Origin of the sequence: Vogesella oryzagri, from assembly GCF_040148885.1 — a bacterium.
GTDB lineage: Bacteria > Pseudomonadota > Gammaproteobacteria > Burkholderiales > Chromobacteriaceae > Vogesella > Vogesella oryzagri.
On sequence record NZ_JBEFLD010000002.1, the window covers coordinates 272,879 to 328,826 of the forward strand.

A 55,948-nucleotide genomic window follows, 5' to 3' on the forward strand; every position below is an offset into this window, starting at 1 on the left:
GGCAACGGTGTTGCTGTCGGTGACCAGTACGCTAGCGTCGTCTACCGGGGTGACGGTGATATTGAGGGTGCTGCTGCTACCGGTGTTGGTGGTGTAGCTGATGGTCGGCACTTCACCGTTCCAGTTGGCGGCGGGAGTAAAGGTGTAGTGGCCATCGCTGCTGATGGTCAGGATACCGGTCTCCAGCTCTACCAGCGTGTCCTCACCCGCCACAACGTCGTAGCTGCGGTCATCCACGGTGACTTTCACCACGCTCAGGGTGTCGTCGGCATCGCTATCGTTGACCAGTACATTGCCGGTAGCCGGGGTATCTTCCGCAACGGTATTGGTATCTACCTGCAGGATAGACGGCTGATTTTCCACAACGGCATCCAGCGTGCTGGTCGAAGCCTGGGTAGTGGTGCTTTCGTCGGTACTGATGCTGCTGTCCAGACTGGCGCTGGAAACCGACTCCGTCACGCGCCCCAGGATGGTGTAGGAGCTACCACCGTCCTCTGCGCCAGCGGCAGTCAAACCGGCGGCGGTGGCTTCCAGATTTTGCAACGGATCCTGGCCTTGCTGCAGCGCGCCCAGAATCTGTTGTGCTTCGGCCGGCAGCGTCGGCGTTGCCAAGGCGGCATCGGTGCTGTCATGGCCGGCATGGCCGAACACGTCATCGGTAATCGTCAAATCGCGTGCTTCAGCAATTTTTACGATGTTGCCATCATTCGTTTGCAGCTCGATATTACCATCTGCCGGCACAATGAGTCGTTCGCCGACAGCGACGATATCGCCTACTTTCAGGATGCGCTGCGTGCCATCGGCCGCAACTGCAATGATTTTGCCGCTAATTGCAACGATTTTGCCGTGATTGCCGATCGCACTCATTCAAACACTCCATACACTCTGACCATGATGAGCAGATTCTATGGCCCGGCAAATTCTTAATACATTGTACTGAAGGGCATAGACGCAAAAAAAACCGGCAGATGCCGGTTTTCGCGTATTTGATGCTGTTTCAATGACTTGCCAAGTCGCAGCTAATACTCAGCTGGCCAAGCGCAGCAGCAACTGCACTCGGTCTGGCACGCCAAACTTGCCGAAAATGGCAGTCAGGTGCGCTTTCACGGTGCGCTCGGCAATATCCATGTCCCGCGCGATCTGCTTATTACTCTTGCCGTCGCGCAGATGGCTGACCACTTCGCGCTCGCGCTCTGTGAGCTGAGCCAGCAGCGGGCTGTCGGTTTTGGCGACCTGGCCAAAGCGGGCACACAACTGCTGCATCAGATTCACGCCGATCCAGATGCCACCGGATGCTACTGCGGACGCGACCTGTTGCAAGGTCTCGGCGACAGCAAACGCATGCAGATAGCCGGCGGCGCCCATGCCCAGCCACTTTACCGCGGCAACATCGGTCGGGCTACTGCTCAACACCACCACCCGCGCCCGGCCGAAGTCGCCGCGGCATAGCCGCTGCACCAGGTCTTCATCCTGATTGTCGGCATCCACCCATACCAGCTCACTTTCCTGCAACCGCAACGCCCCAGACACATCCCACAGACTGGGATACTGGGTGCAATTACCGAACACCATTTGCAGATGCTGCTGCAGGGAGTTACTGGCGCTAATCAGCCGGATATCCATATCAACGCTCACTCAGGGCTTGGGCCTTGGCACGCAGTACCGGTTTGAGCAGGTAATTCAGCACGCTCTTGTGGCCGGTAATGATGTCCACTTCGGCCACCATGCCTGGTTTGATCGGGAGTTTCTTTTCGCTCAGGTGCGCCGAGTCGGTCTTGACCTTCACCACATAAAAGGTATTACCCTTCTCGTCGGTGATGGAGTCGGCACCGATCTGGTCCAACACGCCTTTCAGGCCGCCATAAATGGTGGAGTCGTAAGCAGTGAAGCGTACGAACACATCCTGCCCCGGGCGCAGGAAGGCAATATCGCGCGGCGAAATCTTGGTCTCGATCAGCAGGGTGTCATCCAGCGGCACGATTTCCATGATGTCGCGGCCCGGCTGCACCACGCCACCCACAGTATTCACCAGCAGTCGCTTCACTTCACCGCGTACCGGTGAGCGCACTTCCGACAGGCGCACCTTGTCCTGCAGTGCCGTACTGCCGGCCCCCAGGGTGCCCAGCTTGCCCATGGTTTCCGACAGTTCGGTACTGGCCTGGTTACGGAAGGTGAGCTCCACTTCCTGGATCTTGCGCGACGCCTCGGCGATGGCCGACTGAATCTTGGGAATCTGCGCATTGGCCATATCGCGCTCGCCACGATAACGCGACACATCGCGCTCCAGCCGCAGGATGTCCACCTCGGACACCGCCCCGGACTTCAGCAGCGGACGGGTGACGTTGAGTTCCTGCTGCGTCAGCTCCAGTCCCTGCGCGGCCTGGTCACGACGGGCGCGGGCCTCGTTCAGTTCCTGCGTGCGCTGCGTCAATTGCTGCCGGGCAATGGAAACGTTGGCATCCAGTTCCATCTGCTTTGAGCGGTACAGGTCCATTTCCTGGTTGGCGATATCCGGCGCCTGTTGCGTTACCTGCGCCGGCAGCTCGAACGGCTTGCCATCGGACAAGGCACGCAAGCGAGCGGCCTTGGCCTGCAACGACAACGATTGCGACTGGTTTTCGTTGAGCGACGACACGAAGCGGGTGTTATCCACCTGCAGCAGCAGCTGGCCGCGTTCGACGATATCGCCTTCCTTCACCAGAATCTTGGACACCACGCCGCCATCCAGACTCTGCAGATGCTGAATCTGGCTGGTGGGCACCACCTTGCCTTCGCCGCGCGCCACTTCGTCGATGGTCGCCAGGGCCGACCACAGCAGGGCTACGGTGATAAACAGGCCGATGGTCCACAGAAACAAGCGTGGCCGCTGCGGGTTCTGCTCCAGAATCGCCCATTCCGCATCCGCGGCGAAATCCTGGCGATCGCGCAGATCTTCCGCCGAGGACCAGTCCAGCAAGCGCTGGAAGAAAGTCTGCTTCTCTTTGTCTTGTTGCATGCTCATACGCGTGCCTTCCCGATACGGCCCTGTTGCAATGCCTGGATGATGTCGGCCTTGGGACCGTCCGCCAGAATCTGCCCTTGATCGATGACGATGATGCGGTCAACCAGATCAAGCAGATTGGTATGGTGCGTCACCAGTACCAGTGTCTTGCCGGCAGTGATCTTCTCAAAAGTCCGCTTCATCGCCGCTTCGGTACTGTGGTCCATATTGCTGGTCGGCTCGTCCAGCAGCAGCACCGGCGGTGCGTTCAACAGCGCACGCGCGATGGTCACCGCCTTGCGCTGGCCACCGGACAACGACTCGCCACGTTCGCCGATGATCATGTCGAAGCCTTCCGGATGGCTGTTGATGAACTCGCTCAGGCCGGCCAGTTCGGCTGCGGCATAGATACTGGCATCGTGCACGTGCGGCTGCCCCATGCAGATGTTCTGGCGCAGCGTGCCGTAGAACAGCACCGGATCCTGCGCCACATAACCGATATGCCGGCGCAGCTCGGCCGGGTCGATCTGTTTCAGGTCGACGCCATCGATGCGCACCGCCCCTTCCTGCGCCTGGTAAAGGCCCATGATCAGCTTCTGGATGGTGCTCTTGCCGGAGCCAACCCGTCCCAGAATGCCCACCCGTTCACCGGCCTTGAGGCGGAACGACACATTGCGCAACGCGCCCATCGGGCTGTTCGGGTAGTTGAACGACACCCCGGAAAACTCGATCTCGCCGCGGAAGCTGGTGCGATGGAAAAACGATGCCTCGCTTTCGCGTTCTACCGGCATCTTCATCATGCCTTCCAGCGAGGTCAGCGACGACTTGGCGTTGTTGAACTGGGTCATCAGCCCGGCAACGGCGCCCATCGGAGACAGCGCCCGCGACGCCAGCATATTGCAGGCGATCAGGCCGCCGACCGAGGTCTGGCCTTCCTTGATCAGGTACACGCCCAATACCACAACCGAAATGGACATCATCTGCTGGATGAAGCCGGCAAAGTTCATGGTCACCGCCGACAGCAGCTTGAGGCGGCTACCCACCTGCGCCAGGAACAGGGTGGCTTTTTCCCAGCGCCCCTGCAGCTCGCCTTCAGCACTCAGCGTCTTGATGGTTTCCAGCCCGACCAGACTTTCCACCAGGTGGGCATTTTTCTGCGCCGAGGCGCGGAAGGTGGTTTCGGTCAGCTCCTGCATGCGCTCCTGCACGGTGTAGGCCAGCAGCAGCATCAGGACCACCGCAATCAGCGGCGGCAGCACCATCCACGGCGAAATCCACATGATCACCAGCAGGAACAGCAGGGCAAACGGCACATCCACCAGCGTGGTCACCGTGGCAGAGGCGATAAAGTCGCGCACGGTTTCAAATGCCCGCAGGTTGGCCGCAAATGCCCCCACCGAACTGGGGCGCGCCTCCAGGCGAATGCCCAGCACCCGCTCCATGATCAGCGATGACAACATCACATCCACGCGCTTGCTGGCCAGGTCGATCAGGTAACCACGGGTCAGCTTCATCAGGAAGTCGAACAGCAGCAACAGCAGCACGCCCGACGCCAGCACCCACAGCGTTTCGAACGCCATGTTCGGCACCACCCGGTCGTACACGTTCATGGTGAACAGCGGTATCGACAGCGCGAACACGTTGATGAAGAACGCGGCGATCAGTGCATCGCGATACAGCGGACGCCCCTGGAAAATGGCATGCCAGAACCAGTGCTGACTGCGCGCCTGATTCAGCTCCGGCACACGCTTGTCGAAGCGGAAGCGCGGCTTCACCGCGATGGCGAGGCCGGCGTAGCGCGATTCCAGCGCTTCTGCCGTCAGCACCTGCTCGGCCTCCGGCAGCTCTGCCGGGCTGATATGGAACTTGCCTTCGTCATCAATGGCGCGCAGCAGGCAGGCATCATCGCCATTGAGCAGCAGCACCGCCGGCAGCAGCGCATGCGGCAAGCCAATCAGCGGACGGCGCAACACGCGCGAGGCCAAACCGGCACGACGCGCGGCACGGGCAAACATGGAGGGGGTTAAACGCTGGTTTTCCAGCGGGATACCGGCCACCAGCGAATCCCGGGTCGTGGTAATGCCGTGTTCGCGCGTGAGCTGGAACAGGCAATCAAGCAGGGGATCGAGGTGGGTGGCGTGTTGCGATATTTCCGACGGACTTCCTTGCTGCACCTGATTATTCATCATTACTGTCTTTTTCCAGGAGTTTGCGTGCGTGCTTTCATTATGGGATGAAATGTCGCTTTGACCATGGCGATGCCCGGTCCATTATCGGGATGACATGACAAATCTGCAATATATGTTTGATTGATATTAAACAAAATATTGTAGAAACGTGCAGTATTATTCAGCCATGAAAAAAGCCAGCCTGACGGCTGGCTTATCTTGTCATCAGTGCTGCGGCGCACTCACGCCGCCAATGCCTGGCGTCGCGCGCGCACGAACAGCACCACGCAACAGAAATAGCTGGTAGTCAGTGCCACCTCGCCCATGGCCAGGGCTTGCGCCAGGCCGCTATCGGCCCAGCTGCGCATCACCCCTTCGGCAAAATACGCCAGGATGAACATGCTGGACCACTGATAGGTATAAACACGTTCCCGCAGAATACCCATCAGCGGCAACAGCAGCAGCACCGCTTTCAGCATCAGCCAGGAACCGCCCGGGCGCAACGGCGCCAGCCACAGCTCCCACGCCAGGCACAGCAAGATCAACGCCACCAGGCTGGCCACCGCGCCCCAGTGAAACATGCGGGCCTTATTCATCGGTGCTTACCACTTTCTGTTTGTTTACCAGCCGTGCCATCAGGATACCGGCCTCGTACAGCAGGCACAGCGGCACCGCCATCATCACCTGCGACAGCACGTCCGGCGGCGTCACCACCGCCGCCACCACGAAGGCCACCACGATCATGTACGGCCGTCCTTCACGCAGTTTCGCCAGGCTGACAATACCCATACGGTTGAGCAAGACCACCACCACCGGCACTTCGAAGGTGACGCCGAACGCGACGAACATGCCCAGCACAAACGATAGGTACTTATCGATGTCGGTCATCATCGACACCCCGACCGGAGTCACCGCGCTCATGAAGCCGAACACCACCGGGAACACGGCAAAATAGGCAAACAGCATGCCGGTGACAAACAGCACCACACTGCTGACGATCAGCGGTAGCACCAGTTTTTTCTCGTGGTTGTACAACCCGGGCGCCACGAAGGCCCACAGCTGGTACAGGGTATTGGGCAGCGAAATCAGGAACGCCACCAGCATGGTGACCTTCACCGGCACAAAGAACGGCGCGGTAACGTCGGTGGCGATCATGCTGGCGCCCTTGGGCAGTACGTCCAGCAAGGGCTTGGCCATCAGGTGATAGATATCGCCGGACCAGTGGAACAGCGCCAGGAAGGTCAGCAGCAGGCCGGCCGCGATCCGCACAAAACGGGTACGCAGCTCGATCAAATGCGCAAGCAGGGGTTGTTGATCCATTTATGAACGGTGGTCGGCTGCAGGTGGGATGGCGGGGGCCGCCGGTAGGTCGAACAGGTCCAGCTGGCTATCGTCTTTGCGTGCCAGCTCGTCCTCGGCAGACGACAGGTTGGCCGCATTGTCAGGCGGGGCAATGCTGTGCGCGCCATCGGCTTGCACCTGTGCCGCCACCGCGGCCGCTTCATGCTCGATCTCGCGCGCCACGTCCCGTACCTGAGCCACCTCAGATTCCACCTGGTGGCGGAATGCCTCCGCCGCCTGCTGCATGTCCTGCTGCAGTTCCTGCAGGCCGGCCAACTGGCTTTGCTGCTGGATGTCGGATTTCACGCTGGCCACAAAACGCTGCGCGCGGCCAACCAGGGCGCCGATGGTACGGGCCACGGTGGGCAGGCGCTCCGGCCCCAGCACGATAAGCGCCACTGCCCCGATTATCAGCAGTTCGCCAAAGCTGATCTCAAACACGATGGCGGCTACTTATTTCTGGTCGCTATCGTCGGCATCAATGACGCGGCCCTTGCCGGCATCCTTGTCGGTTTCGCCCTTCATGCCTTCCTTGAAGCCGCGCACCGCACCACCCAGATCCTCGCCGATATTGCGCAGCTTCTTGGTACCGAACACCAGTACCACTACCAGCAACACGATCAACCAGTGCCAAATGCTGAAAGAACCCATGGAAACTTACCTCTAGCAAGAAACCGGCGCGTGCGCCGGAAAATGATTACTTGTCGCCCAGCACGTGCAGGTGCAGGTGGAACACTTCCTGGCCGCCAGCGACCCCGGTGTTGATGGCGGTCTTGAAACCGCCGGCCAGCCCCTGCTCCGCCGCGAGTTTCGGCGCCAGCAGCAGCAGCTTGCCCAGCATCGCCTGATGCGTTGCATCACAATGCGCCAGCGAATCCACGTGCTGCTTGGGAATCAGCAGGAAATGCACCGGCGCCTTGGGGTGAATATCGTGGAAGGCGAGCATCTCGTCGTCTTCGTACAGCTTCTGCGCCGGGATCTCGCCGGCGGCAATTTTGCAGAAAATGCAGTTGCTCATGCTGTTGTCTCCGTTTATTGCTGCGGGCGCGCGGCTTTTTCATCCAGGCCGGAAATGCCTTCGCGGCGCTTGAGCTCGGCCAGCACATCTTCGGCGCGCAGGCCGTGATGCGCCAGCAGCACCATGCTGTGGAACCACAGGTCGGCCACTTCGCGCACCAAGTGCAGGCGGTCCTTGTCCTTGGAGGCCATCAGTACTTCGGCAGCCTCTTCGGCCACTTTCTTCAGGATGGCATCCTCGCCCTTGTGAAACAGGCCCGCGACATAGGATGAGCTGGGACTGGATTCCTTGCGGGCTTCCAGGGTATCACCAATGGTTTTCAGAACTTCGGCGGCAATCATTGTGGCGTCCTTTCTGCAGCAGCAGCGGGGGCAAGTATATGTCGATTGTGTGACATCCACGTAACAAGGCGTATGGGGGTTGTCCCTGCTGCCGGGAGCAAGCTGCGGCCAACGTTTGGCGCAGCCCAACACCCGACAACGACATGTCAGTGCGAGTGATAGATGGCGTGCGGGTCTTTCAGTACCGCATCGGTCACCACCCAGTCACCGTCGCGGAACACGCGGTAGAAGCAGCTTTCACGGCCGGTGTGGCAGGCGATGCCGCCAGCCTGTTCCACCTGCATGGTGATCACATCGCCGTCACAATCCAGACGCAGCTCCTGCACCGTCTGCAGATGGCCGGACTCCTCGCCCTTCTTCCACAGCCGGTTGCGCGAACGGCTCCAGTAGTGGGCAATGCCGGTATCGGCGGTAAGCTGCAGTGATTCGCGGTTCATCCACGCCACCATCAGCACGCGGCCAGTGGCGGCATCCTGGGCGATGGCAGTAACCAGGCCCTTGTCATCCCATTTCACGGCATCAAGCCAGTTTGCAGTCATGTGGCCAACCTTTACAGACGAACTTCGATGCCGGCGGCGCGCATGGCTTCTTTCGCCTCGCGCACGGTGTACTCGCCGAAGTGGAAGATGCTGGCAGCCAGCACCGCATCGGCCTTGCCCAGCGTCACGCCTTCCACCAGGTGCTGCAGATTGCCCACGCCACCGGAGGCGATCACCGGAATCGGCACCGCCTCGGACACCGCACGGGTCAGCGGCAGATTGAAGCCGATCTTGGTGCCGTCACGGTCCATGCTGGTGAGCAGGATCTCGCCGGCGCCGTATTGCGCCATCTTCGCTGCCCATTCGACCGCATCCAGGCCGGTAGGGTTGCGTCCGCCGTGAGTAAAGATTTCCCAGCGGTCGTTATCTGGTGTCACTGCCTTGGCATCCACCGCCACCACGATGCACTGGCTGCCGAACTTATCGGCGGCCTGCTTCACCAGCTCCGGGTTGGTCACTGCCGCGGTGTTGATGCTGACCTTGTCGGCACCGGCGTTCAGCAGGCGACGGATGTCTTCCACCTTGCGCACACCACCACCGACGGTCAGCGGGATAAACACCTGCTCGGCCACGGATTCGATCACGTGCAGAATGATGTCGCGCTGGTCGGAGCTGGCGGTGATGTCGAGAAAGGTTAGCTCGTCGGCGCCCTGCTCGTTGTAGCGCTTGGCGATTTCCACCGGATCGCCGGCATCACGCAGACCGACGAAGTTGACACCCTTCACCACGCGACCGGCAGTCACGTCGAGACAGGGGATGATGCGTTTGGCTAGAGACATGATGTACTACGAATGAAGGTTGGCCGCACGGGGCGGCCAACCGGGGGTTAGGCTTCGGACAGTTCGTCCGCCAGCGTCTGCGCGGCGGCAAAATCGATGCTGCCTTCGTAGATGGCGCGGCCGGTAATGGCGCCCTCGATGCCCTCGCCTTCCACCGCGCACAGGTTGCGCACGTCGTCGAGGTTGGTCAGACCGCCAGAGGCGATCACCGGCACAGTCAGCGCCTGCGCCAGCTTGACGGTGGCTTCGATATTGACGCCGTTCATCATGCCGTCGCGGCCGATGTCGGTGTAGATCACCGAATTCACGCCGTAGTCTTCGAAGCGCTTGGCCAGATCGATCACGTTGTGAGTAGTGACCTTGGCCCAGCCGTCGATGGCGACCATGCCATCCTTGGCATCCAGGCCGACAATCACCTGACCGGGGAAGGCATCGCAGGCATCGTGCAGGAAGCCGGGGTTTTTCACCGCGGCGGTGCCGATGATCACGTACTTCAGCCCCAGGTCGAAGTATTTTTCGATGGTGTCGAGGTCGCGGATGCCGCCCCCCAACTGCACCGGAAGGTCGTCGCCCACCGCGCCCAGGATGTCGCGGATCACCGACAGGTTCTTGGGCTTGCCGGCAAAGGCACCGTTCAGGTCCACCAGATGCAGGCGCCGCGCGCCCTGGTCACGCCAGTGCACGGCGACCTTTACGGGGTCATCGGAAAACACGGTGGCATCGGTCATCACGCCTTGTTTCAGGCGTACGCATTGACCGTCCTTCAGGTCGATAGCGGGAATCAGCAGCATGGTGCGTAAGGATCTACGGAAAGTTAAACAGTGCCATCCCAGGCCAGGAAGTTCTTCATCATCTGCAACCCGGCACGGTGGCTCTTCTCGGTGTGGAATTGCGTGGCAAAAATATTGCCACGCCCGACGATACAACAAAAGCGCTCCGGATACTCGCTTTCCGCCAGGTTGATGCCGGCTTCAGCGGGTGCGAAGTGGTAACTGTGTACAAAATAGAAACGCTCGCCATCCTCGATGCCGGCAAACAGCGGGTGTGCACTGCGCTGGTACACACGGTTCCAGCCCATATGCGGCACTTTCAGGCGCTCGCCGTGCGCATCCAGCAGGTTGGCCGCAAAGCGCTTGACCTCGCCCTTGAAGATGCCAAGACCCGGGGTATCGCCCTCCTCGCTGTGCTCCAGCAGCAGCTGGGCACCGACGCAGATACCGAAGAACGGCTTGTTGCGAGTGCTCTCACGCACCGCTTCGGCCAGGCCGTGGCTGTTGAGCTCACGCATGCAATCGGGCATCGCGCCCTGGCCGGGGAAGATCACCTTGTCGGCCTTGATCACCTGCTCCGGGTCGGAAGTCAGGAAGATGTCGGCACCGATGTCGTTCACGAACTGTACGGACTTCAGCACCGAGTGCAGATTGCCCATGCCGTAGTCGATGACTGCAACTTTCATATCAGCCTTACAGGATCATGTTTGGGGTGTAGCAGAATTCCAGCACGATGCCAGAGGGATCGAGAAAGAACACTGCATAGTAGCCAGCGCTGTACTGCGGGTATTCGGCCGGGGCATCACTGATGTCGGCGCCCATTTCCAGCAGCAGCGCATGCAGGGCATCCACCGCTGCTCGCGACGGCGCATTGAACGCCAGGTGCTGCAGGCCGATGCCATAACGCTGGAAACCAGCGTCCGCTTGCTTGCTCTGCTGCAGATACAACTCGTAATTGCCGGCCACATAGGCGCGGGATTCAACCGAACGGCGCGGCTGCCAACCCATGGCCGGCATCACGCGGTCGTAGAAGGCCAGCGCCTCGTCCAGATCGCGCACGCACAGGCACAGGTGGTTTAGGCCGGCGATGCCGGGCTGCACGGCGCTCATGCGGTCAGCGTGCCCTTGGTGGACGGCGTGATGCCGGCCATACGCTCGTCGAATTCCACCGCCATGCGCAGCGCGCGGCCAAAGGCCTTGAACACCGTCTCGGCCTGATGGTGGCTGTTGACGCCGCGCAGGTTGTCGATGTGCAGCGTCACCATGCTGTGGTTGACGAAGCCGTGGAAGAACTCGCTGAACAGGTCAACATCGAAACTGCCGATGGCGGCGCGGGTAAACGGAATGTGGTACTGCAGCCCCGGGCGGCCGGACAGGTCGATCACCACCCGCGACAGCGCCTCGTCCAGCGGCACGTAGGCGTGGCCGTAGCGGCGGATGCCCTTCTTGTCGCCGATGGCCTTGGCAAACGCCTGGCCCAGGGTGATGCCGATGTCTTCCACAGTGTGGTGGGCATCGATATGCAGGTCGCCACGCGCCTGCACATCCAGGTCGATCAGGCCATGGCGGGCGATCTGGTCCATCATGTGGTCCAGGAACGGCACGCCAGTATCGAAGCGGCCAACGCCGCTGCCATCCAGGTTGACGCTGACGGTGATCTGGGTTTCCAGGGTATTACGGGTAACGGTAGCAGTACGCATGATGGCTCAGGCAAAGTAAGCGTGAATGGCGGCAAGCAGCGCGCTGTTTTCGTCAGGGCTGCCCACGGTCAGGCGCAGGCAGTTATCCAGCAGCGGATGATAGCCATGCAGGTTCTTGATCAGGATACCCTCGGCCTTCAGCTGCGCAAACAGCGCCAGCGCATCCGGTACGCGAATGGTGAGGAAGTTGGCCTCGGACGGATACACCGTCAGCAACGGCAGCGTGCCCAGGCTTTCGGCCAGGCGGCTGCGCTCACGGCGCAGCTCGGCCGCCTGCGCGGCGAACACATCCAGGTGGCGCAGCGCGAACTTGGCGGCGGCCTGGCTCAGCACGTTGATGTTGTACGGCGGGCGCACCTTGTCCAGTTGCGCGATCACTTCCGGGTGGCCGGCGGCATAGCCGAGGCGCAGACCGGCCAGCCCCAGCTTGGACAGCGTACGCATCACGATCAGGTGCGGCTGGCTGCCGGCCAGGTCCATGAAACTGTCGTCGGCAAACGCCTGATAGGCTTCGTCCACCACCACCAGCCCTGGAGCGGCAGCCAGCACCGCCTGCACTTCTTCGCGGGCAAAACGCGGCCCGGTGGGGTTGTTGGGATAGGACAGGAACACCACCGCCGGGCGATGCTCATGGATGGCGGCCAGGGTGGCCGGCAGATCGATGCCGAAATCCGGCTTGAGCGGCACGCCGACATAGCGCACGCGCGAGAACTGCGCGTTGAGCCGGTACATCACGAAGGACGGTTCCAGCGCCAGCACCACGGTATCGGCGCTGGCCAACGCCTGGGTAATCAGGGTGATGATTTCGTCGGAGCCATTGCCCAGCACCACGTCGGCGGCCGCCGGAATGCCAAAGGCGTCCTTGAGCTGGTCCTTCAGACCGTCGCCGTGCGGATCAGGGTAGCGGTTCAGCGCCACCTCGGCCAGGACCTGGCCCAACTCGGTGCGCAGCGCCTGCGGCAGATGGTAGGGATTTTCCATCGCGTCGAGCTTGATGTAGCCCGAGGCATCGGCAACATGGTAGGCCTGCATGGCCACCACGTCGGGGCGGAACAATTGCTGTATAGACATTTTCATCGACATTTGTTACCGGCCGGGCCGGTAACAAAGTGTCGGTAGTGGCCCGACGCGGTTCTTGCAACAAGGGCTTCATCGTAACCTGAAACCCCGTTACGGGCTACCGCCGCAGCACGGCAGCGGCCCGGCGGTCATCACTGATCTAGGCGCAACTCGGCGGCGCGGGCATGAGCGGTGAGTCCCTCGCCGTGGGCCAGCACGCTGGCAATCTTGCCCAGCTTTTGCGCGCCGGCATGCGACACGCGGATCAGGCTGCTGCGCTTCTGGAAGTCGTACACCCCCAGCGGGCTGGCAAAGCGTGCGGTACGACTGGTGGGCAGCACGTGATTGGGACCGGCGCAGTAGTCGCCCAGGCTTTCCGAGGTGAAGCGGCCCATGAAGATGGCACCGGCGTGACGAATCTTGCCGACATAGTCTTCCGGCTGGGCCAACGACAATTCCAGGTGCTCCGGGGCGATGTAGTTGGCGATGTCACAGGCTTCGTCCAGATCGCGCACCTGGATCAGCGCGCCACGGTTGGCCAGGCTTTGCTCGATGATGGCGCGGCGTGGCATGGACGGCAGCAGCTTTTCGATGCTGGCCTCCACCTTGGCGATGTAGTCGGCCGACGGGCACAGCAGGATGGCCTGCGCGATCTCGTCATGCTCGGCCTGGCTGAACAGGTCCATGGCGATCCAGTCCGGGTCGGTGTCGCCATCGCAGATCACCAGGATCTCGGACGGGCCGGCCACCATGTCGATGCCCACCACGCCGAACACGCGGCGCTTGGCTGCAGCCACGTAAGCATTGCCCGGACCGGTGATCTTGTCGACCTGCGGCACGCTGTCGGTACCGTAGGCCAGCGCCGCCACTGCCTGCGCGCCGCCACAGGTGAACACCTTGTCCACCCCGGCGATATAGGCTGCGGCCAACACCAGGTCGTTCTTTTCGCCGTTCGGCGTCGGCACCACCATGATGATCTCGCCCACGCCGGCCACCTTGGCCGGCATGGCATTCATCAGCACCGAGCTGGGATAGGCCGCCTTGCCGCCCGGCACGTAGATACCGACGCGGTCCAGCGGCGTCACCTGCTGCCCCAGCAGGGTGCCGTCTTCGTCCTCGTAGCTCCAGGAATGCGCCAGCTGCTTCTCGTGGTAGCGGCGCACGCGCTCGGCGGCAGCGGTCAGTGCGGCACGCACATGGTCCGGCAACCGGTCATGCGCGGCCTGCAGCTCTGCCCGGCTCAGCGTCAGCTCGGCCATGCTGGCCACGCTCATGCGGTCGAAACGGTTGGTGTATTCCACGACGGCGGCATCGCCACGGGCTTTGACGTCGTCGCAGATGGCGGCGACGGCGGTGTCCACCGCCGGGTCCTGCGCCGTTTCAAACGCCAGCAGCGCTTGCAGGCGGGCGTCGAAATCGGCTTGGGAGGAAGACAGGCGTTGCATGTTTACGGCTCCATAGACTTGCGGCCAACCTGCAGGTTGGCCGCAACGGGCATTGGCTTACTGCGGCACGGCGCCGGCAAAGGCATCCAGCACCGGCTGGATGGTGTCGTACTTGAGCTTGAGCGCAGCCTGGTTCACCACCAGCCGCGAGCTGATGTCGATGATGTGCTCCACCGCCAGCAGGTTGTTGGCTTTCAGCGTGCCACCGGTGGACACCAGGTCAACGATGGCGTCGGCCAGCCCCACCAGCGGTGCCAGCTCCATCGAACCGTACAGCTTGATGATGTCGACGTGCACACCCTTGGCGGCAAAGTGTTCGCGGGCGATCTGCGGATACTTGGTGGCCACTTTCAGGCGCGCGCCGTGCTTCACCGCGGCGTCGTAATCGAAGCCGTTCTCCACCGCCACCATCATCTTGCACTTGGCAATGTTCAGGTCCAGCGGCTGGTACAGGCCGGCACCACCATGCTCGATCAGCACGTCGCGGCCGGCGATGCCCAGATCGGCGGCGCCGTACTGCACATAGGTGGGCACGTCGGAGGCGCGCACGATCACCAGACGCACGTCCGGGCGGTTGGTACCGATAATCAGCTTGCGTGACGATTCCGGCGCTTCGGCCGGTACGATGCCGGCCGCGGCCAGCAGCGGCAGGGTTTCTTCAAAGATGCGGCCCTTGGACAGGGCAATAGTCAAAGTCATGATTTTGTTGCGTTGCAATAGTTAGGGCTCAGCGTACCAGAGCTCGGCGCTCTCGCTCAAGGTGAGTGATGTAGCGTTGTACCAGCGTTTCACGTGCCATGTTCATACCGATGAAAGTGCAGCCGGCCCGGTAGTGCTCCTGCCCATCGCGCGCGCTGATGAGCATGACATGGCGGACTTCCAGCCCCACCTGCAGCAAACCGACGCCGGGCAGGTCGATATCCACCTGCGACAGAATCTGCCCCGACTGCAGCCAGGCATGCTGATCCAGGCTCAGCGACAACGCCACGCCGCCCAGGCTGATGTCGAACAAGGGCAGCACGCGCCCCGGCGGTTCATGCAGCCGGCACCATACCGGCTTGGTCAGCGGCGAATGGATGCGGTAAAACTCGCGACGCTGCAGGCGGATGATTTTTTCCGGCAGCGGCATTTCGAATGCGCGACGGCCTTCGTACGTCACCGCCTCGGCCGGGCCGCAAATGAATTGCGTCTTGACCCCGGCCGGCGCGGTCACCAGCACATTGCGCTCGCTGGCCAGCAGCTTCTGGTTGGAACCATCGTCGGCGCTCATGCCGAACACCAGCACGCTGCGCGGCACATCGACGGCCAGCAGGCGGGTAACGATGAAGGAGTTTCCCTTGTTGGAAAATATCGTCACCGCCTGCTTCAGCTCGGCAATGCTGTGCAGGTGCTGCAGGATTTCCAGCGGATTGCTCAGGGTGAACCTGGCCAGTTCCGCCTGCTGCGAGCCGCTGGCGAGGGGGGGATTTTGCTGACTCACGATAGTGATGCGTTCCAGAACGGTTGTGGCGTCTTCTTCGAAGTCTAACGCAACAACTGCTGTAGATCATGGACGATATCGGCCGCCGGAGTGCCATACGGCACATAAACCCGCAGCTGGCCTTCGCGATCGAACAAATAACTGCCGGCGCTGTGGTCCACACTGTAGCTGCCTGCGGCAGTGGCCTGCTTCTGCGCCACTACCTTGTACTGGTTGGCCACGGTCTGCACCAGCGGAGGAGCCCCGGTCAGGCCCATGAAACGCTTGTCGAAGAACGGCACGTAACCGGCCAGCACCTGCGGGGTATCGCGCTCCGGGTCCACGGTGATGAACAGTACTTGCACGCGGTCGGCATTCGCCCCCAGTTTTTTCATCACCTGCTGGTATTCCAGCATGGTAGTGGGGCACACATCCGGGCAGTGGGTATAGCCAAAGAACAGCACCACCGCCTTGCCGCGGTAATCGGCCAGTCCGTGCGGCTTGCCATCCTGGCCGGTCAGGGTAAAGGGTTTGCCGAATTCGGCGCCGGTAATGTCGGTGGCCTTGAACGACAGCTTTTCGCCTTGCGGCGAGCAGGCCATCAGCGCGGCGGCCAATAGCAGCGCCGCCAGGCGTTTCATCAGTCTGGGCATTCAGAATCGCAGTGCAATGAAGAGATAGTGATCGAGCAGCAACGCGGCAAACAACCAGCTTAAATAGTGGATCGACCAGCGGAAGCAGCGTCGCGCGAGCTCGTCAGCATAGTTTCGATGCAGGCAGGCGGCAAGCCACAAAAACCGCCCCCCCAGCAGCACGGCGGCCAACAGGTACACGGCACCGCTGGCGCGCAGCGCCACCGGCAGCAGGGTCACCGCCAGCAACAGCACGGTGTACAGCACGATGGACAAGGTGGTGAAGCGCGCGCCATGCGTCACCGGCAGCATCGGCAAGCCGGCGCGCTGGTAATCGTCGCGGCGGTACAGCGCCAGCGCCCAGAAGTGCGGCGGCGTCCAAGTGTAGATAATCAGGAACAGCAGCATGGCCATGGCGCTGACTTCGCCGGTCATCGCCACCCAGCCCAACAGCGGCGGCATCGCCCCGCTGGCACCGCCGATCACGATGTTCTGCGGCGTATTCGGCTTCAGCAGCAGGGTATAGACGATGGCATAGCCGGCAAAAGTGGCCAGCGTCAGCCAGGCGGTCAGCGCATTCACCAGCCCGATCAACAGCGCCATGCCCAGCCCCAGCGCCGTCAGCGCCACCAGCAGCGTGGCCGCCGGACTGACGTCGCCGCGCGCGGTGGCGCGCCAGGCGGTACGCCGCATGCGCGCATCGATGGTGCGCTCCACTAGGCAATTGATCATCGCCGCCGCCCCGGCCACCAGTGCGATACCCACCGTTGCGGCCAACATGCGCGGCAGGTCCGGCCGGCCGGGTACCGCCAGCAACATGCCGATCACGGCGCAGAACACAATCAGCAACACCACGCGCGGCTTGGTGAGCTGCCACATTGCCCGCCACTGCTGGCGGTGCAGGGAAAAGGTCAGGCTGGCCATGTCGTTCTCCTTCCCTTGCCATGCCGCAGCCGCGGCAATGCCATACGCTGCCGCGCCGCTTGCAGCTGTGCTGCCTGGCGGCGGGCAGCACTCAGCAACAGCAGCGTCGCCGTCAGCAGCAGCATGGCGCCGATGTTGTGGCCGACCGCCAGCGGCAGCGGCAATTGCAGCAACACGTTGGCCGCCCCCAGCAGCAGCTGCAGCAACAGGGCGGCAGCCAGCAACAACAGCCGTGACCGCAGTGCCTGATGCCGCCAGCAGGCCAGCAATGCGGCCAACATCACCAGGCTCAGCAGCAGCGCCCCCAGCCGGTGCAGCCAGTGGATGGCGGTGAGTTGCAACAGGCTCAGCGGCGTGCCATCGGCGCTTTCGCCCAGCGCTCGCTGCCAATGAAAGGCACCATCGAACTGCATCTCCGGCGGCAAAAAGCTGCCGTTACACGTCGGGAACCCCTGGCACGCCAGCGCCGCATAGTTGCTGGACACCCAGCCACCCAGCGCCACCTGCCCCAGCACCAGCAGCGGCAAGGCACACAACAACCAGTACAGCCGCGGCGACACTGCCACCACTTGGCGACCACCGAAGCGCCAGGTGGCCAGCAGCGCCACGATGCTCATGCCGCCCAGCAAATGCGCGGTCACCACCGCCGGTTTCAGCAGCAGCGTTACCGTCCACATGCCCAGCAAGCCTTGCAACAGCAGCAAGACCAGCAGCCCGGTAGCGGGCAGGCGCTGCTGGCGGCGATACCAGGCCAGCGCCGCCGCCAGCAACACCAGCAGCCCCAGCGTGGCGGCCAGATAGCGGTGCGTCATTTCCTTCCACGCCTTGGCCGGACTGACCGGACCATCCGGCTGCACGCTCATGGCCTGGCGGATATCGTCGGCGGCGTGGTGTGGCGACAGATGGCCATAGCAGCCAGGCCAGTCCGGGCAGCCCAGACCGGCGTCGGACAACCGCACGTAGGCACCCAGCGGCACCACGATGCAGGCCAGCAGCAAGGCAACGGCGAGCAGACGTTTCATGAACACCCCCTGTTGCAGCATGGGCGGCACGGTTGGCCGCAAGGGCCACGGTCAGCCGAGGCCGTTATTGGTTTTCAGCACCTTGCCGATTTCCCGGATCACCGCGGTGGGCGGGATGCCATCGGCGTAGAACAGCACCAGATTGCGCAGTGGGTCTACCAGATAAAAACCGTCTTCACGCAACCCGCTGCGATTGGCCTGCTGCAGCAACTGCACGCGCTCAGCCGCCTCGCCCTGGGCGGTGCGGATCTGCTGCATGGCAAAGTGCCGTTGCCGGCACGCCGCATCACAGTTTTGCCCTACCGACAGCAGCACCCAGCGCGCTTGCGGCCAACCTTGCGCCTGCACTACCGGCAGCGGCTGCACCAGCAGCGTGCCGACACTGTGCGTGGTCTGTGGCTGCCACCAGAAATACAGCGCGGTAGAGGCCACTACCGGCGCCAACGCCAGCAGCAGGATCAACCACAGCGGCCGCAGATTGCGCCGGCGCAGCTCAGTCCCCGGAATGCTGTACTCCATGCTGCCTCCTTATCATCACCAGTGCGCCAATGACTACGCCTACCGCCAGCAGCAGCCATTGCAGCGCATACGCATAATGCCGCTGCGGATCGAACCCTGGCTGCACCGGCCAGGTGGTGTACGGGCGCAGTGTCGGCTCCAGCACCACCAGCCCGGTACGCAGCGGCCCCGGCAGCGTAGCGGCCAGCGCCGGCCAGTCCAGCGCATCCACCTCGCCCTCGATGCCGATGCGCGCCTTGCTCAGCAGATAGGGTGCCGGCCGCGCTACCCAGCGGCCACTCAGCCGGCCGGTAGGCAACGGCAGGCTCATGATGCCCACCGGCCGCGGCAGCCAGCCGCGATCGACCACCACCCAGCTGCCGTCCACCAGCTGCACCGCCTGCCACTCGCGCACCCCGTCACGGCCGTTCAGCACCGCGCCGGCTAGCCGCAACGATGGCGCGCTGTCGCGCACCGTCAGCCACACCCGCTGGCCGTTGGGCGCCGCATCGCGCGCAATCTCCGCCAGATGCCGTGGCGGCAGGTTGGCCGCACGCTCAAACGCCGCCAGCTGGGCACTGCGCTGCTGCCCCCGCTGGTACTGCCACACCGCCAGCGCCAGTGGCAGCAGCGCCAGCAACAACAGCCACGCGGCGCTACGCGGCCGTCTAGACTGGGGTGTGGACACCGGGGGAGTGACTGTCATGAACGCGATCGTACCGTTGCTGTTGTTATTGATTGTCGGCTCGCTGGGCTATGCTCTGCGCTCGCTTACTCGCGGCGGCGACCCGCGTCGCACCGTACGGGCACTGACCCTGCGGGTGGCGCTGTCCATCAGCCTGTTTGCCCTGGTGATGGCCGGCAAGCTGTGGGGCGGCTGGTAAGCCTTTACAGCCAGTACACGAACACGAACAGGATCAGCCACACCACATCGACAAAGTGCCAGTACCACGCCGCGGCTTCGAACGCGAAATGGTGCTCGGCACTGAAATGCCCGCGCTGCACCCGCAGCCACATCACCGACAGCATGATCGCCCCCAGCAACACATGCAGGCCGTGAAAACCGGTAAGCATGAAGAAGGTCATGCCATAGGCACCCGCCGCCAGACTCAGCCCCAGCTCGTGCATGGCATGGGCGTACTCGTACATCTGCAGCGACAGAAAGCTCACCCCCAGCACCACGGTAATACCCAGCCCGGTAGCCAGCTGCCGACGCTTGCCGGCCAGCAGCCCCCAGTGTGCCCAGGTCAGCGTGGCGCCGGACGACAGCAGGATCAGGGTGTTGATGGCCGGCAGCCCCCAGGCTCCCATCGCCTGGTAGTGGGCGGTAATGCCCGGCCCGGTCTGCAGCGGCCAGCTGGCAGTGAAATCCGGGTACAGCAGCTTGTGCACCTCGTTGCCCAGCTCCGGCACCGAGATCACCCGCACGTAGTACAGCGCACCGAAGAAAGCGGCGAAGAACATCACCTCGGAAAAGATGAACCAGCCCATGCCCCAGCGGAAGGAATGATCCTCGCGGCCGTGGTAGCGCCCGGCCAGGCTTTCGCGGATCACGTCGCCAAACCAGCCGAACAGCATCCAGAACAGGATGCCGAAGCCCAGCAGCAGGCCGAACTTGCCCGCCGCCACGCTGTTGACGGCTAGCGCCGCGCCCAGCCCCATACAGAACAGCGCCAGCGAGCCGATGATGGGCCAGCGCGACGGATCGGGTACGAAGTAATGGGTTTGCTCGCTGTGTTCCATCATCACGCTCTCCTCATGGGCCGCCTGCCGCTAGCCCGTCACCAGCTGCACCAATAGCAGCAGCAGCCCGATCAGCATCGCCACCAGCACGATGGCGGCGGTGACCACGTCGGCAAAGCTCAGCTTGCGATCCTGCCGCGCGCTCTGCCCCTTGCGGATGCCGACAAAGGCGGACAGCACCGCCCGCAGGGCTTGCAGCGGGTTGTTCATGACCGCCCCGGTACATCGAAGATGGTGTAGGCCAGGGTGATGCTGTCGATACCGGCCGGCACGCTCTTGTCCACCACGAACACCACCGGGAAACGCTTGGTCTGCCCCGGCTCGAACACCTGCTGCGCAAAACAGAAGCAATCCAGTTTTTTCACGTACTCCGCCGCCGCCGCCGGCAGGTAACGCGGAATCGCCTGCCCGATCACCCGCCGGTTGCTGGCATTGGTGATCTCGTAATCCACCCGCACAAACTCGCCCGGACGGGCCTTGAGCGTGGACACCAGCGGCCGCACCTGCCATGGCAATCCCGGCTGCACCGTGGCGTCGAAGGTCAGCACGATGGGTGCGGCCAACGTTGCCGCCGGCGTGGCACTGACCACATCCGGCTGCAACAGCTTGCCCAGCCCGGTTACCCGGCACAGTGCGTCGTACACCGGGATCAGCCCCCAGGCGAACACGAACATCACACACGCCAGCAGGCTGAGCTTGAGCAGCAGCGTGCGGTTGTCACGAGCCGGGGTCGCCTGGTGCGTAGCCATGTCAGTGATGCTTTCCGCCCTGCATGGACTTGATGGCGCCGTTCTCGCCTACCTCCAGCGTCGGCGCCTCGACAAAGCTGTGATACGGCGCCGGGGTGGGAATCTGCCATTCCAGCGTATCGGCGGTTTCCCACGGCTTTTGTGGCGCCGGCTGGCCGTGCCGGATGCTGCTGATCATGTTGTAGAGGAAGATCAGCTGCCCGAGGCCAAAGCAGAACGCTCCCACGCTGGCCATGGCGTTAAAGTCGGCAAACTGCAGGTTGTAGTCCGGAATGCGCCGCGGCATACCGGCCAGCCCCAGAAAGTGCATCGGGAAGAAGGTGACGTTGAACCAGATCATCGACCACCAGAAATGGAACTTGCCCAGCTTCTCGTGGTACATGCGCCCGGTCATTTTGGGGAACCAGTAGTAGACGGCGGCGAACAGGCTGAACAGTGCGCCGGCCACCAGCACATAGTGAAAGTGCGCCACCACGTAGTAAGTGTCCTGCAGCTGGATGTCCACTGCGGCAATGCTCAGCGTCACCCCGGACAGACCGCCGACGGTAAACAGGCAGATGAAGCCGATGGCGAACAGCATCGGCGTCTCGAAGCTCATGCTGCCCTGCCACATGGTGCCGATCCAGTTGAACACCTTCACCCCGGTGGGCACCGCGATCAGCATGGTGGCGTACATGAAGAACAGCTGCGCGGTAGCCGGCATGCCGGTGGTGAACATGTGGTGCGCCCACACCATGAAGCTGAGGATGGCGATGGAGCTGGTGGCATACACCATCGAGGTGTAGCCGAACAGCGGCTTGCGGCTGAAGGTGGGAATGATGTGACTGACGATACCGAACGCCGGCAGCGCCATGATGTACACCTCCGGGTGGCCGAAGAACCAGAAGATATGCTGGTACAGCACCGGGTCGCCGCCACCGGCGGCATTGAAGAAGTGGGTACCAAAGTGGCGGTCGGTCAGCACCATGGTCACCACCCCGGCCAGCACCGGCATCACCGCGATGATCAGGTAGGCGGTGATCAGCGTCGCCCAGGCGAACATCGGCATCTGCATCATGCTCATGCCCGGCGCGCGCAGGTTGAGGATGGTAACGATGATGTTGATCGAGCCCATGATCGAGCTGACCCCCATGATGTGGATGGCAAAGATGGTGAGATCCATGCCCATGCCCATCTGGGTGGACAGCGGCGCGTACATGGTCCAGCCCGCCGCCGCCGCGCCACCGGGGACCGCAAACGAGATCAGCAGCAGCAAGGCAGCGGGCGGCAGTAGCCAGAAGCTCCAGTTGTTCATGCGCGCAAACGCCATGTCCGGCGCACCGATCATCAGCGGCAACAGCCAGTTAGCCAGCCCGGTAAACGCCGGCATGATGGCGCCGAACACCATGATCAGGCCATGCAGGGTGGTGAACTGGTTGAACAGCTCCGGCTGCCAGAACTGCAGCCCAGGGCGGAACAGCTCGGCGCGGATGCACAGCGCCAGCACGCCGCCGAAGATGAACATGCTGAAGGCAAACCACAGGTACAGGCTGCCGATGTCCTTGTGGTTGGTGGCATACAGCCAGCGTGCCAGCCCGTGTGGCTTGCCGTGATGGTCGCCGTGCCCGGCGTGGGTGGTGTCTGCGATCGCCATGCTCCCTCCTTACGCCTTGCCGCCACGGGCAGCCTTGATGTCCTTGGGCTGCACCACGTCGCCAGTCTGGTTGCCCCACGCATTGCGCTCGTAGGTAATCACCGCCGCGATATCGGTATCCGACAGTTGCTTGCCCCAGGCCGCCATGGCCGGGTTTTTCTTGCTGCCGTTGAGCACGATATCGATGTGCGCCGGCTTGTCCTTGGTGGCGATCGGCGAGCCGTCCAGTGCCGGGAAGGCGCCGGGGATGCCCTTGCCGTTGGCCTGGTGACAGGCCACGCAGTTCTGGCTGAACACCTTCTCGCCGCGCGCCTTCAGCTCATCCAGCTTCCATACCTTGTTGGGGTCGTCAGCATTGGCCGCAGCGGCTTTCTGCTTGGCGGCCAACCATTGCAGGTACTCGGCCGGCGCCTTGGCCACCACCACAATCGGCATGAAGCCGTGATCCTTGCCGCACAGCTCGGCGCACTGCCCGCGATAGGTGCCCGGCTGTTCAACCTTGAACCAGGCATCGCGCACGAAGCCCGGAATGGCATCCTGCTTCACCCCCAGCTGCGGCACCCACCAGGAGTGGATCACGTCGTTGGCGGTCAGCAGCACCCGCACCTTGACGCCGGTGGGCACCACTAGCGGCTCGTCGACTTCCAGCAGGTAGTTGTCGCCGCGCCCGGCGGCCTTGACGATGGCGTCCTGCGGCGTGGCCAGGTGACTCATGTAACGGACGTTTTGCTCCAGGTAGTCGTACTGCCACTTCCACTGGTAGCCGGTGACCTTGATGGTGAGCTCGGCCCCGGCGCTGCTCTTCTGCTGCAGGATCAGCCGCGTGGCCGGCAGCGCCATCGCCACCAGGATCAGGAACGGGATCACCGTCCAGATGATCTCGACCGTAGTGTTCTCATGGAAGAGTTTGGCCTGATGGCCGGCTGACTTGCGGTGGCGCAGAATGGCCCAGAACATCACGCCGAACACCAGTACAAAAATGCCGCCGGTGATATACAGCAGCAGCAGGTGTAGGTCGTAGATGTCTTGCGCCACTTGCGTGACAGGTGTCTGGAAATTCAGGTTGGCCGCAGCCGCGCTCAGCGGTGCGCCCCCCAAGATCCCAAGATGGGTATAACGGGAAAGCATGGCGTCTCCCTATGAATCACCCCGTCCTGGCCGCCACTAGCGGCGGCCTGCCGGTGTGATCCTGTTGGTGACGGCAGTATTGTCTGCCGACACCTATCCTCTCGTGTTGGCCGGAAACCCGGTCACTCCCTGCTCTATTTCAGTGGCAGTGCAGTATCGAGATTAGGAATTCGCCGTAAAAAAACAAGGATTTATCATGATGCACCGCAGCAATCGGCACCATTGGTGACGCGCTACATGCCCGCCGCGCGCCTGCCAGCGGCACGCAGCGGAGCCCCCTGCCGGGCGACTAGCCCTCGTAGGGTAATTCCAGCAGCGGCTCACCCAGGTACTGCTTAAGGGTGGCCAGATTATCGGCGTAGGCCAGCTGGTTGGGCACCACGCGGTTGGCAATCCAGCCCGCCAGCTCACAACCGGCGGCGCGGATGGCCTGCGCGGTCAGCAAGGCGTGGTTGATGCAGCCCAGGCGCATGCCTACCACCAGAATCACCGGCAGCTGCAGTTGCTGCGCCAGCTCCTGCATGCGGTGACCATCCGATAGCGGCGCCAGCCAGCCGCCGGCGCCCTCCACCAGCACTACATCGGCCTCTGCGGCCAACCCTTGGTAATGATCGGCGATCAGCGCCAGATCGATTTGCACGCCAGCCTCGCGCGCGGCGATGTGCGGCGACACCGGCGGCAGGAAGCGGTACGGATTCATCAGCGCCAGATCAGTCTGGCCGGTAGCCGCCACCAGCCGTGCCACGTCGTCGTTGTGCCAGCTGCCGTCCGGCAGGATGTCGCAGCCGGAGGCCACCGGCTTCATCGCCAGCACGCTCTTACCCTGCGCCTGCCAGTGGCGGATCAGCTTCACCGCGCTGTGGGTCTTGCCGATCTCGGTATCGGTGCCGGTAATGAAATAGCCTTGTGCCATGGGCAGTGTCCTTGTGGAAAGCTTCGCCTGCAGATGCGGCCAAACCGGAAAATGAAAAGACAGACGCGACAAGGCCGACCTCGTGGGTCGGCTGTCTGCGTCTGCCGTGGTGCTGGCAAAGGCGAAAGGGGGCGGCCTTGTGGGCCTTTGATCTTTACCGCGGCGGCCAACCTTTCCGGGTCGGACGTTTTGCTGCCGCGGTTGCGCGCTCGGTTTAGACCGGGCCCTGGGCGTATACCCGCTCGGTCTTGCTGTGCAGCTTGTTCAGTGCCGCGAGGTAGGCCTTGGCACTGGCGACGATGATGTCGGTATCGGAACCCTGGCCGTTGACGATGCGGCCGTCCTTGGCCAGGCGCACGGTCACTTCGCCCTGCGATTCGGTGCCCTTGGTGATGGCATTGACCGAGTACAGCTCCAGCTCGGCCTCGCTCTTCACCACGCTCTCGATCGCCTTGAACGCGGCATCGACCGGGCCGGAGCCGGTGGACTCGGCACGCTGCTCGTTGCCGTGCTCGACGAACACGATCTGCGCCTGCGGCGCCTCGCCGGTCTCGGTCGCCACTTTCAGCGACACGAACTTGTAGTCTTCCTGCTCGGCGGTGACCAGCTGGTCGGACACCAGCGCGTGCAGGTCTTCGTCGAAGATCTCGCGCTTCTTGTCGGCCAGCTCCTTGAAGCGGGCGAACGCGGCATTCAGTGCCTCTTCGCTGTCCAGCACGATGCCCAGCGCGGTCAGCTTGGTGCGGAACGCGTTGCGACCGGACAGTTTGCCCAGCGTCAGGCGGTTGGCGGTCCAGCCCACCGATTCGGCGGACATGATCTCGTAGGTTTCGCGGTGCTTGAGCACGCCATCCTGGTGGATGCCGGATTCGTGGGCGAAGGCGTTGGCGCCGACGATGGCCTTGTTCGGCTGCACCGGGTAGCCGGTGATGGTCGACACCAGCTTGGACGCCGGCACAATCTGGGTGGCGTCGACGCGGGTTTCCACGTTGAACACGTCCTTGCGGGTACGCACCGCCATCACGATTTCTTCCATCGCGGCGTTGCCGGCGCGCTCGCCGAGGCCGTTGATGGTGCATTCCACCTGTCGCGCACCGCCCAGAACCGCGCCGAGGCTGTTGGCGACCGCCATGCCGAGGTCGTTGTGGCAGTGGGCCGACCACACCACCTTGTCACCACCCGGCGTCTTGGCGATCAGCTCGCGGAAGAAGGTCTCGGTAATCTTCGGCACCGCGTAGCCGACGGTGTCCGGCACGTTGAGCGTGGTAGCGCCGGCCTTGATTACTTCGCCGAAGATGCGGGCGAGGAAGTCGATGTCGGAGCGCAACGCGTCCTCGGCGGAGAACTCGACGTCGTCGGTGTATTCACGCGCCAGCTTCACCGCCTTCACTGCAGCTTCGACCACCTCGTCCGGGGTCATGCGCAGCTTCTTCTCCATGTGGATCGGGCTGGTGGCGATGAAGGTATGAATGCGTTTTTTCGCCGCCGGAGCAACCGCTTCGCCGGCAGCGCGGATATCGCGCTCGTTGGCGCGGGCCAGCGAACAGACGGTGGACTCCTTCACCACCTCGGCGATGGCGCGAATGGCGTCGGCATCACCCGGGCTGGCGGCGGCAAAACCGGCCTCGATCACGTCCACCCCCAGACGCTCCAGCTGGCGGGCGATACGGACTTTTTCTTCCTTGGTCATGGCTGCGCCCGGCGACTGCTCGCCATCACGCAAGGTGGTATCGAAAATGTAAAGACGGTCGCCCATGTCTGGTGATCTCCCATGCACCGAAGCGGCGGCTCCGGTCAGATAGTCGTTGAAATCGAATCTCTTGCCTTGTTGTACGGCGAGCAGCGCCAGCTTGTTCAGCTGCGCCAGCGGCAGACTGCCGCGCTCCCGCCATTTATAGACAGCAGCCCGGGTCACCGGCTCATCGGGAAAGCTGGCCGTCAGTGCCTCCGCGAGCACGCTAGGGCCGCCAAAATCCTCGATTAGACGCTCGATGTCCAATTGCATACTGCTCTCCTGTTTGTCTCTGTAACCACCTTACCGAAAGCGGCGACATTGTGTCAAACAAAAATGTCCAACATACGTGTATCACGCTGAAAAGCTGTTGTCTAAAACATAAATTTAGACATTATGTAGAATTTCAGTCGCAACAAAGGGCGCCCGAAGCGCCCTTGCTGTCACTGCCAGCCGTTTGGCCAGCCATTCGACACCGCTATTCGGCAGCAACCGGCGGCGACTTTCTGCCCATGCCCAGGACCGCCATCACGTAACCGGACAAGGCATAGCAGACAAAGAAGCCGAACAGCACCAGCGGCGGCTCGGACATCAATAACAACAGCCCGACCACCAGCGCCAGCAGCATCACGAACGGCACGCGACGACGCAGGTGAATCTCCTTGAAGCTCCAGAACTTCACGTTGGTGACCATGGTGATGCCGGAAAAGGCGGTAAAGCCCAGCGCGATCCACTTCAGCCCCGGCAGATCGTTGTAGCCGTAGGCATGGCAGATCCACACCAGCCCGGCCACCAGCGCTGCCGCCGCCGGGCTGGGCAGGCCGATGAACCAGCGCTTGTCGGTGGAGCCGATCATGGTGTTGAAGCGCGCCAGCCGCAGCGCTGCACCGGCACAGTGAATGAACGCCACCATCCAGCCCAGCTTGCCCAGGTCCTTCAGCATCCACTCATAGGCCACCAGCGCCGGCGCCACGCCGAAGCTCACCATGTCGGAAAGGCTGTCGAATTCGGCACCGAAGGCGCTCTGGCTATGCGTCAGCCGCGCCACGCGGCCATCCATGCCATCCAGGATCATGGCGATAAAGATCGCCACGGCAGCATGTTCGAAATTCTGGTTCATCGCCTGCACGATGGCATAAAAGCCGGCAAACAATGCGGCCAACGTGAAGGAATTGGGCAGCAGGTAGATGCCCTGGCGGCGCAGGGAAGGTTTGTTCGGGGCCGGATCAATATGCATGGGATAGCCCTGGTCGTTATTGTTGGCAACAGGTTAAGCGGTAGGGCCAAAGGTTGGCCGCAGTCAGCCGTCCATTCTAAAACGGCATGCGATGCGGCAAAAGCCAAACCGTGTTGCGGAATGCAAAAAGCCGGACAATGTCCGGCTTTGGCTAGCTGCTGACTGGTCCAGATTAGTTCTTGGACTGGTCAACCAGCTTGTTCTTGGCGATCCACGGCATCATTGCGCGCAGTTCGGCGCCAACCTTCTCGATCGGATGCTCGGCGTTCAGACGACGACGGGCAGTCATGCTCGGGTAGTTGGTTTTGCCTTCCAGGATGAACATCTTGGCGTATTCGCCGGACTGGATGCGATACAGCGCTTTCTTCATCGCTTCCTTGGTGGCGGAGGTCACCACTTCCGGGCCGGTCACGTACTCGCCATACTCCGCGTTGTTGGAGATGGAGTAGTTCATGTTGGCGATACCGCCTTCGTACATCAGGTCAACGATCAGCTTCAGCTCGTGCAGACACTCGAAGTAGGCCATTTCCGGTGCGTAACCGGCTTCGGTCAGGGTTTCGAAACCGGCTTTCACCAGTTCTACCGCGCCGCCACACAGTACAGCCTGTTCGCCGAACAGGTCGGTCTCGGTTTCTTCGCGGAAGTTGGTTTCGATCACGCCGCCCTTGGTGCCGCCGTTGGCCGCAGCATAGGACAGGGCGATGTCACGGGCCTTGCCGGACTTATCCTGGTACACGGCGATCAGGGTCGGCACGCCGCCACCCTTCACGTACTCGGAACGCACGGTGTGGCCCGGGCCTTTCGGGGCAATCATGATCACGTCCAGGTCGGCACGCGGCACGATCTGGTTGTAGTGAATGTTGAAGCCATGAGCGAACGCCAGCGCAGCGCCCTGCTTGATGTTGGCGGCGATTTCGCGGTTGTACACGTCCGGCTGCGATTCATCCGGCAGCAGAATCATTACCACGTCAGCAGCTTTTACCGCGTCTGCAACTTCTTTCACCTGATGGCCAGCGGCCTCGGCTTTTTTCCACGATGCGCCATCTTTGCGCAGACCGACGATCACGTTAACGCCGGACTCTTTCAGGTTTTGCGCGTGGGCATGGCCTTGCGAGCCGTAACCGATGATGGCGACCTGCTTGCCCTTGATGATGGAGAGGTCAGCGTCTTTGTCGTAGAAAACTTTCATTTTATGTCCCTAGTTGTTCTCGGGCAGCGGGTAGCCGCCCTGGTGATATCAGATCTTCAAAATACGTTCGCCGCGACCAATGCCGGATGCACCGGTACGCACCGTTTCCAGGATCACTGAACGGTCGATCGCCTCGATAAAGGCGTTGAGCTTTTCGCTGGTACCAGTGAGCTCGATGGTGTAGGTCTTTTCCGTCACGTCGATGATGCGACCGCGGAAGATATCCGCCATGCGCTTCATTTCTTCACGGTCCTTGCCGGTGGCACGGACCTTGATCAACATCATCTCGCGTTCGATATGGTCGGACTCGTTGAGGTCAATCACCTTGACCACCTCGATCAGCTTGTTGAGCTGCTTGGTGATCTGTTCGATGACTTCGTCAGACCCGTGGGTGACGATGGTCATCCGTGACAGTGTCGGATCTTCGGTAGTCGACACCGTCAGCGAATCGATATTGTATGCGCGGGCGGAAAAAAGTCCTACTACTCGCGAGAGTGCGCCCGCTTCGTTTTCCAGAAGGATAGAAAGGATGTGTCGCATTCTTACGCCTCAGCACATGTTGCCGTAGTCACGGTTGTTCTCGAACGGAGCAATCTGCAGCTCGCGCATGTGCGGCGGCAAGTCCATCTGGTCCAGGCCTTTGCCGTTCTGGATCATCGGGAACACGTTCTCGGACTGATCGGTACGGAAGTCAAGGAACACCAGACGCTCTTTCAGCGCCGGACTGAAGGCTTCACGCAACACCGGCTCGACATCGGCCGGGTTTTCCACCTTGATGCCGACGTGGCCGTAGGCCTCGGCAATCTTCACGAAATCCGGCAGCGCGTCCATATAGGACTCGGAATAGCGGGTGCCGTAGAAGAACTCCTGCCACTGGCGCACCATGCCCAAGTAGCGGTTGTTCAGCGCCACCACCTTCACTGGGGTGTGGTACTGCTTGGCGGTAGACAGCTCCTGGATGTTCATCTGGATGGAGCCTTCGCCGGTGATGCAGGCCACCTGGGCGTCCGGGTTGGCCAGCTGCGCACCGATGGCGGCCGGCAGGCCAAAACCCATGGTGCCGAGGCCACCGGAGTTCAGCCACTGCTTGGGGCGCTTGAACGGGTAGTACTGCGCCGCCCACATCTGGTGCTGGCCCACATCGGAGGTAATGATGGCATCGCCACCGGTAATCTCGTACAGCTTCTGCACCACGTACTGCGGCTTAATCAGCTCGGTGGACGGGGTGTACAGCAGGCTGTTGTAGCTGCGCCATTCTTCGATCTGCTTCCACCAGCCGGCCAGATGCTGCTCGTTGGTCTTCAGGCCGCTCTGCTTGAACAGGTCGATCATGTCGCGCAGCACGTGTTTCACGTCGCCGACGATGGGCACATCCACCTTCACGCGCTTGGCGATGGAGGACGGGTCCACGTCAATGTGCACGATCTTCTTCGGCTGCGACAGGAAGTGCGACGGGATGCTGATCACGCGGTCGTCAAAACGCGCACCGACGGCAATCAGCACGTCACAGTACTGCATCGCCATATTGGCTTCGTAAGTACCGTGCATGCCCAGCATGCCGAGGAACTGCTGATCCTGGCCCGGATAGGCGCCCAGACCCATCAGGGTGTTGGTACACGGCACGCCCAGCATTTTCACCAGCTCGGTGACTTCGGCCGCGGCATCGCCCTGCACCGCGCCACCGCCGACATAAATGTACGGTCGCTTGGCTTCGGCCAGCAGGTTGACGGCTTTCTTGATCTGGCCGGGATGACCGCGGGTGACCGGCACGTAGGAGCGGATGCTCACGCTTTCCGGGTAATGGAACTCGGCCTTGGCCTGGGTCACATCCTTCGGCACATCCACCACTACCGGACCGGGGCGACCGGTCTTGGCAATGTAGAACGCCTTCTTGATGGTGGACGCCAGTTCGTTGATGTCCTTCACCAGGAAGTTGTGCTTCACGCACGGGCGGGTAATACCCACCATGTCCACTTCCTGGAACGCATCCAGACCGATGGCGGGCGTCGGCACCTGGCCGGAAATCACCACCATCGGAATAGAATCCATGTATGCCGTCGCAATGCCGGTTACCGCATTGGTTGCGCCCGGGCCGGAAGTGACCAGCGCCACGCCCACCTTGTCGCTGGAACGCGAGTAGGCATCAGCTGCATGTACCGCGGCCTGCTCGTGGCGGACCAGTACGTGCTTGAATTCCTGCTGCCGGAAAATTGCGTCATAAATTTCGAGAACCGCGCCGCCGGGGTAGCCGAAAACAAATTCGACCCCTTCTTCCTGCAGGCTGCGAACTACGATCTCCGCGCCCGATATCTGCATCTTTGCCTCTTTATATTCAGGTTATTTTTGTCCCGTGATGAACGAACTTAGCTTAAGACCGAAAGACCGGTCAAGCGCTTTTGTGCAGGTGCAAAAAAGCGGCAAAAACATTCAAAAACAGCCACTTTTACAGGGGTAGGCGGCTTATGCGCGCTTTGGTAACATGCTGTGTTGGCTGCGCCTGCGGCCAACCTTTTCCGATGGTGATCTTCCCCTCATGACTTCCGCTCCCACGCCGGGCCTTGGCCGCCGTTTTGCCAGTCTTTTCTACGAGTTGCTGCTGCTTGCCGCCATTGTGTTCACCACCGCCGCGGTATTCACCCCGCTGCTGGCCTGGAGCAACCATGCGCCGGTAATAGAGTGGTTATATCGCCTTGGCATGGTGGGAGTACTGTTCGGCTATTTTGGCTATTGCTGGGTAAGGAGCGGACAGACCCCGGCGATGAAGACCTGGCGCATCAAGCTGGTGCTGCGCGATGGCAGCCGGCTGGGCTGGCAGCATGCCGCGGTGCGCTTCGTGGTGGCGCTGCTGCTGTTTGTCGGCGTACCCATCCTGTCCTTCCTCGCCTGGCAGCGCGCCAGCGGCGACACCCGTGCCTCGATGTGGATTGCCATGGCGTGGTGGCTGCTGCCGCTGCTGTGGCCACTCACCGACCCGGACCGCCAGTTCCTGCATGACCGTCTGGCCGGCACCCGCCTGATTACTCTGGCCAAGGGCGAGCGCGCCTGATACGGCCAAGCTAGCTGGCTGCGCCATGAAAAAAGCCACCGTTACGGTGGCTTTTTTTGTTGGTCGCTCACGGCAACGCGGCAACCTTGTCACTGCCGGGACCCAGCCACTGCCAGTGCCGCTGCCAGGCACCTACCACCAGATTGGGGTATTCCGCGCGGCCCAGGCTGCCATTGAAGCGCCCCAGTGCGCGGAACAGGTTACCGCCCTCGATATCGATATAGTGGCGCAGGATGGTGCAGCCATAACGCAGGTTGGTGGTGAGGTCGAACAGGTTATGGTTGGCCGCACCGATGCTGTGCACCCAGAACGGCATCACCTGCATCAGCCCGCGCGCGCCCACCGGCGAGATGGCGTACTTGTTGAAGCCGCTTTCCACCTGGATCAACCCCAGCACCAGCTGCGGGTCCAACCCGGCGCGGGTGGCCTCGTACTGCACCGCCGTCAGCAGCCGCTCGCGCATCCATTGGTCCGGGATGCGCGACTGCAGCCGGCGCGACATTTCCGCCAGCCACAGTGGCCCTTCCCGCGGGTTTTCAAACACCAGTCGCGGCGCGTTGACATCAGACACGCTGCGCGACATCGCCGATGCCACGTTGGCCGCCAGTGCCTCTTCCCGTTGCGCACCGGCCCACGCAGGCGTTGCGGCCAACGTGGCAAGCAGCAGGAACAGGCGTAGCGGTTTCATGCTTGCGTTTTAGCCCAGTTTCGCCAGCAGGTGGGCCAGAATCTCGCCGGCTGCCACCGCGGTGGCTTCGCTGTCGCGACGATGCTGGTATTCCACCTTGCCTTCCTTCAGGCCACGGTCGCCGATGGTGACGCGGTGCGGCGCGCCGATCAGCTCCCAGTCGGCGAACATCGCGCCCGGGCGCTCGCCACGGTCATCGATGATCACATCCACGCCCTTGGCCTGCAGTTCGCCGTACAGCTGGTCGGCTGCGGCCTTCACTGCCTCGGAACGGTCGTAGCCTACCGGGCAGATCACCACGTTGAACGGTGCGATGCTGTCCGGCCAGATCATGCCCTTGTCGTCGAAGTTCTGCTCGATGGCGGCGCCCAGAATGCGGGTCACGCCGATGCCGTAGCAGCCCATCTCGAAGTGCTTGGGCTTGCCGTCCTCGTCCAGGAAGGTGGCATCCATGGCCTGGGAGTACTTGGTGCCCAGGTAGAACACGTGGCCCACCTCGATACCGCGCTGGATCGCCAGCTCGCCCTTGCCGTCCGGCGAGGCATCGCCCACCACCACGTTGCGGATGTCAGCCACTTCCGGCTCCACACAGTCGCGCACGAAGTTGGCGCCGGTGTAGTGCTGGTCGTCCTCATTGGCGCCGATCACGAAGTCGGCCATCTTGGCCACGGTGCGGTCGGCAATGATGCGGCCCTTGAAGCCCACCGGGCCCAGCGAGCCGGGGTTGGCGCCGAATGCCTTGTTGATCAGCGCCGGGGTGGCCATGGTCAGCGGCCGCTTGATGCCGGCGATCTTCTCGGCCTTCAACTCGTTCAGCTCATGGTCGCCGCGCACCAGCATCAGCACGGCGGAGCCCTCTTCCTCGCCTTCCACCACCAGCGCCTTCACGGTGGCGGTGATGTCGATGTTCAGGAAGCGCACCAGGTCGGCGATGGTCTTCACGCCCGGGGTGTGCACCTTGGTCAGCGGCTGGCTGGCAGCCGGGCGCTCGCCGGCCGGGGCTACCGCTTCGGCCAGCTCGATGTTGGCCGCGTAGTCGGAAGCCGGGCAGTAGACGATGGCGTCTTCGCCGGTGTCGGCAATCACCTGGAATTCGTGCGAGCGATCACCGCCGATGGCGCCAGTATCGGCCGCCACCGCGCGGTAGGTCAGGCCCAGGCGATCGAAGATGCGGCAGTAGGTAGCGTACATATTGTCGTAGCTCTTGCCGGCATCTTCCGCGCTACGGTCGAAGGAGTAGGCATCCTTCATGGTGAACTCGCGGCCGCGCATCACGCCAAAGCGCGGGCGGCGCTCGTCGCGGAACTTGGTCTGGATCTGGTAGAAGTTCTTCGGCAGCGCGCGGTAGCTGCGCAGCTCGTTGCGGGCGATGTCGGTGACCACTTCCTCGGAAGTCGGCTGGATCACGAAGTCGCGCTCGTGGCGGTCCTTGAAGCGCAGCAGCTCCGGGCCCATGCCGTCGAAACGGCCGGTTTCCTGCCACAGGCCGGCCGGCTGCACCATCGGCATCACGATCTCGATGGCGCCGGCGCGGTTCATTTCCTCGCGCACGATGCTTTCCACCTTGCGCAGCGAGCGCAGGCCCATCGGCATCCAGTTATAGACACCGGCGGCAACTTTACGGATGAAGCCGGCGCGCAACATCAGTTTCTGGCTGACGATGTCGGCATCGGCGGGGGCTTCCTTCAGGGTGGAAATGAAAAACTGCGAGGCGCGCATGAGTTGTCCTTGAAAATTCTGCGAAACAGCGGGGATTGTAGCGGTTTGCCGGGCCGGCGCGAAAGCGTGGCGCCACGAGCGCTCATCCGCCGGGGCGCGCCAAGTCGAAACGCTGCCGAATACTGCTATAGCCATCACCGCCCAACTTGCCAATAACGTCCAGCAGCTGGCTATCCGGCAAGCCGTCGCGCAACACGGCATCGTCCACACTGATGCCCAGCACATCCAGCAGCATCAGCGTGCCGCCCAGCGGGTTATGACCGATCTGCAGCACCTCGCGCAAGCGGCATTCGATACGCGCCGGCGCCGCGGCCACCCCAGGTGCCGCTACCCAACGCCCGCGGCAGGATTCGATACCAACAGCAGTGAATTCACTGTTGCCATAGGGCAGGCTGGCGCAGCTGGCATTCATCTGCACCGCCAGGCCGTGGCTGACAATATTCACCACACAGTCGCCATTGGCGCGCAGATTGCGCAGCGTGTCCTTGTCCTGTCCGTCGCGCGGGTTGACCTGACTCACCAGCAGCACCGGCGGCGCCAGGCTGGCAACGGTAAAGAAAGAATACGGCGCGAGGTTGGCCGCACCGTCCGGGCCGATGCTGCTGAGCCAAGCAATCGGCCACGGCAATACCAGGGCGGTCAGCAGGCGGTACAGCTGCTGGTTATCAAGTTGGTGGCAGGGAAAATCCATGAGCATCTGGCCCCGGTTAGCCGGGCACATCCCGGCACCATCACCATGCCGGCTGGCCGCCGCTCAGGTAAGCCGCGCGTCAGACCGGCGCGCGGTAGCAGTGCTGCAGTGCCTGCTGCAGGCGGGCAGCAAACTCCGGCCCCTGGCGCAGCAGAAAGCTGCGCGACAGATACAGGCCCAGCGGTTTGTCCTGCGCCAGCACCGATTTCACTTTGTGGCCAACCCCGCGCGCGGCGATCAGTTCGTCCATCGCCAGGTTGGCCGCCAGCACGGCATCGGCACGGCCGGCCAGCAGCACGTCCAGCATCTGGTCATGCCCCGGCGGGCTGACGCTGATCTGGTAGCCGTGATCTTCCAGCCACTGGTGCATATTGGAGCCGGCATAGGCACCGACGCGGGCGCGCTGCACGAAGTCGGCATCCAGCGGGTTGAGCGGGTTGTCGCGACGCAGGTACCAGCGCCACTGCTGCGGTGCCGCCGGGCCGAACCACTGCGCCAGCTCGTCGCGCTGCGCATTGCGCGAAGCCGGGAAGTAGCCATCGGCGGCGCCGGTTTCCACCAGCCGCTGCGCCCGCGACCAGGAAATAAAGCGGATACTGGCTTGCAGCCCGCTGCGCGACATGGCGCAGCGTATCGCCTGCAGCGCGATGCCCTTTTGCTGACCATTGTCTGTCTGCATGGCGTAAGGCGCCTGCTGCTGGGTCAGCAGCAACGGTGCGGCCGTGCTGCTGCCGGCGCAACACAGCAACACGCTGCAGGCGGCAATGATTACGCGCAGTGACACCGATGACTCCTTGCATTCAGACAGGCTGTCAGCATACTCAATACAATTAAATAATGAACAATTTTTTATTGAAAAATATCAAATAAAGCCCGGCCAGCTTGCAAGGCGCGGCCGCCAGCCGCCAGCGGTACACCATCTGTGGCAAACCATCTACACAAACGACATAAAGCGCTCCCCGCCACCAGTGGAGCGTGGCAGTTTCCCAGGCACAGGAGTACCCTGCGCGCTCACCTGTGGTCGTTTTTGCAATGCAACATTGCCTTGCCGACAGACTCTCGAATCCATAAATACAAACATCATGCAGGCACACAATAAGCAAGCACTGGCCGGTATTACCCTGGCGGCCATGGGCGTGGTTTACGGCGACATCGGCACCAGCCCGCTCTACACCCTGAAAGAATGTTTCAGCCCCCACCTTGGTCTTGCCGTCAACGAGGCCAACGTACTGGGCATCCTGTCCCTGATCGTCTGGGGGCTGCTACTGATCGTTTCCCTCAAATACCTCAGCTTCGTGCTGCGCGCCGACAACCGCGGCGAAGGCGGCATCCTCACGCTGATGGCGCTGGCGCGCCGCTACGTGGTCGGCCCCAAGGCCTGGCTGCTGGGCATGCTGGGGCTGATGGGCGGCGGCTTCTTCTACGGCGAGGTGGTGATCACTCCCGCCATCTCGGTGCTGTCGGCGGTAGAGGGCCTGGAGGTGATCACCCCGGCGTTCAAGCCCTACGTGCTGCCGATCGCCATCGTGGTGCTGGCCGGGCTGTTCCTGATCCAGAAGCACGGCACCGCCAGCGTCGGCAAGCTGTTCGGCCCGGTGATGATGCTGTGGTTCGGCTCGCTGGCGGCGCTGGGCCTGCATGGCGTGATCAGCAACCCGGCGGTGCTGGCGGCGCTCAACCCGGCCTGGGGGCTGCAGTTCCTGCTGCATCACCAGGCGGTGGGCTTCCTGGCGCTGGGTTCGGTAGTGCTGGCGCTGACCGGGGCCGAGGCGCTGTACGCCGACATGGGCCACTTCGGCGCCAAGCCGATCCGCCTGGCGTGGTTCTGCTTCGTGCTGCCGGCGCTGCTGCTGAACTACTTCGGCCAGGGCGCCGAGATCCTGTCCAACGCGGACGCGCGCGCCAACCCGTTCTTCCACCTGGCGCCACAGTGGGCGCTGCTGCCGCTGGTGATCCTGTCCACCTTCGCCACGGTGATCGCGTCGCAGGCGGTGATTTCCGGCGTGTTCTCGCTGACCCGCCAGGCGGTGCAGCTGGGCTTCCTGCCGCGCATGGAGATCACCCATACCTCGGACCATGAAATCGGCCAGATCTACATCCCGCTGATCAACTGGGGGCTGCTGGTGGCGGTGATTGCCGTGGTGGTGATGTTCCAGAGCTCCAGTGCACTGGCCGGTGCCTACGGCATCGCCGTCACCGGCACCATGGTGATCACCTCCATCCTGGCCTGCTCGGTGGCACTGCGCGGCTGGCACTGGCCGGCGTGGCTGGTGGCGCCGCTGCTGGCGGCCCTGCTGATCATCGACGTGCCGCTGTTTGCGGCCAACGTGGTGAAGATCCTGGCTGGCGGCTGGCTGCCACTCACCATCGGCGTGGCGGCGTTCATGCTGATGAGCACCTGGAAACAGGGCCGCAAGCTGCTGATGGAGCGCCTGAACGAGATGGCCATTCCGCTGGAAGGCTTCATCGAGAACATGGAGACCTACTCGCCGGACCGGGTGCAGGGCACCGCGGTGTTCCTCACCAGTACCACCAACGGCGTACCGCACGCGCTGCTGCACAACCTGAAGCACAACAAGGTGCTGCATGAGCGCGTGGTGCTGATGACCATCCGCAGCGAGGAAGTACCGTACGTGGAGCAGGCGCAGCGCATCCAGATCGAGCGGCTGTCCAACAGCTTCTGGCGCGTGCTGGCCGCCTACGGCTTCAAGGAAACGCCGAACGTGCAGGAAATCCTCGACCTGTGCGAACAGCAGGACCTGCACTTCGAACTGATGGACACCTCGTTCTTCCTGTCGCGTGAAACGCTGATCCAGACCGAGCGCGAAGGTATGGCGCCGTGGCGCGAGAAGCTGTTCGTGTGGATGAGCAAGAACGCGCTGCGCGCCACCGACTTCTTCCAGATTCCGTCCAACCGCGTGGTGGAGATGGGCGCCCAGGTCGAGCTGTAACGGCACTGACCGATGCGGCCAACGTTGGCCGCCAAACAACAAGGGCAAGCCATGCGGCTTGCCCTTGTTGTTGCCCGAGCGTCATGCCGGTAGGCGCTCAGTTCTCCGGCAGCGGCCGCCCGATGCTGGCCGACAAGCGCGCCCAGTCGAAATACGGGCCGGGATCGGTCTTGCGCCCCGGTGCGATGTGCTCGTGGCCGGTAATCGCACTCACCCCGCAGTCGCGCTGCAGCAGCTGTGCCAGCGCCGTCAGCGTGCGGTACTGCGCATGCGTAAACGGCTCGAAATCGCAGCCTTCCAGCTCCACCCCCAGCGCAAAATCGTTGCAACGCTCGCGGCCACGCCATTGCGATGCGCCGGCATGCCAGGCGCGGCGGTTGGTGGGCACGAACTGCAGCAGGCGGCCATCGCGGCGGATGAAGAAGTGGCAGGACACCCGTAGCCCGGTGATGGCGGCGTAGTACGGGTGCTCGTCCGGGTCCAGCGTGTTGCTGAACAGCTCGGCCACGCCATCGCCGCCATACTGGTACGGCGGCAGGCTGATGTTGTGCACCACCAGCAGCGGCGTCGCCGACGCGGCGCCCAAGGCGGGATACGCGTCGCAATTGGGCGACGGCAGCCACTCGGCTTCCTGCACCCAGCCCGACGCATCCAGCGTCAGCGGCAGCGGGCTGTCGTCGCGCTGCCAGCGCAGGCGGGTCAGCAGCAGGCCGTCCGGCGCGGCCAACTCGCACTCGCGGCGGAAGCCGGCCTTGCGGTAGCAGCGCAGCGCGGCATAGTTGCCGCTGGCCGTCTGCACCGTGGCGCTGCGCTCGCCGGCCAGCAGCGCGGTGAGCAGGCGCCCGGCCCAGCCTTCGCCCAGCCGCTCCGGCGCCACCAGGGTGCGCTCGATGTCCACCGCGCCCTCGCCGCTGCGGCTGGCCACCAGCAGGCCACACAGCGTGCCGGCCTCGTCATACGCCGCCAGCACGCTGTGCCGATCGCCGGCGATGGCGGCGACATCCGGCCACAGCCGTGGCAGCGGGTAGCCATCCAGCCAGGCGACCTCCAGCGCATGGGCGGCATCGTGCAGCGCCAGCGCGGCGGCAAGGTTGGCCGCATCGCGCGGCAGCGGGCAAACCTGGAAGGGAACGGTCATCGCGGCATTCCGTCTCAACGGGCAAAGGCGCACTTTACCGCAACACACCGGCGGCGGCACACGCCGGAAGTTGAGCGCCGTCATAGGCCGGCAACAGCGGCTGGGTGATACTGCGGCCAACCTTTATCGCTGGAGACTGCCATGCTCAAGCTCGATTCCCTGTCCGCCGCCGCGCCGTCGTTCGATGCGCCGCTGGAGATGCTCAATGCCTGTCACGACAAGGTGCGCCACTTCTGCGTGCAGCTGGATGCCCTGCCGGACTACATCCAGCTGCATGGCCACAGCCAGGCTGTGGTGAACAGCATTGCCGGCATCGTGCGCTATTTCGAGGTGGCCGGCCCGGCGCACCATCAGGATGAAGAAGACGAGCTGTTTCCGCTGATCATGGCGCGGCAGCCGGATGCGGCGCCCAAGATCGAGCAGCTGCTGGGCGAACACGGCTACCTGCATGCGCGCTGGAACGCCATCCGCGACGACCTCAACGCCTACGCCGCCGGCACCCTGGGCGCGCTCAACGCCAGCGAGATCCACGAATTCACCCGCCTGTACCGCGAGCACGCCGCACGCGAGGAAGCCTGGCTGTTCCCCACCGCCGCGTCGCTGATCAGCGACGCTGAACTGCACGCCGCCGGCCAGCGCATGGCGGCACGCCGCACCACGCCACGCTGACGCGCTACGCCGGCAACTTGCCGGTCATGCAGCGGCACCAGGTCCATGCGGTGCTGGCAAAGCGCGCGGCGGCGCACCACTCCCGGTCCAGCCGCGGCCATGCACCGCTGCGCCGCGCTGGGCATCGGCGGCACAGCTGCTACCATCAGTAGCGGTAGCCGCGAATTTTCACCGGCCGCGGCATCCTACAGAAGCACCTTGGCATGTGCCGCCCCCTGCTGCCTCGCACCGGGGAACAGCGGCGCAATCACGCCTTGTCCTGCGCGCCCGCGCGCCGGAGCACTGAGTCACGGGAGGCACCATGCGCCAGATCACGCTGCCCATGCTGTGCTTGCTGAGCCTGCTGTGGCCGGGTCAGCACGCGCAGGCACAACTGCAGAACGAAACCCTACTGCAGACCCTGCCGCCCGGCTACAAGATCGACTACCGGCTGCAGCAGGAGCAGCTGCTGATGACCGAGATGGTGCCCACGGCACAATCGGCGCAGCACTGGGACGAGATGATCACCACCCAGGTGTTCCAGGGGCTGAAGGTCACCTCCCCGCAGGCGTTCCGCGACATCATGGTCAAGCAATGGGATTTCGCCTGCCCCGGCAGCGGCTACGATGTGGTGGCCGACGGCCGCGAGAACGGCTACCCGTACGCGCTATGGTTCCTGGCCTGCCCCAACAACCCGGCCACCGGCCGCCCGGAAAACACCTGGTTCAAGAGCATCCAGGGCCGCGACAGCTTTTACGTGATCCAGAAAGCGTTCAAGTTCTCGCCCAGCAAGGCGCAGCTGTTGCCGTGGCTGCAGTATCTGCGCAGCGTGCAGCTGTGCGACAGCCGCCAGCCGGCCAGCCCGTGCCCGAAAACCGGCAACTAGCGTCAGCTGCCGCCGGCAACAAAAAAGCTCCCCGCGGGGAGCTTGTTGCCTGGTGCCAGCCGGCTCAGGCGGTGAGCTGCAGCAGCTCGGCAAACGCCTTTTCGAACAGCACCAGACCGTCCTGCTGCAACTGCTCGCCCACGGCGTCGAAATCCACCCCCGCGGCCTGCGCGGCAGCCAACGTTGCCGCGGCGGCGTCCACCTGCTGCGTCAGCGTGGCGGCAGCTTGGCCATGGTCGCGGAACAGCGCCAGCGTGGCATCCGGCACCGTGTTGACGGTTTCGTCGCCGATCAGGCTTTCCACGTACAGCACGTCGGAATAGGCCTTGTTCTTGGTGCCGGTGGATGCCCACAGCAGGAACTGTGCGCGGGCGCCGGCGGCTTTCAGCGCGGCGAACTCGGCGCCGTGGAAACGCGCCAGATAGCGCTGGTACGCCACGCGCGACAGCGCCACTGCCACCTTGCCCTGCAGCTCGGCCGGCAGCTGCGCATCCAGCAGGCTGTCCACCCGCGACAGGAAGAAACTGGCCACCGCCTTGATCTGCCCCAGCGGCTGGCCGGCGGCATGGCGCGCGGTGAGGCCGGCGATGTAGGCATCCCACACCGCTTCCACCTGGCGCAGCGAGAACAGCAGGGTGATGTTGACGTTGACACCCTCGGCGGTCAGCTGGCGGAAGGCGACAATGCCCTCGGCGGTGGCCGGGATCTTGATCATGGCGTTGGGGCGGTCGATGGCCGCCCACAGCCGGCGCGCGGCGGCCAGGGTGCCGGCCTCGTCACGCGACAATTCCGGCGATACTTCCAGCGACACATAGCCATCGCCGCCGCCGGTGGCGCGGTACTGCGCCAGGTTCAGATCACAGGCGGCCTGGATGTCGGCAATCACCAGCGTTTCGTAGCGCTGTTCGGCGCTCAGTGCCGGGTTGGCTTTCAGCTGCGCCAGCTCGTCGCGGTAGCGCGGGTCGGTGCTGATCGCCTTGTGAAAAATGGCCGGGTTGGAGGTCACCCCGGCAATGCCGTCTTCTTCGAGCAGACGGGCCAGCTCACCGGAGGCCAGCAGTTCACGGGACAGGTTGTCCAGCCAGATGCGCTGGCCGAACGGGCGGATGGCTTGCAGTCGATTCATGTGTGCTACTCGGGCAAAGGCTGGAAACATGGCGTGCATGACGCCGGAAAGTCTTGGGCACCTCGAAAAACGCCAGCTTTCGTTGCGATACTGCGTTGCTCACGAAAAATTTCTCCTTACATATCAAATATATGCTGCGTCGAAATTTTCCGTTCGCGCCTTGTCTCGCTTAGAAACCAGGGTTTTCCGAAGCGCCCCTTTGTCGGACAAGGCATCCTAACCCGATGCTGCGCTGAAGCAAAGCCACTACACGGCTGGCGCGGCATCGGCAAAATCGAATACCAGCGCGGCGGCCAGCAACGGCTGCACGCTGGCGACAAACTGCTGGTGCGCCGGGTGTACCAGGTAGACATCGCGCTCGGCCGGGCCGGCAAACTGCAACAGCCAGGCGTGACTGTAACCCTGCGCCAGCCCTTCCACGCTGATGTCGGGGCCGTGACAGAAGTCGCGGACCACCCCGGTGGCCGCCACCAGCGCGGCAAAGTCGGCTTCGACGGCGGCAATGGCGGCGGCGTCGATATGGTCATGAAAGCGGAACAACACGATGTGATGCAGCATGGTGAGCCTCCGGTAACAGCGCCAAAAAGACAAAAGGTTGGCCGCGGCCAACCTTTTGAGTATCGCTCATCTCGCGTCAGGCCACCTGCTCGGGGCTGAACACCACGCTGAACTCGCTGCCCTTCTCCGGCTCGCTGCGCACTTCCAGCTTGCCATGGTGCCGCATCAGCACATGCTTGACGATGGCGAGGCCGAGGCCGGTGCCGCCGTTGCTGCGCGAACGACCGCGATCGACGCGGTAGAAGCGCTCGGTCAGCCGTGGCAGGTGCTCCGGCGGAATGCCGATGCCGGTATCCGCCACCGAAAACGCGGCGCGGCCATCATCCAGCTCGCGCCAGCGCAGGGTGATGCTGCCGCCTTCCGGCGTGTAGCGCACCGCGTTGGACACCAGGTTGCCAAAGGCGGAGTGCAGCTCCTGCTGGTTGCCCAGCAGATTGTGCGCACTGTCGCGCTGCAACTCGATGCGGTGCCGCCCCTGCGACAGGCCTTCGGCCTCCACCAGCAAGGTATCCAGCATGGCGCCCATGTCCACCGTGTCCGGCGCCACGCCGTGCGGACTGTTTTCGATGCGCGACAGCGTCAGCAGATCTTCCACCAGGCTCTGCATGCGCCGCGACTGCTCCAGCATCATCGGCAGGAACTGGCGCAAGGTGGCATCGTCCACCGCCGGCATATCGGACAGCGTTTCCAGAAAGCCGCCCACCACCGTCAGCGGCGTGCGCAGCTCGTGCGATACGTTGGCGACAAAGTCGCGGTGCACGGTCTGCACCCGTTCCAGCTGGGTGATGTCGCGCGTCAGCAGCAGCTTGCGCTTGATGTCGAACGGCACCAGCTGGATCGACAACACCAGCTCCGGGCCATTGCCGGTGCTGCGCAGGATCAGCGGCTGGCTGTAGCGCTGCTCGGCCATGTAATCGTGGAATTCCGGCTCGCGCACCAGGTTCAGGATCTGGCTGCCGACATCCTTGCGGCGGTCCAGCCCCAGGTGATCCACCGCCATCGGGTTGATCCACTCGATGCGGTCGTATTCGTCCAGCACCACCACGCCATCCGGCATCGCCTCGCTGGCGTTGATGAAGCGGTCCAGCACGATGGCTAGCCGGCGCTTGCTCTGCTTCTGCCGCCGCGCCTGGCGGTACAGCGCCATGAACACGGTGTTCCACGGCCCGAAGCCATCCGGCACCCGCCGCGGCGCCGGGCGTTCCAGCCAGCGCAGCAGCTGCCCCAGGTGATACAGGTGAAAACCCAGCCACGACACCAGCAGGCCCAGCATCAGCGCCAGCCCGGTCAGTTCGCCCCACACCAGCCCGCTGATCAGCGAGATGACGGCGATGACCACCAGGGTCACCAGCCGCACGACAAGAAATTCGGCCAAGACTTACCCCTGCGCCGAGAAGCGGTAACCGGTGCCGCGCACGGTCTGGATCAGCGCATCGTGACCGGTGCCTTCCAGCGCGCTGCGCAGGCGGCGGATGTGCACGTCCACGGTACGTTCTTCCACGAACACGTGGTCGCCCCACACCTGGTCCAGCAGCTGGGTGCGCGAGTGCACGCGCTCGGCGTGGGTCATGAAGAAATGCAGCAGGCGGAACTCGGTGGGGCCGAGGTCGATGGTGTCGCCGTTGCCCTGCACGCGGTGGGTCACCGGGTCCAGCCGCAGGCCTTTCACCTCCACCGCGTCGTCGGTCATCTGCGGCGCGCGGCGGCGCAGCACCGCCTTGATGCGCGCCAGCAGCTCGCGCGGCGAGAACGGCTTGGTGATGTAGTCATCGGCGCCGGCATCCAGCCCCTGCACCTTGTCCTGTTCGTCGGAGCGGGCGGTAAGCATGATGATGGGAATCTGGCGCGTGCGCTCGTCGGCGCGCAGCTTGCGCGCGATTTCCACCCCGGAAGCGCCCGGCAGCATCCAGTCCAGCAGCACCAGGTCCGGCAGTGCGTTCTTGACCAGTGTCAGTGCCACCTCTGCGGTGCTGGCGCGCAGCACGTGGTGCCCGGCCTGAACCAGGTTGAAAGCAATCAGTTCCTGAATCGCCGGCTCGTCTTCGACAAGCAGAATATTGGCTGGCATGCGCGTAAATCCTCCCGGTAGCAATTATGGCAAGGATAGAAAGCAGCCGTTACAGAAATATGACACTTCACCTTGTCGCGCCATTTATTACACCGCCGCGGGCGATAGCAGCCATGGCGGCCGGCTCAGGCAGGGCGACAGACAAAAAAATGGCCTGTCCGGTAAGGGACAGGCCAGAAGAGGTCAGCTGCCGGCGCCAGGCGCCAACAACCATAAAGACCAGGGACAAAGAGATCACCAGAACAGTTCAAAGATGCTCAGGGACATGAGCACCCTCACAACAGATCCAGAAGTCGAAGCACTCGGGCGCGGACCCTACTGCTTCAACACGAGGCGAATTTTACGGAGGATAATCGGTCAGGTTAATAGTGAATCGAAGGTTTTTCGGCCTCGTCACTTTGTATACAATCTATTTTCGCATACTTCGCTTTGGAATCGAAAACATGGACAAGTTCGACCGCAAAATCCTTGCTGCGCTGCACGAAAACGGCCGTCTGAGCTTTGCAGAACTTGCCCGCCGGGTAAACCTTTCTGCGCCGGCAGTGGCCGATAGAGTGGAAAAACTGGAACGAAGCGGCGTTATCAGCGGTTATCGCGCAATCATCAACCCCGACAAGCTGGGTTACCCGATCCAGTGCCTGATCGAACTGACGGTGAAAAACCTGGAGTACTACGGCGTGGTGGAAACCCTGAAACGCATGCCGGAAATCACCGCCTGCGACTCCATCACCGGCAGCAGCGGGCTGATGATCCGCGTGGCGGTGGACGACATGAGCACGCTGCAGGCGGTCATCGCCCGCCTGATGCAGTACGGCGATACCAAGACCTCGATGGTAATCGACCAGCCGGTACCGCCGCGCATGCCGGCGCTGCGCGACGACGACTAGCCGTAATCGCGCCACTACAGCCACCGCCCCTACTGTTGCCAGGGGATTTCGCCACGTTGGCGCCGCATTACAGCCCGGCCGCCGTTACGGGCGGCCACTCAGGTGGCGAACGCCTTGCGGCCGCCGCGTCAACACGGTTGCGGCCAACCTTGTCCCGCCACGCGCAAAAAAATGCCAGCCCTTGCGGGGCTGGCGAGCGGGTCTAAGCACAAAGAAGCAACAGAAGAACTAAAGAGCGAGGCGGCCGTCTCCACACGGCCACCGGTATGAAACCATCGCCGCCGGCGCCGCAAGCATTGCCGCGCCGACAGGCGCATTACTTGGCCGCGGCCCAGGCCTGGGCGGTATCCAGCATACGGTTGGAGAAGCCCCACTCGTTGTCGTACCAGGACAGCACCTTCACCTGACGGCCTTCGATCACGCGGGTCAGCGACGCGTCGAACACGCTGGAGGCCGGGTTGTGCATGAAGTCGATGGACACCAGCGGCAGGGTATTCACCGCCAGCACACCCTTGAGCGGACCATTGGCGGCGGCGCTGACGATCTCGTTCACCTCGGCCACGCTGGTATCGCGCTTGGCGGTGAAAGTCAGGTCCACCAGCGATACGTTGGCAGTCGGCACGCGCACGGCGAAGCCGTCCAGCTTGCCTTTCAGCTCCGGCAGCACCAGGCCCACCGCGGCGGCGGCGCCGGTCTTGGTCGGAATCATCGACAGCGCGGCGGAACGGGCGCGGCGCAGATCGCTGTGTTCGGTATCCAGCAGCACCTGGTCGTTGGTGTAGGAGTGCACGGTGGTCATCAGGCCGTGGGCGACGCCGATGGCATCGTTCAGCGGCTTCACCAGCGGGGCCAGGCAGTTGGTGGTGCACGAGGCGTTGGACACGATGCTCATGTCGCCGCGCAGGGTGTTGTCGTTGACGCCGAACACGATGGTGGCGTCGGCATCATCCGCCGGGGCGGAGATCAGTACTTTCTTGGCGCCGGCTTGCAGGTGCAGGCCAGCCTTGTCACGCTTGGTGAAGATACCGGTGCATTCCAGCACGATGTCCACGCCCAGCTCGCCCCACGGCAGCTCGGCCGGGTTGCGGACCGACAGCAGCTGGATCGGCTTGCCGTTGACCACCAGCTTGTCGTCCTGCAGTTCCACGCTGCCCGGGAACGGGCCGTGGATGGAATCGTACTTGGTCAGGTGGGCGTGCAGCTCCGGATTGCCCAGGTCGTTGATGGCAACGATTTCAATGCCCTTGTCGGCAAAACGTTCCTGCCAGGCGCGCAATACCATGCGGCCGATGCGGCCGTACCCGTTGATGGCCAGTTTTAGTGCCATGTGTCTCTCCTTTATGCGGGTGATTCCTGCGTGCCTGCTGCACGCTAGCGGTGCGACCATCGTTCTCTCATTCCGTCTTGTACTCAACGGTTTTCATGTTTGTAGTGGGTGCACTACCAACACTTTTCACCGTAGCAGAGCGTGTTTCTGCCACACGATGAATTTGATGCTTGCCTGGTATCGATACCAATTCGTTTGCCAGCTGTTGCCAGAACCGGCTGCCGTAGCAGCCGCGGAGGGTTGCAAGCAGGCGGCGTGCGGCGTTAAGTGCCTTGTCAGGTGAGACATCCGCTGCACGGGGATGGTTTTACGTCGCCGCTTCTATCCGACGCTGGCAAGCAGTCGCCAGGCAGCGAATTCCGCCCCCGGCACAGCGCAAACGTTGGCCGCAGGCCAGCCATAGCTGGCGGCATAAAAAAGCGGCGGCAGGCATGGCTGCCTTGCCGCCGCCAGTCCCGCCGGGTGGCGGGCTTGGGAGGAAATACTGGCTGATCAGGCCTGCAGCAGCCGTGCGGTCAGCGCCACGTCGCCGGCCACCACCACGTGCAGCAGGTTGCCCGGCAGCGTCATCACGCCGCTGGCGCCCAGCGCCTTCAGCTGTGCCTCGTCGATGCGGCCGCTGTCGGTCAGCTCCAGCCGTAGGCGGCTGCCGGCTACCACCGATACCCCGCGCAGGTTGGCTTCGCCGCCCAGTGCGGCCAACCATTGCTGGCGCTCACCGCTGGCTGCCACGCTGCCCACGCCCTGCTGCAGCGCGTCGCGGATCTGGTCGGCCACCAGTTCGGCTTCCGGTCCCAGTACCACCTGCACGCTGCCGGCCGCCGGCTTGATCAGGCCACGCGAGCCCAGTGCCTTCAGCGCCGCCTCGTCCACCTTGCTGTTGTCCACCACCTGCAGGCGCAGGCGGGTGGTGCAGGCATCCACGTTCTTGAGGTTGGCCGCACCGCCCAGCGCGCTGATGAAGCCACCGGCACGGCCGCCGATGCTGGCGCTTGCCGCTACCGGGGCAACCACGCTGGCGGCGTCTTCACGGCCCAGGGTCTGCAGGTTGTATTTCTTGATGAAGAAGCTGAACAGGCCGTAGTACACCGCAAAGTAGGCAATGCCCACCGGCACCAGCAGCAACGGCTTCTGCGCGATACCGAAGTTCAGCACGTAGTCGAACAGGCCGGCAGAGAAGCCGAAGCCCAGGTGCACGCCCAGCGCATGCATCAGCGCCATGGAGATGCCGGTGAGCACCGCGTGGATGGCGTACAGCGCCGGCGCCAGGAACATGAAGGCGAATTCCACCGGCTCGGTGACGCCGGTCAGCGCGGCGGTAAGCGCCATCGACAGCAGCACGCCAGCCACCGCAGCCTTGTTTTCCGGACGCGCGGCGCGGTACATCGCCAGGCAGGCGGCCGGCAGGCCGAACATCATCACCGGGAAGAAGCCGGACATGAACATGCCCGCGCTCTTGTCGCCGGCAAAGAAGCGGGTGAGGTCACCGTGCACCAGCTTGCCGGCGGTGTCGGTGAAGTCACCCAGCTGGAACCAGGCAAAGGTGTTGATGATGTGGTGCAGGCCGGTGACGATCAGCACGCGGTTGAGCACGCCGTAGATGAACAGGCCGAACTCGCCGGCGCCGATGATCCAGTGCCCCACCGCGTCGATGCCCTGCTGCACCGGCGGCCACACATAGCCCAGCACCACGCCGGCCAGCAGCATGGCAAAGCCGGTGGCGATCGGCACGAAGCGGCGGCCACCGAAGAACGCCAGGTAGGACGGCAGCGCGATGTCCTTGTAGCGGTTGTACAGCAGGCCGGCGCTGATACCGGCGGTGATGCCGGCCAGCACGCCCATATTGATCTTGGCGTCGATCACCTTCAGCACCGAGGTCAGCACCAGGTAGCCGATGGCACCGGCCAGGCCAGAAGCACCGTTGTTGTCCTTGGCGAACCCCACCGCCACGCCGATGGCGAACAGCAGCGCCAGGTTGCCGAAAATGGCATCCCCCGCCTGCGCCATCACCGCGATGCCCAGCAGATCGGGCTGACCCAGGCGCAGCAGTAGACCTGCCACCGGCAGCACGGCAATCGGCAGCATCAGGGCGCGGCCCAGCTGCTGGATGCCGGCAAACTTGCTAGATGTAGTCACTTGTTTCTCCCTCATCTCTCTCTGTGTGTGGGCCGGCAGCCGTAGCTGCCTGTCCGTGTTGCCCCGCCGTGCCGGCAAACCGGCTACGGCTGGGTTCTGCTTACGATCTGCCGCGCGGCGGCGATATCGCGGTGGCACCGTCTTGTTGCGCCCCAGCGCAGCAGATCGTGAAGATGCTCACTGCGCGACAACGTTGGCCGCAGCGGCCAGCATCGCGCGCACCTCGGCGGCGGAGCGCTGCTGCTGCAGCGTCAGCGCCAGCTCCTGGCAGGCGGCGGCATCCAGCTGCCGCACGCGGTGCTTGATCTCCGGTACCAGCGCCGGGCTGACCGACAGCTCGGTCACACCCAGGCCCACCAGCGCAGGCGTGGCCAGCGGATCGGACGCCAGCGCGCCGCACACGCCCACCCAGCGACCATGCTGGCGGGCGCCGTGCACGGTGAGGGCGATCAGGCGCAGCACTGCCGGGTGCAGCGCGTCCTGGCGTGCGGCCAGCGCCGGGTGGCAGCGGTCCATCGCCAGCGTGTACTGGGTAAGGTCATTGGTGCCGATGGAGAGAAAGTCGGCATGCTCGGCCAGCTGTGCGGCCAGCAGCGCCGCCGACGGCACTTCGATCATCACGCCCAGCTGCGGCCGTTCCGCCAGCCCCAGCTGTGCGGCCAACTCGTCGATACGCTGGCGCACCTGCAACAGGTCGGCCACGTCGGTCACCATCGGCAGCAGGATGCGCAGCTGCGACAGCGGCTTGAGCTGCAGCAGCGCGCTGAGCTGCGCGTCCAGCACCTGTGGCATCGCCAGGCTGGTGCGGATGCCGCGCAGGCCCAGCGCCGGATTGTCCTCGGCTGGCAGCGGCAGGTAGGGCACGTCCTTGTCGCCGCCGGCATCCAGGGTGCGGATGATGGCCGGACGGCCTTCCAGCGCATCCAGCACTGCCTGGCAGGCAGCACGCTGTTCTTCGCTGCTCGGTGCGTCGGTGCGCTCGGTAAACAGGAATTCGGTACGCAGCAGGCCCACGCCATCGGCACCGTTCAGCACCGCGTCGCGGCTTTCGGCGGCGTTCACCACGTTGGCCGCCACTTCGATATGCACGCCGTCGCGGGTCAGTGCACGGCCGGCGGATTGCTCGCGCAGCGCCAGGCGGCGCGCCTCGTGGGCGGCGATCTGCTGCCGCGCCAGCGCCAGGCTGGCCGCATCCGGCTGCGCATCCAGCCAGCCTTCGCCGGCATCCAGCACCGCCTCGGCACCAGCCGGCAGCTGCAGCGCCGCCGGGCCGCAGGCCACCAGCGCCGGAATGCCCAGCGCACGCGCCAGGATCGCGACGTGGTTGCTGGCGCCGCCACGGGCCAGCACCAGGCCGGCCACCTGCGCCCGCGGCAGGCGGGTAAGTTGCGACGGGGTCAGGTCGTCGGCCACCACCATGGCTTGCGCCGGCAGCTGCGGCGCGCCCTGCGCGCTGCCCAGCAGCACGTCCAGCACGCGGCGCTCCAGGTCTTTCAGGTCGCCCACGCGCTCGGCCAGCAAGGCATTGCCAAGCCCCAGCAGCACGTCGCTCTGCGCACGGATGGCGCTGCGATAGCCATGGGCGGCACTGCTGCCGTCCACGATCAGCCGTTCGGCGGCCAGGCTCAGCTCCGGGTCGTCCAGCAGCGCCAGATGCGCGCCGAAAATCTCGCTTTCAGCGCGAGCGCCACGCTGGCCGGCCAGTGCGATGTCGGCCTCGATATCGCCGCGCACCTGCGCCAGCGCGCCGTGCAGCGCGGTAAGTTCGGTTGCCACGCCGGTGCCGTGTTCCGGCACCGTGCGGTCCTGCTCGGCCAGCAGCACCAGCGTGCCCACCGCCAGACCGGGGGCGGCACAGACGCCGCCCAGCTTGCCGTCGCTACGGGCGGCGAGCGTGCTTGCAGGCAACGGGGCAGCAGCATGGCCGGCTTCGCTGCGGGTCTCTACTGCGGCCAACATGGCGGCCAGTGCCGCCTCGGCATCGGCGCCGCTGGCATGCACGCTGACGGTGTCGCCTTCGCCCACGCCCAGGCCCATGATGGCCACCATGCTGCGGGCGCTGGCCAACTTGCCGCCAAAGCCGATATCGATATGGGAGGCAAAACGCCGCGCGGTGTGCTGCAGCAGTGCCGCCGGGCGCGCATGCAGGCCGCTTTCGTGCGCCACCACTGCCTGGCCGCCAAGGCTGTTGCCGCTGGCGGCCACGCTGTTGCCTGCCTGCGCGCCGCTGGCGCGGATATCCAGCAGCGTGCTGCTGCCGGCCTGAACCATTTCACCTGCCGCACCGCTGGCCAGGCTGCTCAGTTGCATGTCGTCGCTATTGGTCACCACCACCACGGTGATCAGCGACAGCGCACGCTGCGCCACGCTGTCGATATCGATATCCACCAGCGGCTGGCCACAGCGCACGCGGTCGCCAAGCCGGACACGCGGCGCAAAGCCCTGGCCGCCCAGCTTTACGGTGTCGATGCCGATGTGCAGCAGCACCTCGGCGCCGTTGGCCGCACGCAGCGCCACGGCATGGCCGGTGGACGACAGCTGGCTGATCTCGCCGTCGCACGGCGCCAGCAGGGTGGAGGACAGCGGCTCGATGGCCAGGCCCTGGCCCATCATGCCGCCGGCAAATACCGGGTCCGGCACCTGGCTCAGCGGCAGTACCACGCCGCTAAGCGGCGCGCGCAGGGTAACGGTTGCAGTCATGTAACGCCTTTCTCTGTGCCGTGTTGCGCGCGCAGCTTCCCCCGCCGGGCGCGCAGCTTGGCTGGTATCGCCACGGTGGGCCGCGGTCGAGGTATCTGTTGTATCGGGGTACTGCGTTCGGGTGCGCCTGACGGTTTACAGCGTGCAGGTCACCTTGTTCAGGTGCCGTGGCATATCCGGGTTCAGCCCGCGCGCCTCGGACAGCCGTGCCGCCATCAGGTAGAAGCTCTGGATCGCCAGCAGCGGGTCCAGCGCCTCGTCACCGGCCACCGCCAGGCTCAGGTCGCGGCTGGCGACATCGGCCGGTGCGGCCAGCAGCACGCGGGCGCCACGGCCGCGCATCTCGTCGGCCAGTGCAATCAGGCCGGCCTGTTCCGGGCCGCGCGGCGCGAAGATCAGCAGCGGGTAGCCGTCGTCGATCAGTGCCATCGGGCCGTGCTTGATCTCGGCGCCGGAGAACGCTTCCGCCTGGATGGCACAGGTTTCCTTGAATTTCAGCGCCGCCTCCAGCGCCACGGCAAAACCGAGGCCGCGGCCAACCACCATGATGCGTTCGGCCGGCTGCAGTACCTCGATGGCCGGCGACCAGTCCTGGCGGGTGGCTTCCAGCAGCGCCTGCGGCAGGGTTTCCAGCGCCGCCAGCAGGCCGGCGTCGCGCTGCCAGTGCGCCACTAGGCGGGCAACGGCGGACAGCGAGGCGATATAGCTCTTGGTGGCGGCCACGCTCTTTTCCACGCCGGCGCACAGCGGCAGCGACCACTCGCAGGCCGCGGCCAGCGGCGAATCCGGCTGGTTCACCAGCGCCACGGTACGGGCGCCGGCTTGCGACAGCGCCGCCATGGTGTCCACCAGGTCCGGGCTGCGGCCGGACTGCGACAGCGCCACCGCCAGCTGCCCGCGCACCGCCAGCGGCGCGTGGTGCAGGGTGATCAGCGACATCGGCAGCGACACCACCGGGGTGCCGGTGCGCTGCATCGCCAAGTAGGCGAAATAGTTGGCCGCATGGTCCGAGCTGCCACGGGCCACGGTCAGCGCCAGCTGCGGCTGTGCCTTGGCCAGTTCGCGCCCCAGCAGCGCCAGCCCTTCGTCGGCGTACATGTGCTGGGCGGCTACCGCCTCGGCGGCAAACAGGGCTTCATCAAGCATCAGGCTCAAGGCACTCTCCTTCTACGTAAACGTGTTGCAGTTGCAGGTCTGTATCCATCACCACGATATCGGCCCAGGCGCCGGTTTCCAGCCGGCCACGGTCGACCACGCCCAGGTAATCGGCCGGGTACAGCGACAGCCGGTTGCTGGCCTGTGCCAGCGGCAGGCCGATCTGCACCAGGTTGCGCAGCGCCTGATCCATGGTCAGGGTACTGCCGGCCAGGGTGCCGTCGGCCAGGCGCACCCCACCCATGCACTTGGTCACGGTGTGGGAGCCCAGCTTGTACTCGCCGTCCGGCATGCCGGCGGCGGCGGTGGAATCGGTGACGCAGTAGAGGCGCGGAATGGCGCGCAGCGCGGCATGCATGGCCCCCGGGTGCACGTGCAGCAGGTCGGGGATCAGCTCGGCGTATTCGGCGTGCGCCAGCGCGGCGCCCACCATGCCCGGCTCGCGGTGGTGCAGTCCGGTCATGGCATTGAACAGGTGGGTGAAGCCGCTGGCGCCTTGCTGCAGCGCGGCCACGCCGTCTTCGTAACTGCCCAGGCTGTGGCCGATCTGCACGCGGATACCGTCTGCGCTCAGGCGGCGGATCACCTCGTGGTGACCGGCGATCTCCGGCGCCAGCGTCAGCACCTTCAGCGGTGCCAGCGAACGGTAGTAGTCGATCTCGTCCATCACCGCCGCCACGGCGTCGTCCGGCTGGGCGCCGAGCTTGCCGGGGTTGATATAGGGGCCTTCCAGATGCACGCCCAAAATGCGAGCACCGCGGGCGCTGCCGGCGGCGCGCTCCTGCGCTACCTTGCCCAGCGCGGCCAGTACCTGCGCCAGTTCGGCGCGCGGTGCGGTCATGGTGGTGGCCAGCAGCGACGTGGTGCCGAAGCGGGCGTGGGTGCGCGCCACATGGCCCGCCGCATCGCCTGCCTGCATGATGTCCACCCCGCCGCCGCCGTGTACGTGCAGGTCGATGAAACCGGGCAGCAGGTAACGCGCCGGTGTGCCCGCGCCGGCCAAGCGGCCGTCGATGGCGGCGATGCGGCCGTTGTCGTCCAGATGCAGCTCGCCGTCCAGCCAGCCGGCGGTGGTCAGCATGCGTCCCTGCAGTACCCGTGTGTTCATCGTCTCAGCTCTGCCACAAAGTCGTAGTAATCGTTGCGACACCAGGTGTCGGTCAGTTCTATCGCCACGTTGTCGGCGGTGTAGCCGATACGCGTCATCAACAACATCGCCTCGCCCTGCTTGATGCCGGCGCTGGCGGCAATATCCGGCCCGGCGTTCACCGCGCGGATGTGCTGCAGCGCGCGCACCACCGGGTGGCCGGCGGCATCCAGCCAGGCATACAGCGAGCTGCCTATCGCCTGCGGGTCCGGCAGGTAGGCCAGCGGCAGCGTGCTCTGCTCGATGGCCATCACCACGCCGTCCGCCAGCCGCTGGCGCTTGAGCCGCACCACCTGCGCGGTGGGCGACAGCCCCAGCTTGATCACCTCGTCGTGCGTCGGCGTGGCGATGCTGCGCTCCAGCCATACCGACGACGGTTCAAACCCCTTCTGCTTCAGCATCTCGGTGAAGCTGGTCAGCCGCGACAGCGGTTGCTCCAGCCGCGGGGTGATGAAGGTGCCGGAGCCATGCCGGCGGCGGATCAGCCCCTGCTCCAGCAGCACGTCCAGCGCCTTGCGGGCGGTAACGCGCGAGATGCCCAGCTCGTCGGAGAAGGTGCGTTCCGACGGCAGCGCCTCGTCGGCCTGCCACCAGCCGGCGTTGATGGCCTCGGCCAGCTTGCGGGCGAACTGCAGGTACAGCGGCGTGCTCTGCGCCTCGTCCGGTTTCAGTGCCTGCCAGCGTTCATCCATGGCGAAATCCTCAAGTGGTCTTGGAAAGGCATCAGTTTACGTGTTGGCCGCCTGCCGTCCCAGCCGCTCAGTTGCCGCAAAATTAATACCACTACCCAACCACGTCAATACCAGTTGTAGACCAGTCACCGATATTGGCAACGCTGCAACGCAGCATTTTCAACGGAAATCAGCACCGGAAAATGCCGGGCCTTGCCAGTGCTGGCGCTGCGGGGTGTCGGGTGAACGGGGAAACTGGTATTGGAAAGGTATCAAAAACGCAACACTGCGGTGCGAGGGGGCATGGTTGCGGCCAACGTTGGCCGCATCGGGTTTGCTATCCACGACGCGGATTACCCAGCCGTGACGGCGGCAGCCAGCGTACGCGGTAAGCGTTGGCCGTCGCGACGCGCAAGCACAAGCGATGTGCGCAATCACCGCACACAAGAAAAAACCGCCCAGCCGGGCGGTTCGATGTTGGTGGCAGCGAGTGCTAGCGCGGCGCCTTCTTCCAGCCGATCAGCAGCACGCCGGCCAGGATGATGGTCATCGACAGCAACTCGGCCGCGCCGATGTGCTCGCCCAGCAGGCCGACCCCCAGCAGCACCGCGATCACCGGATTGACATAGGCGTAGCTGGTGGCGGCGGCGGCGCTGACGTGCTGCAGCAGGAACATGTAGGCGGTGTAGGCGATCAGCGAGCCGAAAACGGCCAGGTACAGCATCGCCAGCCAGCCGGACAGCGGCGGCAGCGCCAGCAGCTGCTCGCCACTGGCGAAACTGCCCAGCAGCAGCGCGATGCCGCCGGTGAGCATCATCATCGCGCTGGACATCAGCCCCTTGGGCTGGGTCAGATGCTTGCTCCACGCCGAGCCCAGCGCCCAGCCGGCGGAGGCGAACAGCAGCGCCGCGGCCCCCGCCGGCGATGCCTGCAGGTTGCTGCCCATGTTCAGCACTACGATGCCGACGATGCCCAGCAGCACGCCGGCCAGCTCCATCTTGCGCGGGATGTGGCCGAACAGGCGCGCGAACAGGATGGCGAACAGCGGTACGGTGGCCACCACCAGCGCCGCCACGCCGGAGGACACCTCTTTCTGCGCCAGGGTCACGAAGCCGTTACCGATGGCCGGCATCAGGATGCCGAGAATGGCGGAGCCCTTCAGCTCCGCCAGCGTGGGGTTGGCCGCACCGCGCCAGCGCAGGTAGCCGTACATCAGCAGGCCGGCCAGCACGAAGCGGGTGCCGGCCATCAGGAACGGCGGCCAGGAATCCACGCCGATGCGGATGGCGAAGTAGGTGGAGCCCCAGATCAGATACAGGGCGAGAAAAGCGGCAGCAAGCTTGAGCTGGTGGCGGGTAAGGGTCATGTCATCAATACCGGGCGGGGGCCTGCACCGCGCCGAGATAA

Annotated in this window: 59 protein-coding genes and 1 pseudogene; 6 read left to right on the forward strand and 54 right to left on the reverse strand. The window is 63.9% G+C overall.

Going from position 1 to position 55,948, the window contains the following annotated elements:
- From ABNW52_RS03995 to ABNW52_RS04120, 26 genes are all read right to left on the reverse strand, one after another.
- A partial coding sequence (locus tag ABNW52_RS03995; protein WP_349584336.1) for a retention module-containing protein occupies window positions 1-867 on the reverse strand: 867 nt, incomplete at its 3' end.
- 159 nt (window positions 868-1,026) lie between these two features.
- Window positions 1,027-1,623 carry a response regulator transcription factor gene (locus ABNW52_RS04000; RefSeq protein WP_349584338.1) on the reverse strand — a complete coding sequence of 199 codons (597 nt, stop codon included), beginning with the start codon at window positions 1,621-1,623 and terminating at the stop codon, window positions 1,027-1,029.
- A 1-nt stretch (window position 1,624) separates the two neighbouring features.
- Window positions 1,625-3,001, reverse strand: coding sequence for an HlyD family type I secretion periplasmic adaptor subunit (locus ABNW52_RS04005; protein ID WP_349584341.1), 1,377 nt, complete (start codon window positions 2,999-3,001; stop codon window positions 1,625-1,627).
- Window positions 2,998-5,169, reverse strand: coding sequence for a type I secretion system permease/ATPase (locus tag ABNW52_RS04010; RefSeq protein ID WP_349584344.1), 2,172 nt, complete (start codon window positions 5,167-5,169; stop codon window positions 2,998-3,000). Before ABNW52_RS04010 ends, ABNW52_RS04005 begins: the two co-directional genes overlap by 4 nt.
- Entirely contained in the window at window positions 5,169-5,390 is a 222-nt protein-coding gene (locus ABNW52_RS04015; RefSeq protein WP_349584347.1) for a hypothetical protein, read from the reverse strand. Before ABNW52_RS04015 ends, ABNW52_RS04010 begins: the two co-directional genes overlap by 1 nt.
- Window positions 5,391-5,744, reverse strand: coding sequence for a DUF2069 domain-containing protein (locus ABNW52_RS04020; RefSeq protein ID WP_349584349.1), 354 nt, complete (start codon window positions 5,742-5,744; stop codon window positions 5,391-5,393).
- The gene (gene tatC, locus ABNW52_RS04025; RefSeq protein WP_349584352.1) at window positions 5,737-6,468 is read right to left on the reverse strand and encodes a twin-arginine translocase subunit TatC; all 732 of its coding nucleotides are present in this window, start codon (window positions 6,466-6,468) and stop codon (window positions 5,737-5,739) included. The genes ABNW52_RS04020 and tatC overlap by 8 nt, the downstream gene beginning before the upstream one ends.
- Complete coding sequence (gene tatB / locus ABNW52_RS04030; protein WP_349584354.1) at window positions 6,469-6,930, reverse strand: Sec-independent protein translocase protein TatB; 462 nt, start codon at window positions 6,928-6,930, stop codon at window positions 6,469-6,471.
- Between the two features lie 12 nt (window positions 6,931-6,942).
- Window positions 6,943-7,140, reverse strand: a complete 198-nt coding sequence (gene tatA, locus ABNW52_RS04035) for a Sec-independent protein translocase subunit TatA (protein WP_349584357.1) — start codon at window positions 7,138-7,140, stop codon at window positions 6,943-6,945.
- Window positions 7,141-7,186: 46 nt separating this feature from the next.
- Window positions 7,187-7,507 (reverse strand): histidine triad nucleotide-binding protein, encoded by a 321-nt coding sequence (locus tag ABNW52_RS04040; RefSeq protein WP_349584359.1) that lies wholly within the window; start codon window positions 7,505-7,507, stop codon window positions 7,187-7,189.
- 14 nt (window positions 7,508-7,521) lie between these two features.
- Complete coding sequence (locus ABNW52_RS04045) at window positions 7,522-7,848, reverse strand: phosphoribosyl-ATP diphosphatase (protein WP_174872896.1); 327 nt, start codon at window positions 7,846-7,848, stop codon at window positions 7,522-7,524.
- A gap of 146 nt (window positions 7,849-7,994) precedes the next feature.
- Entirely contained in the window at window positions 7,995-8,387 is a 393-nt protein-coding gene (hisI, locus tag ABNW52_RS04050; protein WP_349584362.1) for a phosphoribosyl-AMP cyclohydrolase, read from the reverse strand.
- 11 nt (window positions 8,388-8,398) lie between these two features.
- The gene (gene hisF / locus ABNW52_RS04055; protein WP_349584365.1) at window positions 8,399-9,166 is read right to left on the reverse strand and encodes an imidazole glycerol phosphate synthase subunit HisF; all 768 of its coding nucleotides are present in this window, start codon (window positions 9,164-9,166) and stop codon (window positions 8,399-8,401) included.
- Between the two features lie 47 nt (window positions 9,167-9,213).
- On the reverse strand, window positions 9,214-9,957 hold the full coding sequence (gene hisA, locus ABNW52_RS04060; RefSeq protein WP_349584367.1) for a 1-(5-phosphoribosyl)-5-[(5-phosphoribosylamino)methylideneamino]imidazole-4-carboxamide isomerase: 744 nt from the start codon (window positions 9,955-9,957) through the stop codon (window positions 9,214-9,216).
- A gap of 23 nt (window positions 9,958-9,980) precedes the next feature.
- Entirely contained in the window at window positions 9,981-10,622 is a 642-nt protein-coding gene (gene hisH, locus ABNW52_RS04065) for an imidazole glycerol phosphate synthase subunit HisH (protein WP_349584370.1), read from the reverse strand.
- Between the two features lie 7 nt (window positions 10,623-10,629).
- Entirely contained in the window at window positions 10,630-11,046 is a 417-nt protein-coding gene (locus ABNW52_RS04070; RefSeq protein ID WP_349584373.1) for a VOC family protein, read from the reverse strand.
- Entirely contained in the window at window positions 11,043-11,636 is a 594-nt protein-coding gene (gene hisB / locus ABNW52_RS04075; protein WP_349584375.1) for an imidazoleglycerol-phosphate dehydratase HisB, read from the reverse strand. The genes ABNW52_RS04070 and hisB overlap by 4 nt, the downstream gene beginning before the upstream one ends.
- 6 nt (window positions 11,637-11,642) lie before the next feature.
- Complete coding sequence (gene hisC / locus ABNW52_RS04080) at window positions 11,643-12,713, reverse strand: histidinol-phosphate transaminase (protein ID WP_349584377.1); 1,071 nt, start codon at window positions 12,711-12,713, stop codon at window positions 11,643-11,645.
- A 134-nt stretch (window positions 12,714-12,847) separates the two neighbouring features.
- Window positions 12,848-14,140, reverse strand: coding sequence for a histidinol dehydrogenase (gene hisD, locus ABNW52_RS04085; protein ID WP_349584380.1), 1,293 nt, complete (start codon window positions 14,138-14,140; stop codon window positions 12,848-12,850).
- Window positions 14,141-14,197: 57 nt separating this feature from the next.
- The gene (gene hisG, locus ABNW52_RS04090; protein WP_349584383.1) at window positions 14,198-14,839 is read right to left on the reverse strand and encodes an ATP phosphoribosyltransferase; all 642 of its coding nucleotides are present in this window, start codon (window positions 14,837-14,839) and stop codon (window positions 14,198-14,200) included.
- Window positions 14,840-14,867: 28 nt separating this feature from the next.
- A complete protein-coding gene (locus ABNW52_RS04095) occupies window positions 14,868-15,620 on the reverse strand; it encodes a flagellar brake protein (RefSeq protein ID WP_349584385.1) in 753 nt (250 codons plus the stop codon).
- Window positions 15,621-15,664: 44 nt separating this feature from the next.
- A complete protein-coding gene (locus tag ABNW52_RS04100; protein ID WP_349584387.1) occupies window positions 15,665-16,240 on the reverse strand; it encodes an SCO family protein in 576 nt (191 codons plus the stop codon).
- 12 nt (window positions 16,241-16,252) lie between these two features.
- Window positions 16,253-17,155 (reverse strand): heme o synthase, encoded by a 903-nt coding sequence (locus tag ABNW52_RS04105; protein WP_349584390.1) that lies wholly within the window; start codon window positions 17,153-17,155, stop codon window positions 16,253-16,255.
- Window positions 17,143-18,177 carry a COX15/CtaA family protein gene (locus tag ABNW52_RS04110; RefSeq protein WP_349584393.1) on the reverse strand — a complete coding sequence of 345 codons (1,035 nt, stop codon included), beginning with the start codon at window positions 18,175-18,177 and terminating at the stop codon, window positions 17,143-17,145. Before ABNW52_RS04110 ends, ABNW52_RS04105 begins: the two co-directional genes overlap by 13 nt.
- Before the next feature lie 51 nt (window positions 18,178-18,228).
- Window positions 18,229-18,696, reverse strand: a complete 468-nt coding sequence (locus ABNW52_RS04115) for a hypothetical protein (protein ID WP_349584395.1) — start codon at window positions 18,694-18,696, stop codon at window positions 18,229-18,231.
- A complete protein-coding gene (locus tag ABNW52_RS04120; protein WP_349584397.1) occupies window positions 18,671-19,381 on the reverse strand; it encodes an SURF1 family protein in 711 nt (236 codons plus the stop codon). Before ABNW52_RS04120 ends, ABNW52_RS04115 begins: the two co-directional genes overlap by 26 nt.
- Here ABNW52_RS04120 and ABNW52_RS04125 point away from each other — a divergent pair.
- Window positions 19,380-19,559 (forward strand): twin transmembrane helix small protein, encoded by a 180-nt coding sequence (locus ABNW52_RS04125; RefSeq protein WP_349584399.1) that lies wholly within the window; start codon window positions 19,380-19,382, stop codon window positions 19,557-19,559. The genes ABNW52_RS04120 and ABNW52_RS04125 overlap by 2 nt on opposite strands.
- Window positions 19,560-19,563: 4 nt before the next feature.
- Here the strand turns inward: ABNW52_RS04125 and ABNW52_RS04130 are convergent, their stop codons facing one another.
- The 11 genes from ABNW52_RS04130 to ilvB all read right to left on the reverse strand — a co-directional run bounded on the left by ABNW52_RS04130 (window position 19,564) and on the right by ilvB (window position 31,315).
- The gene (locus ABNW52_RS04130; protein WP_349584402.1) at window positions 19,564-20,421 is read right to left on the reverse strand and encodes a cytochrome c oxidase subunit 3; all 858 of its coding nucleotides are present in this window, start codon (window positions 20,419-20,421) and stop codon (window positions 19,564-19,566) included.
- A 27-nt stretch (window positions 20,422-20,448) separates the two neighbouring features.
- Window positions 20,449-20,628: a DUF2970 domain-containing protein gene (locus ABNW52_RS04135; RefSeq protein ID WP_349584405.1), complete on the reverse strand. Its 180-nt coding sequence runs from the start codon at window positions 20,626-20,628 to the stop codon at window positions 20,449-20,451.
- On the reverse strand, window positions 20,625-21,167 hold the full coding sequence (locus ABNW52_RS04140; RefSeq protein WP_349584408.1) for a cytochrome c oxidase assembly protein: 543 nt from the start codon (window positions 21,165-21,167) through the stop codon (window positions 20,625-20,627). The genes ABNW52_RS04135 and ABNW52_RS04140 overlap by 4 nt, the downstream gene beginning before the upstream one ends.
- A 1-nt stretch (window position 21,168) precedes the next feature.
- Window positions 21,169-22,800, reverse strand: coding sequence for a cytochrome c oxidase subunit I (gene ctaD, locus ABNW52_RS04145; protein WP_349584411.1), 1,632 nt, complete (start codon window positions 22,798-22,800; stop codon window positions 21,169-21,171).
- Window positions 22,801-22,809: 9 nt separating this feature from the next.
- Window positions 22,810-23,928 (reverse strand): cytochrome c oxidase subunit II, encoded by a 1,119-nt coding sequence (gene coxB, locus ABNW52_RS04150; protein WP_349584414.1) that lies wholly within the window; start codon window positions 23,926-23,928, stop codon window positions 22,810-22,812.
- Window positions 23,929-24,217: 289 nt separating this feature from the next.
- Complete coding sequence (bioD, locus tag ABNW52_RS04155) at window positions 24,218-24,841, reverse strand: dethiobiotin synthase (RefSeq protein WP_349584417.1); 624 nt, start codon at window positions 24,839-24,841, stop codon at window positions 24,218-24,220.
- Window positions 24,842-25,055: 214 nt separating this feature from the next.
- On the reverse strand, window positions 25,056-26,846 hold the full coding sequence (locus ABNW52_RS04160; RefSeq protein WP_349584420.1) for a 2-isopropylmalate synthase: 1,791 nt from the start codon (window positions 26,844-26,846) through the stop codon (window positions 25,056-25,058).
- A gap of 205 nt (window positions 26,847-27,051) precedes the next feature.
- A complete protein-coding gene (gene pssA, locus ABNW52_RS04165; protein WP_349584423.1) occupies window positions 27,052-27,810 on the reverse strand; it encodes a CDP-diacylglycerol--serine O-phosphatidyltransferase in 759 nt (252 codons plus the stop codon).
- Window positions 27,811-27,982: 172 nt separating this feature from the next.
- Window positions 27,983-28,999: a ketol-acid reductoisomerase gene (gene ilvC / locus ABNW52_RS04170; protein WP_349584426.1), complete on the reverse strand. Its 1,017-nt coding sequence runs from the start codon at window positions 28,997-28,999 to the stop codon at window positions 27,983-27,985.
- Window positions 29,000-29,047: 48 nt separating this feature from the next.
- Window positions 29,048-29,539: an acetolactate synthase small subunit gene (ilvN, locus tag ABNW52_RS04175; protein ID WP_088966057.1), complete on the reverse strand. Its 492-nt coding sequence runs from the start codon at window positions 29,537-29,539 to the stop codon at window positions 29,048-29,050.
- A 9-nt stretch (window positions 29,540-29,548) separates the two neighbouring features.
- Complete coding sequence (ilvB, locus tag ABNW52_RS04180) at window positions 29,549-31,315, reverse strand: biosynthetic-type acetolactate synthase large subunit (protein ID WP_349584430.1); 1,767 nt, start codon at window positions 31,313-31,315, stop codon at window positions 29,549-29,551.
- A gap of 217 nt (window positions 31,316-31,532) precedes the next feature.
- Between ilvB and ABNW52_RS04185 the strand changes: the two genes are divergently transcribed.
- Window positions 31,533-32,045 (forward strand): RDD family protein, encoded by a 513-nt coding sequence (locus ABNW52_RS04185; protein ID WP_349584433.1) that lies wholly within the window; start codon window positions 31,533-31,535, stop codon window positions 32,043-32,045.
- A 67-nt stretch (window positions 32,046-32,112) separates the two neighbouring features.
- Here the strand turns inward: ABNW52_RS04185 and ABNW52_RS04190 are convergent, their stop codons facing one another.
- The 4 genes from ABNW52_RS04190 to ABNW52_RS04205 form a co-directional block, all read right to left on the reverse strand.
- The gene (locus tag ABNW52_RS04190) at window positions 32,113-32,733 is read right to left on the reverse strand and encodes a lytic transglycosylase domain-containing protein (RefSeq protein ID WP_349584436.1); all 621 of its coding nucleotides are present in this window, start codon (window positions 32,731-32,733) and stop codon (window positions 32,113-32,115) included.
- Between the two features lie 9 nt (window positions 32,734-32,742).
- Window positions 32,743-34,452: a proline--tRNA ligase gene (locus ABNW52_RS04195; RefSeq protein ID WP_349584439.1), complete on the reverse strand. Its 1,710-nt coding sequence runs from the start codon at window positions 34,450-34,452 to the stop codon at window positions 32,743-32,745.
- Between the two features lie 82 nt (window positions 34,453-34,534).
- Complete coding sequence (locus ABNW52_RS04200; RefSeq protein ID WP_349584442.1) at window positions 34,535-35,143, reverse strand: flavin reductase family protein; 609 nt, start codon at window positions 35,141-35,143, stop codon at window positions 34,535-34,537.
- Window positions 35,144-35,222: 79 nt separating this feature from the next.
- The gene (locus tag ABNW52_RS04205) at window positions 35,223-35,927 is read right to left on the reverse strand and encodes a substrate-binding periplasmic protein (protein ID WP_349584445.1); all 705 of its coding nucleotides are present in this window, start codon (window positions 35,925-35,927) and stop codon (window positions 35,223-35,225) included.
- A 298-nt stretch (window positions 35,928-36,225) separates the two neighbouring features.
- On the opposite strand from ABNW52_RS04205, the gene kup reads away from it, so the two are divergent.
- A complete protein-coding gene (gene kup, locus ABNW52_RS04210; protein WP_349584447.1) occupies window positions 36,226-38,094 on the forward strand; it encodes a low affinity potassium transporter Kup in 1,869 nt (622 codons plus the stop codon).
- A 97-nt stretch (window positions 38,095-38,191) separates the two neighbouring features.
- On the opposite strand, the gene ampD is transcribed toward kup, so the two are convergent.
- On the reverse strand, window positions 38,192-38,755 hold the full coding sequence (ampD, locus tag ABNW52_RS18535) for a 1,6-anhydro-N-acetylmuramyl-L-alanine amidase AmpD (protein WP_386107095.1): 564 nt from the start codon (window positions 38,753-38,755) through the stop codon (window positions 38,192-38,194).
- Window positions 38,756-38,848: 93 nt separating this feature from the next.
- Window positions 38,849-39,316: pseudogene (locus ABNW52_RS18540) on the reverse strand (GNAT family N-acetyltransferase); the annotation flags it as partial.
- A gap of 57 nt (window positions 39,317-39,373) precedes the next feature.
- On the opposite strand from ABNW52_RS18540, the gene ABNW52_RS04220 reads away from it, so the two are divergent.
- Together ABNW52_RS04220 and ABNW52_RS04225 are read left to right on the forward strand one after the other, a co-directional pair.
- The gene (locus ABNW52_RS04220; RefSeq protein ID WP_349584452.1) at window positions 39,374-39,901 is read left to right on the forward strand and encodes a hemerythrin domain-containing protein; all 528 of its coding nucleotides are present in this window, start codon (window positions 39,374-39,376) and stop codon (window positions 39,899-39,901) included.
- A gap of 301 nt (window positions 39,902-40,202) precedes the next feature.
- Window positions 40,203-40,766 (forward strand): hypothetical protein, encoded by a 564-nt coding sequence (locus ABNW52_RS04225; protein WP_349584455.1) that lies wholly within the window; start codon window positions 40,203-40,205, stop codon window positions 40,764-40,766.
- Window positions 40,767-40,830: 64 nt separating this feature from the next.
- On the opposite strand, the gene tal is transcribed toward ABNW52_RS04225, so the two are convergent.
- The 4 genes from tal to phoB form a co-directional block, all read right to left on the reverse strand.
- The gene (tal, locus tag ABNW52_RS04230) at window positions 40,831-41,892 is read right to left on the reverse strand and encodes a transaldolase (RefSeq protein WP_349584457.1); all 1,062 of its coding nucleotides are present in this window, start codon (window positions 41,890-41,892) and stop codon (window positions 40,831-40,833) included.
- A 246-nt stretch (window positions 41,893-42,138) separates the two neighbouring features.
- Window positions 42,139-42,450 (reverse strand): Dabb family protein, encoded by a 312-nt coding sequence (locus tag ABNW52_RS04235; RefSeq protein WP_349584460.1) that lies wholly within the window; start codon window positions 42,448-42,450, stop codon window positions 42,139-42,141.
- Between the two features lie 76 nt (window positions 42,451-42,526).
- Window positions 42,527-43,825 carry a phosphate regulon sensor histidine kinase PhoR gene (gene phoR / locus ABNW52_RS04240; RefSeq protein WP_349584463.1) on the reverse strand — a complete coding sequence of 433 codons (1,299 nt, stop codon included), beginning with the start codon at window positions 43,823-43,825 and terminating at the stop codon, window positions 42,527-42,529.
- A gap of 3 nt (window positions 43,826-43,828) precedes the next feature.
- Window positions 43,829-44,518 (reverse strand): phosphate regulon transcriptional regulator PhoB, encoded by a 690-nt coding sequence (gene phoB, locus ABNW52_RS04245; RefSeq protein WP_174872934.1) that lies wholly within the window; start codon window positions 44,516-44,518, stop codon window positions 43,829-43,831.
- 443 nt (window positions 44,519-44,961) lie between these two features.
- Here phoB and ABNW52_RS04250 point away from each other — a divergent pair, with 443 nt between their 5' ends.
- A complete protein-coding gene (locus tag ABNW52_RS04250) occupies window positions 44,962-45,405 on the forward strand; it encodes an Lrp/AsnC family transcriptional regulator (protein ID WP_349584466.1) in 444 nt (147 codons plus the stop codon).
- Between the two features lie 316 nt (window positions 45,406-45,721).
- Here the strand turns inward: ABNW52_RS04250 and gap are convergent, their stop codons facing one another.
- The 7 genes from gap to yedA all read right to left on the reverse strand — a co-directional run bounded on the left by gap (window position 45,722) and on the right by yedA (window position 55,907).
- Window positions 45,722-46,732, reverse strand: a complete 1,011-nt coding sequence (gene gap / locus ABNW52_RS04255) for a type I glyceraldehyde-3-phosphate dehydrogenase (protein ID WP_349584469.1) — start codon at window positions 46,730-46,732, stop codon at window positions 45,722-45,724.
- Window positions 46,733-47,224: 492 nt separating this feature from the next.
- The gene (gene nagE, locus ABNW52_RS04260) at window positions 47,225-48,868 is read right to left on the reverse strand and encodes an N-acetylglucosamine-specific PTS transporter subunit IIBC (protein WP_349584471.1); all 1,644 of its coding nucleotides are present in this window, start codon (window positions 48,866-48,868) and stop codon (window positions 47,225-47,227) included.
- Window positions 48,869-49,045: 177 nt separating this feature from the next.
- Window positions 49,046-51,568: a phosphoenolpyruvate--protein phosphotransferase gene (gene ptsP / locus ABNW52_RS04265; RefSeq protein WP_349584474.1), complete on the reverse strand. Its 2,523-nt coding sequence runs from the start codon at window positions 51,566-51,568 to the stop codon at window positions 49,046-49,048.
- 135 nt (window positions 51,569-51,703) lie between these two features.
- Complete coding sequence (locus tag ABNW52_RS04270) at window positions 51,704-52,714, reverse strand: SIS domain-containing protein (RefSeq protein WP_349585030.1); 1,011 nt, start codon at window positions 52,712-52,714, stop codon at window positions 51,704-51,706.
- Window positions 52,707-53,831, reverse strand: coding sequence for an N-acetylglucosamine-6-phosphate deacetylase (gene nagA, locus ABNW52_RS04275; protein ID WP_349584477.1), 1,125 nt, complete (start codon window positions 53,829-53,831; stop codon window positions 52,707-52,709). Before nagA ends, ABNW52_RS04270 begins: the two co-directional genes overlap by 8 nt.
- The gene (locus tag ABNW52_RS04280) at window positions 53,828-54,562 is read right to left on the reverse strand and encodes a GntR family transcriptional regulator (protein WP_272766553.1); all 735 of its coding nucleotides are present in this window, start codon (window positions 54,560-54,562) and stop codon (window positions 53,828-53,830) included. Before ABNW52_RS04280 ends, nagA begins: the two co-directional genes overlap by 4 nt.
- A 472-nt stretch (window positions 54,563-55,034) precedes the next feature.
- Window positions 55,035-55,907 (reverse strand): drug/metabolite exporter YedA, encoded by an 873-nt coding sequence (yedA, locus tag ABNW52_RS04285; protein ID WP_349584480.1) that lies wholly within the window; start codon window positions 55,905-55,907, stop codon window positions 55,035-55,037.
- Between the last annotated feature and the right edge of the window lie 41 nt (window positions 55,908-55,948).

Coding starts and splice junctions, on each gene's coding strand:
- ABNW52_RS04200 (WP_349584442.1), bottom strand. CDS start 35,143: ATGGATTTTCCCTGCCACCAACTTGATAACCAGCAGCTGTACCGCCTG.
- ABNW52_RS04000 (WP_349584338.1), bottom strand. CDS start 1,623: ATGGATATCCGGCTGATTAGCGCCAGTAACTCCCTGCAGCAGCATCTG.
- ABNW52_RS04130 (WP_349584402.1), bottom strand. CDS start 20,421: ATGATGGAACACAGCGAGCAAACCCATTACTTCGTACCCGATCCGTCG.
- ABNW52_RS04140 (WP_349584408.1), bottom strand. CDS start 21,167: ATGGCTACGCACCAGGCGACCCCGGCTCGTGACAACCGCACGCTGCTG.
- ctaD (WP_349584411.1), bottom strand. CDS start 22,800: ATGGCGATCGCAGACACCACCCACGCCGGGCACGGCGACCATCACGGC.
- ABNW52_RS04195 (WP_349584439.1), bottom strand. CDS start 34,452: ATGCGCGCCTCGCAGTTTTTCATTTCCACCCTGAAGGAAGCCCCCGCC.
- ABNW52_RS04135 (WP_349584405.1), bottom strand. CDS start 20,628: ATGAACAACCCGCTGCAAGCCCTGCGGGCGGTGCTGTCCGCCTTTGTC.
- ABNW52_RS04100 (WP_349584387.1), bottom strand. CDS start 16,240: ATGAAACGCCTGGCGGCGCTGCTATTGGCCGCCGCGCTGATGGCCTGC.
- gap (WP_349584469.1), bottom strand. CDS start 46,732: ATGGCACTAAAACTGGCCATCAACGGGTACGGCCGCATCGGCCGCATG.
- ABNW52_RS04020 (WP_349584349.1), bottom strand. CDS start 5,744: ATGAATAAGGCCCGCATGTTTCACTGGGGCGCGGTGGCCAGCCTGGTG.
- ABNW52_RS04280 (WP_272766553.1), bottom strand. CDS start 54,562: ATGGATGAACGCTGGCAGGCACTGAAACCGGACGAGGCGCAGAGCACG.
- hisA (WP_349584367.1), bottom strand. CDS start 9,957: ATGCTGCTGATTCCCGCTATCGACCTGAAGGACGGTCAATGCGTACGC.
- hisF (WP_349584365.1), bottom strand. CDS start 9,166: ATGTCTCTAGCCAAACGCATCATCCCCTGTCTCGACGTGACTGCCGGT.
- yedA (WP_349584480.1), bottom strand. CDS start 55,907: ATGACCCTTACCCGCCACCAGCTCAAGCTTGCTGCCGCTTTTCTCGCC.
- ABNW52_RS04115 (WP_349584395.1), bottom strand. CDS start 18,696: ATGGAGTACAGCATTCCGGGGACTGAGCTGCGCCGGCGCAATCTGCGG.
- nagA (WP_349584477.1), bottom strand. CDS start 53,831: ATGAACACACGGGTACTGCAGGGACGCATGCTGACCACCGCCGGCTGG.
- hisH (WP_349584370.1), bottom strand. CDS start 10,622: ATGAAAGTTGCAGTCATCGACTACGGCATGGGCAATCTGCACTCGGTG.
- ABNW52_RS04120 (WP_349584397.1), bottom strand. CDS start 19,381: ATGACAGTCACTCCCCCGGTGTCCACACCCCAGTCTAGACGGCCGCGT.
- pssA (WP_349584423.1), bottom strand. CDS start 27,810: ATGCATATTGATCCGGCCCCGAACAAACCTTCCCTGCGCCGCCAGGGC.
- hisG (WP_349584383.1), bottom strand. CDS start 14,839: ATGACTTTGACTATTGCCCTGTCCAAGGGCCGCATCTTTGAAGAAACC.
- ABNW52_RS04270 (WP_349585030.1), bottom strand. CDS start 52,714: ATGCTTGATGAAGCCCTGTTTGCCGCCGAGGCGGTAGCCGCCCAGCAC.
- hisC (WP_349584377.1), bottom strand. CDS start 12,713: ATGAAAATGTCTATACAGCAATTGTTCCGCCCCGACGTGGTGGCCATG.
- ilvB (WP_349584430.1), bottom strand. CDS start 31,315: ATGCAGATATCGGGCGCGGAGATCGTAGTTCGCAGCCTGCAGGAAGAA.
- ABNW52_RS04225 (WP_349584455.1), top strand. CDS start 40,203: ATGCGCCAGATCACGCTGCCCATGCTGTGCTTGCTGAGCCTGCTGTGG.
- kup (WP_349584447.1), top strand. CDS start 36,226: ATGCAGGCACACAATAAGCAAGCACTGGCCGGTATTACCCTGGCGGCC.
- ABNW52_RS04250 (WP_349584466.1), top strand. CDS start 44,962: ATGGACAAGTTCGACCGCAAAATCCTTGCTGCGCTGCACGAAAACGGC.
- ABNW52_RS04125 (WP_349584399.1), top strand. CDS start 19,380: ATGAACGCGATCGTACCGTTGCTGTTGTTATTGATTGTCGGCTCGCTG.
- ilvC (WP_349584426.1), bottom strand. CDS start 28,999: ATGAAAGTTTTCTACGACAAAGACGCTGACCTCTCCATCATCAAGGGC.
- phoB (WP_174872934.1), bottom strand. CDS start 44,518: ATGCCAGCCAATATTCTGCTTGTCGAAGACGAGCCGGCGATTCAGGAA.
- ptsP (WP_349584474.1), bottom strand. CDS start 51,568: ATGACTGCAACCGTTACCCTGCGCGCGCCGCTTAGCGGCGTGGTACTG.
- ilvN (WP_088966057.1), bottom strand. CDS start 29,539: ATGCGACACATCCTTTCTATCCTTCTGGAAAACGAAGCGGGCGCACTC.
- ABNW52_RS04110 (WP_349584393.1), bottom strand. CDS start 18,177: ATGAAACGTCTGCTCGCCGTTGCCTTGCTGCTGGCCTGCATCGTGGTG.
- ABNW52_RS04045 (WP_174872896.1), bottom strand. CDS start 7,848: ATGATTGCCGCCGAAGTTCTGAAAACCATTGGTGATACCCTGGAAGCC.
- ABNW52_RS04105 (WP_349584390.1), bottom strand. CDS start 17,155: ATGGCCAGCCTGACCTTTTCCCTGCACCGCCAGCAGTGGCGGGCAATG.
- ABNW52_RS04040 (WP_349584359.1), bottom strand. CDS start 7,507: ATGAGCAACTGCATTTTCTGCAAAATTGCCGCCGGCGAGATCCCGGCG.
- tatA (WP_349584357.1), bottom strand. CDS start 7,140: ATGGGTTCTTTCAGCATTTGGCACTGGTTGATCGTGTTGCTGGTAGTG.
- ABNW52_RS04010 (WP_349584344.1), bottom strand. CDS start 5,169: ATGATGAATAATCAGGTGCAGCAAGGAAGTCCGTCGGAAATATCGCAA.
- tatC (WP_349584352.1), bottom strand. CDS start 6,468: ATGGATCAACAACCCCTGCTTGCGCATTTGATCGAGCTGCGTACCCGT.
- ABNW52_RS04235 (WP_349584460.1), bottom strand. CDS start 42,450: ATGCTGCATCACATCGTGTTGTTCCGCTTTCATGACCATATCGACGCC.
- ABNW52_RS04190 (WP_349584436.1), bottom strand. CDS start 32,733: ATGAAACCGCTACGCCTGTTCCTGCTGCTTGCCACGTTGGCCGCAACG.
- ABNW52_RS04185 (WP_349584433.1), top strand. CDS start 31,533: ATGACTTCCGCTCCCACGCCGGGCCTTGGCCGCCGTTTTGCCAGTCTT.
- coxB (WP_349584414.1), bottom strand. CDS start 23,928: ATGCTTTCCCGTTATACCCATCTTGGGATCTTGGGGGGCGCACCGCTG.
- ABNW52_RS04005 (WP_349584341.1), bottom strand. CDS start 3,001: ATGAGCATGCAACAAGACAAAGAGAAGCAGACTTTCTTCCAGCGCTTG.
- ABNW52_RS04160 (WP_349584420.1), bottom strand. CDS start 26,846: ATGCAATTGGACATCGAGCGTCTAATCGAGGATTTTGGCGGCCCTAGC.
- bioD (WP_349584417.1), bottom strand. CDS start 24,841: ATGGCACAAGGCTATTTCATTACCGGCACCGATACCGAGATCGGCAAG.
- hisB (WP_349584375.1), bottom strand. CDS start 11,636: ATGCGTACTGCTACCGTTACCCGTAATACCCTGGAAACCCAGATCACC.
- tal (WP_349584457.1), bottom strand. CDS start 41,892: ATGAATCGACTGCAAGCCATCCGCCCGTTCGGCCAGCGCATCTGGCTG.
- ABNW52_RS04070 (WP_349584373.1), bottom strand. CDS start 11,046: ATGAGCGCCGTGCAGCCCGGCATCGCCGGCCTAAACCACCTGTGCCTG.
- ABNW52_RS04220 (WP_349584452.1), top strand. CDS start 39,374: ATGCTCAAGCTCGATTCCCTGTCCGCCGCCGCGCCGTCGTTCGATGCG.
- hisI (WP_349584362.1), bottom strand. CDS start 8,387: ATGACTGCAAACTGGCTTGATGCCGTGAAATGGGATGACAAGGGCCTG.
- hisD (WP_349584380.1), bottom strand. CDS start 14,140: ATGCAACGCCTGTCTTCCTCCCAAGCCGATTTCGACGCCCGCCTGCAA.